The sequence below is a fragment of the Clostridium cuniculi genome (genome assembly GCF_004353185.1).
GTDB classification, from domain to species: Bacteria; Bacillota; Clostridia; order Clostridiales; family Clostridiaceae; genus Clostridium; species Clostridium cuniculi.
The window spans coordinates 1-57,671 of record NZ_SMUS01000002.1; the positions used below are offsets into that span (position 1 = coordinate 1).

A 57,671-nucleotide genomic window follows, 5' to 3' on the forward strand; every position below is an offset into this window, starting at 1 on the left:
ATTTTGTTGTAAGATTTTTTTTGTTAGCATGAAAAATATTTTACCATAAATCCTAGGCTTATAGAGTCTAGGATTTATTTTTTTAGCAAAAGGGGCTGTCGCACTAATTATTTAGTGCGACAGCCCCATGTTTATATAATTATTCCTTAACAACTTTAGACCCACCAAATACCTCAGACATCTCTATATTGTCTAGGGCATCATCAAGTCTTTTTATCTCCTCATCAGTTAAAATTATCTCAGAAGAACCTGCATTTTCCTTTAATCTCTCTAGCTTTCTTGTTCCTGGAATCGGTACAATCCAAGGCTTCTTACATATCATCCATGCAAGAGATATCTGTGCTTGTGTTGCATTCTTTTCTTCTGCAAATCTTTGAAGAAGTTGTAATAGCTTCTGATTTAAATCATATGCTTCTGGTTTAAATTGAGGCATTATACTACGGTAGTCCATTTCTGATTCAAAAATAGTATTCTTATTATATTTACCAGTCAGAAAACCATTAGCCATAGGCGAAAATGGTACAAATCCAATTCCTAGTTCTTCTAGTACAGGAAATAATGATTCATGTTGTCTTGCCATCATGGAATATCTATTTTGTACTGCTGTAACAGGACATACTGCTTGTGCACGTCGAATGGTTTCTTCTGTAGCTTCAGATAATCCCCAATGGGTAATTTTCCCTTCTTTTATTAAATCAGACATAACACCTGCTACTTCTTCAATTGGAACATTATGATCTGTACGATGCTGATAGTATAAGTCAATATAATCAGTTCCAAGCCTCATTAAAGAATTTTCAACAGATTTACGTATTGTCTCTGGTCTTGAATCTGGTATTAATGGTTTATTAACACTAGTACTTGTCATATCAAAGTGAATACCAAACTTTGTAGCAATTACAACATTATTCCTATATTCTTTTAATGCTTTTCCAATAAGCTCCTCATTATCATGTGGATTAGTAGGTGTTCCATATACTTCTGCTGTATCGAAAAAAGTATAACCAAGATCAATAGCTTGTGCTAAAAGCCTACTCATTTCATTTTTATCAGCTGGTGCTCCATAGGCATGACTCATTCCCATACACCCTAATCCAACAGCTGATACTTTTAAATCTTTTCCTAAAGTACGATATTTCATAATTATTATACGCCTCTTCCCATAAGATAAGCTTCATTCATAGCTGGATGATTTTTAATACTACCAGCTTCATGAGCTCCTGTTCCATAAATAACACCCATTTCCTTTGAACCACTTATGCAACTAGCAAATCCACGAAAACATTCAAGTGTACATGCCATAGCATTTTTGCTGTCATCTGCTGCAGTCATAATGTAATAAAACTCTTTATTTTTAATTTTTGTCCACTGCGCTAATGTTCTATCAATAACTGTCTTCATCTGTGCATCAATAGAATAAAAATATACTGGACTTGACATTACAATCACATCTGCCATATGCATTTTGTCCAGTATATCTTTCATATCATCTTTAATAGCACAAATTCCATCACTCTTTCCACAATAATAGCATCCAGTACAATAAGCTATTTTTTTATCTCTAATAAATATTTTTTCAACCTTATTTCCACTTTCAACGGCTCCACGTATAAATTCATCGCATAATAAATCTGAATTTCCACCTTTCCTTGGACTTCCTGATAAAACTAGTATATTTTTACTCATAACTCTCCTCCTAATAACATTCTTTAAAAACTTCAAACACATCTTCATATATTAGTTTTCTATAGCCTATAGTTACGATTTAATTATTTTTTACTATTTATATCTAAATTATAAAAAAAAAGAGGCTTCTTTCGAAGTCTCAATTAGTTCATCGTTATAACCTTATAGTTATAACAAATATATAGTTTTATTAAAAAGAAATCTTTTTAACGACATCTAGAAATTTTTTTATAAGTAATGACGGATTTTGCGAATGAAGAAGTCCATAAGGTACAGTATAATCCCATTCTACTGGTAATATTTTTAATAATGGATGTGCATTTTTCCATGGATCTACTGCTATTAAAATATTATTACTATTTTCACATCTATTGAATACATCCAAACTATAAAAATCAAAATCTATAATATTTATCTGTGGATGATTCCTCCATAAATCTTCTCTTAAATTATCTAAACTACTAAAACTTCCTCTTTTCAGTATCATTAAATTCTCCCCATATAAATCTTTAACAGCTATTGATTTCTTACTTGCTAATGGATGATAGATAGATACTGCACAACGTATTGGCTCTATTTTTAACTCAAGACCTGCACACTCTCGATACTCTAATAGTTTATCATCGAATATCCCAGCAATAATATCAAAATTATGTCCAAGATTTTTTAAAATTTCCCTTGCATTTTCTGGAGTATTTTCAAAAGGTACCAATTCAAACTTAATATCTTTAACTAATTCATGTATATTAGGGCAACTTTCCATAAGAAATTGTCCTGGTGTCATTAATGAAGTCCCTATACGAATAATATTTTCAGACTTATTCATAGCGTTTCTAGCTCGCATTACTGAATCTCTTGAATACTGAATTATATATTTTACATCATTATAAAAAGATTTTCCTGATTCGGTAAGAATAACGCCCTGATTTGTTCTTATAAATAACTTCAAATTAAGTGAATTTTCTAATAAATTTATTTGTTTAATAACAGCTGTAGGAGTAATAAACATATTCTCTGCTGCTTTATTAAAACTTCCTGCATCTGCTACAGAAATAAATGTTTCAAGCTGTTTATTATATATATTAATCACCTTCCCCCGCATCTATACACTTATAACTATAATAATTTTATCACAAGAAATTATATTGCGAAATCCAGCTATAATAAAGGAACTCTAGATTTAATCCATTCTTATTTTACTTTATCTATTTACTGATTGAGCCATCTTAAAATATGTATGCCTCTTTCCTCTTACAGCTATTGATAGAGCCATAATATTTTCAGGATCCGCCATTCTTCCATATCCTCCATCTCCAATATGATGAATATCAGCCCCAACCCTTTTGTTACTGATACCTATTAATCTAATTGTTTCTTCATCCGCACTTTCTTGACTTGTTCCAATTGCACACATTACTAATGCTTTTTTCTCCTTTATTTTTCTAACTATATCTGATAATAAATTTTCATTTATTCCCGGAACTGTTCCTACTGCTGGAAGTAAAACTCCATCTGCTCCATTATCTATAAATGAAAGTATCATTTTTTCATCTAATATATTTTCCAACATTCCTGCTCCATGCATTTTTCCTGCAAAAACTAATCCAGAATAATGTTTTTTTGCAATATCAATACACTTATTTATTGCTTCGTTTGATACTCCTGTAGAGGGATTACCTGTTAAACATATAAAATCAACACCTAACTTTTCAGCTTCACAAAAAGTCTTTACTGTTGCAAGTCTTCCTAAAGATAAATTTACTTTTTCATCTATTAAAGCTGCACTTTCATCTACTGGTTCTAAATTTATTCCTATAGGTCTTCCTACAAGGTGTTTAATTTTTTTTATTGGATTTTCTTCATATTCCATTCCATTAATTTTCTTTTCAAATACATCAAATTCATTTAACAATATCATATCTGCTCCAAAGGAAGACATAACCTCTGCATTTGTTACACCTTCTAAAAGTGGTGCAGCAGTTACCACAGTTTCTCCTAAAATTGTTCTTCCTTCACTTGCTAAAATTGCATTTTTTAATTCATCCCTTTTCATGTTTATAAAATCACTAGCGTAACAACTTATTAACCTTTTCATTTTAATCTCATCCCCTTAATTTATTTACAATTATATTTTAAGTATAACGTATTCAATCACTTGTACGTCAAGATTATTAACTGATATTTTTACTATAAATATATATCAGAAAATTCTATGTTACATTTTTCTATCAGCAAATCATCATCTTCTCTCTCATACACACCTTCTTTCTCTACACATGTTATAGGTAAATATAATGTAAACTGAGTACATTCATCTAAATCATCTATGTATATACCACCATTATGAATCTCTGCAAATTTTCTTACTAAAAATAATCCTACTCCAGAACCTTCACTTCTTCTTATTAATAAATCATCTATTTGAGTACACTTTCCAAATATAATTTCCCTATCTTCTTTTTTGATAACTTGTCCATAATTCCTAATTGAGATAAATACCTTCTCTGATTTTAAGTCCGTTCTTATATTTACATTTATGTCTGTATTTGTTTCCGAAAATTTAATTGCATTAGATATTAAATTTAAAATAATCTTTTCTATCTTATCTAAGTCACAGGCTAAAATTACCTCTTCTTCATCTGTATCAAAAATTATATTTCGTTTTGTTTCCTTTAAACACCTTAATGCATACATAGTTATATCTTCTACTACACTTATAATATTATAATTCTTTAATTTTAAATCATAAAAATTATTACTTAATCTTGCTGCATCTATACTATTATTAACTAAACGTAGTAATCTATAAGAATTTTGTTTTAAAATAGGTAAATAGCTTTTATAATTTAATTTATTATTAATCTCATTATTATTGGAAAGTAATAGTTGAATAACAGAAAGTATTATATTAATTGGTGTTCTAAATTCATGAGATATTCTATCAAAAAAATCTGATTTTATACATTCTAACTCAATTATATCTTCTAACTTTTTCTTTTCTTCCTTTATTGATAATATATCATATTTATTTTTAATTTGTTTTAATATAATGGCTATTTTAGTTAATATCTGCTCTAAAAATGCTTCATCCATGCATACCTCTTTGTTATTTTTATCATAAAATATGAAAACTAGTCCTATTAATTTATTAGATAGCTTTATATGCTTAATTTTTAACTCATCCTCTATATTATATCTTTGATATTTAACTATCCTATCATATATATCATCGTATCTATCTTTCTGAAATTCATTAGAAAGTAATTTATTCTCTATTTTTTCATTTATATAGATTTCTAAGTTTTCGTCAAAAATTCTATTCTTCTCATTAGAACTAAAGTATGATGTAAATTTTTTTTCATCTTCGTTATAAACAAATGCTTCTACTTCTTTGCAGTATATAGTTTTTTTTAAATTTTCAATTATAGAATTTAAAAATCCGTTACTATCATATTCTATTGTATCCTTATCTAAATATCCTAAAAGATTATTTTCTAATTTCAATTGTATATTTTTATCCAAACTTATATCTTCTGCTATACCTCCTAAAATATAGTTTTTATTATTATCTCTTTCTAATTTAAATTTACTAACTTTGTAACAAACTTCTTGTCCATCTATATTTGTATATTCTTCATTATATATATGATGATTTTTGTCTATTAAAATTTTATCTGTTTTAACACAATTTTCAGCCATATCATAATCTCTAATTTCAAAGTCAGTTTTCCCAATTATACTCTCTTTAGGTAAGCCTATATTTTCAGCACCTAATTTATTTATGTAAATGTGTTTTCCGTCTGAATCTTTTAACCATATTTGATAAGGCAGCTTATCTAATATTTCCTCCAAATCTTCTATAGTATACTTTCTCTGCTTATCATACGTATTCTTTACCATCTATTCCACCCCTTAATTAAATGAACTTTATCCAAATATATAATTAAGTTAATAAAACTAATATTTTTTATCTTTTGTTTAATAACATATTCTTGATTTATTTTTAGTTATATAAATAATAGTAGTTGAATATTAAATAAAATGAAAGAAAAAAATTTCTAAATTTACAAAAATCAATATCGGTAAGGCATTTACTATTATATACGAGAACATACTTCATAAGATAAAAGCGTGCATCTTCATTTCCCTAATGATATTTAATACTTAATTATTATTTTTTGAAATTAAAGTAAAATTATCGGCATGTGCTGGAGCTGGATTTGATACTATTATTGCGAATTCTAAAAGTTCTCCTACACATGCCTTTCTCTTATTTTAATATTATTCTAAACTACATATTCAAACTTATTTTTATTATATTGAAGTTAACTAGTAAAATAAAATTTTATAATTTTCCAAATTTACCTAAGCCTTTTTGAACTTCAATAAAAACTAAAGGAAAAATTGATAAAATTATAACTAAAATCCAATGTCCAAATCCTAATGATGTTAAATTAAAAATAGCCGCAACTTGTGGTATTGCTGTAATTAATATTAGTATTATTGCTCCCATAATTGTTGTACCTAATAATAATTTATTACCTGTAAATCCAACTTTAAAAATTGAAAGATGACTTCTACAATTATACATGTGAACAATTGTTGTAAGTCCCATAACAACAAATGTCATAGACTGTGCAACTATTGGACTTGCTTCTACATTACCTATATTAATATGTGACCCTATATAAACAGGTAATAAAGTTGTAATTGTAAAAACAAGTGATATATTAATAATTTTTCCTATCATTCCATCAGCAAAGATACTTGTCCCTTTTTTCAATGGTAATTGCTTCATAACATCAGGCTCAGCCTTCTCAACGCATAAACTAAATCCTGGTATACCATCTGCAACTACCTTAATAATTAATAATTGAATTGCTGTAACAGGTGCTCCCCATCCAAAAATCAATGATAATATAACTATTAAAATTGCTGATACATTACAACCAAGCATAGCATAAATTGATTTTCTTATATTAGCATAAACTCTACGTCCCTCTTCAATAGCAGTTACAATTGTAGAGAAATTATCATCCAATAATATTATATCTGAAGATTCCTTAGCAACATCAGTACCAGATCCCATTGCTATTCCAACATCAGCGGCCTTTAATGCTGGTGCATCATTAACACCATCTCCAGTCATTGCAACAATTTCTCCTTTACTTTGTAATGCTTTTACTAATCTTATTTTGTCTTCTGGAGAAGTTCTAGCAAATACTCTATAATCATCAATAATATCACTTAACTCTTCATCCGACATATTGTTTAATGTCGTACCATCCATAACCTTTTTATCGCCATATAAAATACCAATTTGTTCAGCTATAGCTTTTGCAGTACTTAAATGATCTCCTGTAATCATTATAGTCTTTACACCAGCTTCTTTTGCTATTTGAACAGCATGTTTACTTTCTTCTCTCGGAGGATCAATAATTCCTACTAATCCATAAAAGCTTAATCCTTCTTCTAAGTATTCAGATGATATTTCTTCAGGTAACTCACTAAAATACTTAAATGCAACTCCAATTACACGAAGTGCTTTTTCTGCAAACTCATCATGTACTTTTTTCATTTTAATATTCATATCATCAGATTGTTCCAATGGTAATCTATCTATCGCTCCCTTTGTTATTGATAAATACCCATTATTTGTTTTATATAAAACAGTCATACGTTTTCTTGTAGAATCAAATGGAATTTCATGAATTCTTTCATATCCACTTAGTTCACTTATTAAATTATCTATCTTATTATAAGCTAAATTTGCAATTGATAATTCTGTTGGATTACCGATATTACTATCTTTCTCTAAATTAGAGCTACTTGATAAGAATAAAAGTTTTAACAAATAATTCTCATCCTCTGTAAATTTCTCATTAGCATCTTTAGCCTCTGTTTTCACTGTCCATACTTTTTCTATACGCATTTTATTTTGCGTTAAAGTTCCTGTTTTATCTGAACAAATTACAGATATATTTCCAATTGTCTCTACTGAAGTTGGAGTTCTTACAATAGTATTTTTCTTCGCCATATTACTAATACCATAAGCCAAAGAAATAGTTACTACAACAGGCATTACCTCTGGTATTGCTGCAACAGCAACAGATATTGCAACCATTAGCATACTTGTAATACTATCACCATATGCCCAACCAATAAATACGGAAATTAAAGCTGAAATAATTGCAACAACACTTAAAGTTTTACCCAGCTTTTGCATTCTTATTTGTAATGGTGATAATCCTGCTTCTTCATTAGTAAGCATCTTAGAAATTCTACCAATTTCTGTTTCAACTCCTGTAGTTATTATCATTGCTGTACATTTACCAGCTACTACTAGTGATCCAGAAAATATCATATGTTTACGATCTCCAACACTACTTATATCCTCTGGAATAAAATTAGCATCTTTTGATACAGGTTCACTTTCACCAGTTAATAAAGATTCATCTACCATTAGACTAGATTCACTTAAAATCCTAGCATCTGCTGGTATTCTATCTCCTGTACTTAAAAGAATTATATCTCCTGGAACAAGTAACTCAGAATTAATATATTTTACCTTACCACTACGAATTACTTTACTATTTAAAACATTATATTCCTTTAAAGCCTCCATAGATTTTTCAGCTTTTACTTGCTCACGAATAGACAATACTAAATTTAAAATAATTATCCCTATAATAACTATAGGCTCTGTCAAATTATCTGAGTGTGTTGTCAACGCTACATAAGTTGATAAAATAACAGCAACAAAAAGAATAATGATTGTAATATCTTTAAAAGAAGAAATCAGATGTTGCAAAATTGTCTTTTTCTTAGTAGTTTGTATGGTATTTTTACCATATTTCACTAACCTTTCCTCAACCTGCTCATTGCTTAATCCATATTCTTCTGCGCCATTTAATTCAGATAGTAAACTATCCAAATTTAAGTTTTCATATTGTTTCATAATACCTCTCCTTTCAAACAAAAAGAGCCAATAGATTAACCATAAAGCCTAAGGTTAATCTACTGGCTCTAATAACTATTCATTCCGGCGAACAAATAATTACGCTTATTCATTTATAAGCTTATCCTATCAAATCTGTTTAAATCTGTCAACTAAAAAGAAGAAAGCATAATCAATATTAAAAGATTTAAAGATGTAACACCTAGAAATGATAAATATTCTGAAAAACTTCTTAAAGCTGCAATTTACTTGTTTATACTTAAATTAAATAAAAATATATTTTTATTTAATATTTTCACCATTATTTTTAATAATATCCTTATACCAATCAAAGGATTTTTTCTTATATCTCTTTAATGATCCACTTCCATCATTATTTCTATCAACGTATATAAATCCATAACGTTTTTTCATTTCACCTGTTGTAAATGAAATTGGATCTATACATCCCCAAGTTGTATAGCCTATAACTTCAACTCCATCTATTTCTATAGCTTTTTTCATTTCTCTTATATGGTTAGTTAAATACTCTATTCTATTATCATCATCTATAGTCAAATCATTTTTTAAAACATCTATAGCTCCAAACCCATTTTCAACTATAAATATTGGAATTTCATATCTATCATATAATTGATTTAAATAGAATCTAAGACCAACTGGATCAATAGTCCATCCCCAATCTGAAGTCTTCAAATATGGATTTTCAACTACATCTGCTTTACCAGCTGAATCATTACCTGTTCTCTTTATATCTTCATTAGCAGTTACTACTGTAGTTAAATAATAACTACATCCTATAAAATCAACTGTTCCCCCTTTTAATATCTCTTCATCTTCCTTAGTTATATCTAATTTAAAGTTATTTCTTTCCCATAACTTTAATGTATGCTTTGGATATCTACCTCTAACATGTACATCTGTAAACATAAGTTGTTCTCTATTAGCAATTTCAGCTTTCATTATATCTTCTGGATTACATGAATAAGGATAACTTGGCATAGCTGCAACCATACATCCAATTTTAAAATCTGGATTAATATTATGCCCAATCTTAACTACCTTAGCACTTGCTACAAACTCATAATGAGCCGCTTGGAACATAACTTCCTCCTTATTTTCATATTCTTTATATATAATCCCTGAATTAGTAAATGCATATATTGGATTAGTAGTTATAGTTTGATTATTAATTTCATTAAAGGTCATCCAATACTTAACTTTATTTTTATATCTAGTCATTACGACTTCGCAAAATCTTACAAAGAAATCAATTAATTTACGATTACGCCATCCACCATAATTTTTAACTAAGTTATATGGCATTTCAAAATGACTTAAAGTTATTACAGGCTCAATATCATATTTTAATAATTCATCAAATAAGTTATCATAGAATTTAAGACCTTCTTCATTTGGTTCTACATCATCACCATTTGGAAAAATCCTAGTCCATGCAATACTTGTTCTAAAACATTTAAAGCCCATTTCTGCAAATAATTTTATATCATCTTTATAATATTCATAAAAGTTTATTCCTTCATGATTAGGATAATAATTTCCCTCAATTATTCCATCTGTTATTTTTCTTGGAATTGTATGGGTTCCCGCTGTCATAACATCTGCAATACTTATTCCCTTTCCTCCTTTATTATATCCACCTTCTACTTGATGAGCTGCGACAGCTCCTCCCCATAAAAAATTCTTTGATAATGCCATTTTAAATACCTCCATATTTTAATGAACTACTTTTATAATAGTATTTCTTTTATCTATTGATTTATTTTCTATAACAATAATATCCTTTAAGTCTGTTGTATTTGTTATTAAAACAGGTGTTACTATACTATATCCTTCATTTTTTATTGCTTCTATATCAAATGATACAAGTTTTTGCCCTTTAACAACTTTATCTCCCGAATTAATATGAACATTATAGTATTTTCCATCTAATGCCACTGTATTTAATCCAATATGTATTAATATTTCAGCTCCATTATCTGATACTATACCTATTGCATGCTTTGTAGGAAAAATTGTTGTTACTGTTCCATTTACAGGAGCTAAAACTTCTCCAACTTCCGGAATAATAGCTACTCCTACCCCTACTGCTCCTGATGCAAAAACTTCATCTTCTACTTCTGACAAATCAATTTGTTCTCCTTTAATAGGTGAAACTACTTCTTCTATAGCATCTAATTCTCCATTTATCTTTTCTTCATTTTCTTTAACTAAGCTTTTGCTTTCTTCTTCCATTTGTTTAATTTCTTCATCTTTAAGCCCAAAGAAATAAGCTAATATAGTACCTATTATTAATGCTGTTCCTATACCTAGAACGTATCCTAAAAATGGAGTATAGACTGGTGCTGAAAAAATATTGTGGAAAACATAAGCATTACATGTTACTCCAAAAGCTCCACATATAGCTCCTCCAATACCACCAGCTATGGCTAATATAGGAATTGTTCTTTTATATCTTAAAATAACACCATAAATAATTGGTTCAGTAACACCTGCTAATATTCCAGTAATAGCTGTTGAGCCAGTTAAAGATCTCAACTCCGTATGTTTTTTAGACTTTAAAAATAATCCTAAAGCTATACCAATTTGAGCAAATACAGCCGCAACTGCTGCACCCTCTATAGGATCTCCTCCAGTAGTAGAAAGATTTTGTAATGTAATAGGTGTAAATCCCCAATGTAGACCAAACACTGCTAAGAAAGGCATTCCTGCACCTAAAACTATTCCCGCTAATAGATTGCTTCTTTCAATTAACCACATTACAGAATTAGAAATAATATTACCAACATTAGTTCCAAATGGTCCAAACAAAATAACTGTTAATGGAACCATAATTAATAATGAAAACATTGGAACTAAAAATAATTGTAAATCTTTTAAAATTATTTTCTTTAATAATTTATCAACCCAATAGTAAATAAATATTGTTACAAAAATAGGAAATACACTTGATGCATAATCAATCGGAGTTACATTTATTCCTAAAAAATCTACAATCCCTTCCGAACCAATTAGTGCTGTATAACTTGGATCTAAAAGTGCGGCCCCAATAGCTCCTCCAACAAACATATTAGCACCTAATTTCTTAGCTAAAGTTATACCTAAAAATACAGGCAATAAATAAAATACACCATTTCCAGCAGCTGATAATATAGCATAAGTAGTTGTTGCATCAGACATTAAGCCAAATGATGTTAATACAGTTAATAAAGCCTTTACCATTCCTGCTCCTGCTAAAGCTGGTATTAATGGTGAAAAAGCCCCTGATATAGTTTCAAAAATCATAGATATTATTGATACTTTTTCTCCTTTTTCATCAACAGAATTTTCCTTTAATCCTACTTTCTTTGAAATAGTATCAAAATAATCAGTAACCTTATTACCAATTACAACTTGATATTGTCCTCCACTATTTACAACAGATAATACATCTTTCATTTTCTCGATTTCTTCCTTATTAGCTATTGATGTATTTTTTAGTTTAAAACGTAATCTAGTAGCACAATGTACTAAACTTACAATATTATCTTTTCCCCCAACTAATTTTATAATTTCTTCAGCTTCTTTTTCAAACTTCATATAAAGCTCTCCCTTCAAACTTAAAAATTTATATAAAAAGACCTAAGCTTATTAGAAAAACATATTATCCATTAAATGAATATATAAAGATGTATAAATTATTATTATATATTTAAGTTACATCAATACTTATATGTTAAACTATTAAACTTAGGTCACGCCTGCTAATCAGTAACGATCCTACAAATATTTATTTTTTATTTTTTATTGCCTACTATTGATAATCTATTTAAATGTAAAGTTAAATATAGTAATTCATTTTCATTAACATTCCAATTATATGTTTTTTCTAAAAAATTCTTTATATTTTCTGCACATTTAAAATCATTTTTATATTTAATCTTTATTATTTTTAATAAAGAAGTATCTACATCTACACATTGATTTTTTAATTGCCTATCTATAAAACAGCGTAAATGAGCTATAAATCTAGTATTATCAAAAGAATTTTCATTCATATCTAGTCCATAATTATATTTTATTATATCTAATATATTGTCTATTATTTTGGTTACTAATAAAGTTTCTTCCATATTAGTAGTTTCTAAATGAGCATTAGCAAAATGTAATGCTATAAAAGAAACTTCTGAATCTGGAATATCCTTATTAGTTTTTACTCTTAAATATTCGACTGCCTTTTTTGAAAACTCATATTCTTTAGGATATATTTGTTTTATTTCATATTGCAAAGGATTTCTAAAAAATAATCCATCATCAATTCTCTTTAGCATATAACTAATATGATCTGACAAAGTTATTAGAATATTATCATTCAAATCATAACCTATATTCTCTTTTCCCATTTCAATTATTTCACTAGTAAGCTCTATATATTTTAATGGTATCCTATCTAATAATATATAAAGTTCATTCAATGATTGTTTATTATTAAAAATAAATCTTTTTTCTATTTTACTAGTATCTATTAAATCCTTAGGATACTTATTAAATCCTATTCCCTTCCCCATAACAATTTGTTCTTCTTGAAGATCATTTACAACTAATACAACATTATTATTAAATACCTTTTTAACACGCATAATACCTCCATAATAATAATATTAATATTATTATTATTAATCTTAAGTAATTTTAAAATTATTTTAATCAATAAAAAAAGGTGACCTAAATTAGAATATGCCTATACTTATACATATCCATTAATTTAGGTCACGCCTGACTAAATATTTATCAGTAACGATCCATATATTATTATGCTTAAATTATATTTAAAAACTTATTCTTTGTCAATGTAAATATTTACTTTAAATTAACAAAGAATAAATTATTTTATAATTTATAAACTCTCCTTAGCTCCAAAAATAATTTTATTCTTGAAATTTTTATTTTTTATTATAGTCCTAATTTTTTATCACAATCCTTGGTATTCTTAATAATCTTTATAAGTTAAGCTAATCTACTAGATCTAATAATTATTCATTCCGTCGAACAAATAATTACGCTTATCCTATCAAACCTGTTTAAATCTATCAACTTTAAAAATATAAATAAAATTTATGAATATAATATTTAATTACTTGCAATAACTTTATCATATCTTATTTTTGTAAAAATAGCACAAGATATTCCTACTAAAAATATTATCATAATAAAATAAAATACATGTAAAATATCATAATATTTTAGAATTATTCCTGTTAAGGCTGGAACAACTGCTGATGCTATCCCCCCAGCTGTAGAAACCATTCCCATTGTTGCACCTTTGTTTTTCCAAAAAAGTTCACCCATTGTAGTTTGTGCCATTTGTAATACTCCAGCTGATGATAGCCCTATTAAAGTAAAACCTATTGTTGTAACTATTTCCGTTCTTATTAGTAATACTAATATAAGTGAAATTATTCCTATTATTGGATATATAACTAGTACTAATACTGGCTTTACTGTCTTTTGTAAAAGTTTTGCTAATATAAAAACTGAAACAAGAGATCCAATACTATAATATGTTATTAATTTTAAAGAATCCACTTGACTCATACCTAAAATATTTTGACCATATGTAGGCATCCATATTTGAAATGCTGTATATATAGCATTAGATGTAAATCCTATTATTATAATAGTTAATCCTTCTTTTTTTAATACTGGTTCTGAAATGAAGTTTTTTTCATTTAATATTTTTCCATCTTCAGATACTTCTGTTTGGTTTGGTTTAGGAAATTTTCTAGTAAACAAAAATAAACTATTTATAAGATACATTATTGCAATTAAGAAAAATGTATTTCCATAAAACATATTCCTATTCACAAAAAATGCTATTATTATTGGTAACATTATACCACCAATTGCTATAAAAGCTTTTACTATAACAGTTGCTGTTCCTGGAGTTTCTGGAAAACATTCCATTAAGGAAGGGTAACTTGAAGAATCTACAAAAGCATGTGATAGCCCTGCAAATACTGATAGTAATACAGCCATTTTATAGTCATGTACAAAAGGTATACCAAATAAAAAAACTATTTCAAATATGGGAGATAAACATAAAATCTGTTTTCTTCCAAATTTATCTGATAATCTTCCACTAATATATACTGCTGCTGAACGTACTATCCCTTCTATTGAAATTAAAAAAGTAATTCCTGCTACATCTGTATTTAATTGCTTTGTTACAAATTCCATGTTTGATGAAAGTAAAATAAGAGCCATACCTAACATAAAATAACTTATGTATATTCCTATTCCAGTTGTAAAGTATTTATTTCTAAACATAGTCCCACTCCTCTTAAATGTCTATTTTAAAATTTTCTATAAAATTGTATATGTTAATTTGATTTACAACTCCAGAATTATTTTTTAATTAAACTTTGTTTTTTTTTTAACATTCTTACATATAAGATTATACCAAATTTTACATCATTCAACTAATAGAAATATAATATTTAATTCATAAATTAAATTTATAACTTAAATATTATTATAGCATTATATTTACTATGAAATATTATCTATTTAAAATCACATATTATATTTAAATAGATAATATTTTCAGAAAAGGGGATCTTATGACAGAAACATAAAAAGCTTATATTGCTGGAATTATTGATGGTGAAGGAAGTATTATGCTACAAAAAATACATAAAAAATATTTCATTAAGCTCTTTTACTTGATATATATGAATTCACTTCCTTAGGCGAAATATTTAAAATAATTGCAAACTCTTCATTTACTAATCTTTCTGCTTCTTTTATAATCTCTTTGTCTGCTTTATTTAATTTTTTAGAATGCCTTTTATTAGATATTAATTTAATTAAGTCCTCGCATTTACCACTTTTAAGCATGGTTTTAAATTCATTGCTTCTTTTTTTTTCATCATCTATCCATAATGCCTCCATATTAGACATATCATTTATTAATGAAGTCACATCTTCTTTAGAAATTATCTTTCTCATCGGAATTTTAGTATTATCTAAAGGAATTTTTATTATTGTATTATTATTATGAATAGGACTTAATACATAATATTTTCTTTCCTCACCATTTATAAATTTCTCATTAGTTATATCTATAACTTTACATACTCCTGTCCTACCGTACATTATATAATCATCAACCTTAAACATTAAAAAATCATCCTCCTTAATAATATTAAAAAGTGTAGATTTTCCTACACTTTTTAATGTTATATATAATTTATATTAGTGTTTAGGTATAGATTTTTAAATTTATACCTAAGTGTGTTATGTAATAATTATGTAATTATTTTTTCTCTTAGAAATTAATCATTTTTATTTTTTATATAATAAAAAAGGTGGCTTTCGCCACTCCCATTCAATGGTAGTAATTTCTTAATCTTTTATTTGTCTTAATAATTATTGCTTGACTAGTCTTGCTATAAATATTATCACTAATGTGAATATAAGTAAAAAGCTATATCTTCAATTATTTAAATTTAACTTATTTTTTAAGGATTTATCTTGATTTTTTACTATTTTACTCAACAAGTTATATTTTCCATTTTTAGTATCTAATTTCCATTTAAAGTTATTAAAAGGATTTTTATTACAATTTTTAAGTATGTATACCTATTAAAGAAAAGTTATACAGAAATCTAACATATAGATTTATGGGAAGATTTTTAATATGATTAAGCTAAATATATACTGGAAATATTATTATATAAATCATATTTCACTCTCCTATTCCTTCTCTATATGTATTTATAAATATCATATATCTTATAAATTTCATATAAACAACATAATAAAAGTTATTATTTTCCTTGTTACTTCGATATATTATTAGCCCATTCTATAATTTTTTTTAAATTTTCTTCTTTTCTATATTTTAACGGTTCTAAAAAATCATTTTCTCCAATAATTATATTTCCCTTTAAACATTCTTTTATTTTCTCTATTGTTTTTCCTTTCTGTCCTCCATGGCAACAAAAGATAGCAACTTTTTTCCCTGATAATTTATATTCATTAAAAAAAGTATTTATCGGTGGCGAAAATGTATAAGACCAAACTGGAGTACCTATTACAATCATATCATAATCAGACGGATTTATATTATTTCTTAACAATTTAGGTTTTGGATGTGTAATAAGTTGACGTACCCCCCAGGAGATTTTCATTATTCCTGTTATATTTATATTTTCTTCCGGTATGAGTTCCATAATATCTGCTTCTATTATTTTTGATATTGTTTCTGCAACAAATTTTGTATTTCCATCATGTGAATAATATATTAAAAGCTTTTTCATATCTTCATCCTACTTTCTTAAAATACACATTATAATTTTCTCTGCAAAGATTTTTTATATTCAGTAATAGTCATACCAGTCCAAATTTGAAATGCTCTTAAGAATGAATTCAAATCTTTATATCCTAATAAAAAGGCAATATCATCACTTACCATGTCTGTATTTTTTATATAGTTCTTTGCTAACAATTCACGTGTATGATTTAATTGCTTTTGAAATGTTGTTTTTTCTTCTGTCAATTTCCGTTGAAGTGTACGCTTACTAATTCCAAGTTTTAATGCTACATCTTCAATACCACTACATCCTATAGGCAATAACTCTATTAATGAACTCCTTACTCTTGCTCCAAAAGAATCTTCTACTTCTAACTCAGACAATCTTCGCTTAAGCTCCGGCTCGAAATAATCCCACATTACTTCATTCTCACTAACAAATGGTTTAAGGGAGTCATTAAGTGATAAAGTCAAAGCACTTTTATTCCCTTTCTGAAGCTTACAACCAAAATATTTTTCTAACTCTTTATCATTAATTGAATTCTGTAATGTTATTTTCAAGGGAATTATATTCTCTTTAGTTGCTATCCTAATTAAATTAATCAAAAAAACAAACTCTGAAACTTCTAAAAATAAAGGTATTTTATTATATTTTTCTTCTGTTGTTAATTCTACTGTAAAGTTCTTTTCTTCTTTTCTTATAATAAAAATCATAGGCCCAATAAGCTTCTTATACTGTGCTAAACGCTCTATGCAAGTCTGAGCATTTTTGCTACAAAAAGCAGCAAAAATAGGCGGAGAAAAAGTTTCAATACCTTCTGCAGTTGCAATTTTTATTAGTTTACTTTCATCAGGAATTATTTCACCAATGCTTTCCATAAAACGAAAGTATTCATCTTGTGTTAATCTTATATTCTTTCTACTAAATAAATCCTCTGGCAACCCTGATTTTATTAATATTTCACGTAAAGGCAACCCTACTGATAAAAGAAGTGAACTATACCTACCATCAATAATAAAACGCTTCATAAAAGATACTCCATTCTATTTTATTATTTTTCCTTCTGCATTTCATAAATTTGTTTCATCATTATTTTTTTAGGTGTAAATGGAGCCAATGCTAAAAACATTCTTTGAAGTAGTGATACTCCTGAAATTACATTTAATTCTCCTTTTAACATACCCTCATACCCATCTTTTGCAACATCAACTGGACTAACAGTCTTTGCAAATAATGGAGTATTACTCATATCTGATGCTTTAGCAAAACCTGTATCCATGGCACCTGGCATTAATGTAGTAATAGTTACACCAGTACCTTTAATTTCTTGCCATACAGCATTACTAAATGAAGTAACATATGCCTTTGTAGCATAATAAACTGCTTGTAATGGACCTGGCATAATTGAAGCCGTAGAAGAAACATTTAATATTCTACCATCCCCACGCTTAACAAAGTCAGGTAAAAATAACTTAGTTAATTTTGTAAGCGTAATAACATTTACTTCTATCATTTGAATATCTTGCTCCATAGAACGTATATGAAACTCACCTCTACCACCAAATCCAGCATTATTAATTAAATAATCTATTTTTATATTTGCATTTTTAACCTCATCATAAATCTCCTGTGCTGAATTTCTTAACGATAAATCTTTTACAATCACCATTACTTTTATTCTGTATTTATTCTCAAGCTCTCTTTTTAATTCATTTAGTTTATCCTTACTTCTTGCAACAACTACTAAGTCTCCACCTCTTGATGCATGTAACTTTGCAAATTCCTTTCCAATCCCACTTGATGCTCCTGTAATTAATGCAGTTTTATTTTTCATCATAATTTCCTCCCTAAATTTAAGTTTTGCTTGATGATTTCATTATACAAACTATAAAACATTTTTTAACATCATTTTGCGCCAATAATTATTCAATCTGTGCCAAAAAAAATAAACATTATTATTTTAAGCAACTTTAATATCTTCTATGCTTTTAATTAATCTTAAGTTCACTTTGTAAAATAAAAAAAATTATCAATAAGAATTTATTGCATTAAAATAACCCACGAAAATCTATATTGATTTTCGTGGGTTTCATGGTGGAGGCGAGGGGTATCGAACCCCTGTCCGAAAGCAGACCAGCCTGACTTTCTACGAGCGTAGTTTGTGACTAAAATTTCGGTCCTTAGTTCGCTCACAAACAAACTCCTAATTCCCTAGCTTCATAAATACCCCTCTAGCTCAAAGCTTTGCTAGACTTCGTTCCCTACTTTAATGACACCAGCTACCCAAGACGTAGGCATCCTGGACTGATGAGCAAGCTATATTAAGCTGCTAATGCAAAATTTTCTTCTGCGTTTATATTTAATGCATAGCTTATTAACGAGTCGTCCATGCTTTACTCGGCCCGCTTATCAAACCCATCTTACCCCCGTCGAAGCCAAAACGCCCCCATGTTAGGTTAATAGGTCATAAACGCTTTTACCTATTCAATTTTCAATTGATGATTAACATCGTGACTTTATTATAAAACATACAGTTTCAACTGTCAACTTAACTCCGCTATTAAAACCTTGGTAAACCATTAATATTATTCTTTTAAAAGAAATTTTACTCTTTTATTAAACAATTTTTCTAAATAAACCATAAATTTTTCTGTAATTTTAGATTTAATAATTTTTTATAATGCTTACCTTAAATAAAAGCTCTTGAAATCATTTTGGAAAGATGTTATTATAAACAAGCAGTTGGTACGTTAAAGTGCTAATTACCTGTAGAGTCTAGTTTGTCCTTCGCCGGATGCTAGGCTCTACTTTATTTTTAAGACAAAATTAAAAAAATTATCCACACAAATAAAAAAACAATCCACACTTTAATTCACATTTTTTCCAAATACTTGTTTATAAGTGCATAACTTAATTTTCATTAGGCAAAATAATTATAAATTCTGAACCCTTATTAACTTCACTAAAAACTTTTATTTCTCCACCATGAGCATTTACAATAGATTTAGATATTGTAAGTCCCACACCCATTCCTTTTTCATTAGCTCCTCTTGATTTATCTACCCTATAAAAACGTTCAAATATATTTTTAAGTTCACTTTCAGGTATACCAATTCCACTATCTTTAATACTTATGTTAATATTGTTATCTTTCATAAAAGTTTTAACGTATATTTCACTATTTCCATTATTATATTTAATAGCATTAGATAATATATTTACAATTACTTGTGCAAACTTTTCTTTATCAACTAATACCTCTAAATCCTCTAAGTCATATTTAATTACTATATTTTTTTCAAGAGCTTTCCCTTCATAATTATAAGAAATAGTTTTTATATAATTTTTTAAATTCACTATTTCTTTATTCAAATTATTTTTTTCAGTATCAAATTTAGCTAACTTTCTTAACTCATCAACAAGATTTGCAATTCTTGTTACCTCTTCATTTATACTATTAAGTCTTTCATTAGTAGGTTCCCAAATTCCAGCAATAATTGTATCCAAATGTCCCTTTATACTTGTAAGTGGTGTTCTAAGTTCATGAGCTATATCGCCGGTTAGTTGTTTTCTTAAATTTTCCTGTTCATTTAACTCATTAGATAATTTATTTATAGCCTTTATGAGATCATCAATTTCACTTATATTACTCTTATAAGTTACTTCATTTTTATAATTTCCCTCACCTATAAATTTAGTCATTTTTGAAACTTTAGAAATAGGATTAGCTATAGACCTAGATATTATTATTGAAATTATTATAATACTCCCTATAGAAATAGCACCTATTATAGCTATAATCCTATTAGCAGCATAAAAAAATTCAACATCATTTTCCATATAATAAGTAGAAGCATAATGCCCTATATAAGCATATCCAACTGGATTTCCACTAATATCTCTAATATCAATCTTAAATTCCTCAAAATAGCTATTCCATTTCTTTTCTATACTCTGCATATTTTTACTTATTTCATTTAAAGTATTATCTGATAGTACCTTCTCATCTTCAAATACACTCCATACTTTATTATTGTTTTCATCATATATTTCAATTGCAATTCCTTTTCTTATAGAATCTATCCCTAGGTTTTCTATAAGTTCAATATCCCAATTACCATTTAAATATATACTTTTTAAATCAAATTCAATTAAATGATTTATTTCTGTTTTATTACTATCATCAACATACTTTTCAAAAGAATTTTTAAAATTTGTATTTACAAAAAATCTTATAGCTATAATAGTTACAATCATGATAAAAGTGAAAGATATTATAAGTTTACTATTTATTGATTTTAATTTATTTCTATAATCCAAACCTATATCCTACCCCATATACAGTTTGAATTATTCTAGGATTTCGCGAATCAACTTCTATCTTTTGACGTAAATTCTTTATATGACTATCTATAGCCCTATCACCTTTTTCATAATATCCTTCAATAGTACTTTCTAGTAATTTCTCTCTTGAATATATCTTCTTAGGATTATTTATTAGTGTAAGTAATATTTTATATTCTGTATTAGTTAAAATTACATATTTTCCTCTAACCTTAACTTCATGGGTTTCAGTATTTATTTCTAACTCTTCACCATAGCTTATTATTTTCTTATCATATGAGCCACTACTTCTCTTTAAAATAGCTTTAACTCTTAATACTAATTCATTAATATTAAAAGGCTTACAAATATAATCATCACAACCTAGCTTAAAACCATCTATCCTATCTTCATCTTCTATTCTAGCAGTTAACATAATTATAGGAACTTCAGACTTTTTTCTTATATATTCACATATTTCCTCTCCACTTATATATGGAATCATTCTATCTAATATTATTAAGTCATATTCTTTTGAATTTATCTTATCTATAGCACTATTGCCATCATAAGCAACATCTGTACAATAACCTTCATTATCTAAAAATGCTTTTATAAATTCACATATTTTCTTTTCATCATCAACTATTAATATGCTAGTCATACTAACCTCCAAAAATTTTTCTCTTTAATATTATAACTATGATTCTTGCAACATTTAAAGTAAATATATCTTATTTTAAAAAAATTTTATAATAAAACCTTAAAATTATTTTCATTTATCCTATTGAAACGAAAATAATTTCATGGTATATTGTAAACATATTCAAAGAAAAACTTTTTCATTATTATTGCAATTATGAAAATAATTTTATAAAATAAAGGAGGATATTATGTTTAAACAGCTTCAAAAAATCGGAAAATCATTTATGTTACCAATTGCAATATTACCTGCAGCTGGTTTATTATTAGGAATCGGTGGTGCCCTATCAAATCCTAATACTGTACAAGCTTATCCGTTTCTGGATATTTCTTGGTTACAAGGTATATTTAAAATAATGTCATCTGCCGGAGACGTAGTATTCAGTAATTTAGCACTTATAATGTGTATAGGTCTTTCAGTTGGACTTGCAAAAAAAGATAAAGGTACTGCCGCACTGGCTGGTGCTGTTGCATTTCTTGTAATGAACGCCTCTATTAAAGGAATGATTAGTGCTTTCAATCCTGCTGTTGAATCAATCGATACAGGGGTTGTTGGTTCTATAGTTATAGGTTCATTAGTTGCATACTTACATAATAGATATCACAACATTCAATTACCTGCAGTACTAGGATTCTTTGGTGGATCAAGATTTGTTCCAATAGTTTCTTCATTCTCTGCTATTGGTGTTGCTGCAATATTTTTCTTAATATGGCCTACTTTCCAAGGTTGGTTAGTTAGTGCTGGAAATGCTATTGCTAACTTAGGTCCTATAGGAACTTTCCTTTACGGATTCTTATTAAGATTAACTGGTGCTGTTGGGTTGCATCACATGATTTACCCATTATTCTGGTATACAGAATTAGGTGGGGTTGCTCAAGTTGCTGGACAAACTGTAATTGGCGCACAAAATATATTCTTTGCTGAGTTAGCTGATCCAAATCATGTAGGTTTATTTACAGAAGGTACTAGATTTTTTGCTGGACGTTTTGTAACAATGATGTTTGGTCTACCTGCTGCTTGCTTAGCAATGTATCACTGTGTTCCAAAAAATAAGAGAAAAACTGTTGCTGGTTTATTCTTAGGTGCTGCAATTACATCATTTATAACTGGTATTACAGAACCAATTGAATTCATGTTCTTATTCGTAGCTCCTTGGCTATATGTAGTACATGCTTTCTTTGATGGATTAGCATTCTTCTTAACAGATATATTAAATGTATCAATTGGAAATACATTCTCTGGTGGATTAATTGATTTTTCACTATTCGGTATATTACAAGGTAACGAAAAAACAAACTGGATTTATGTAATATTAATAGGTATTGTATGGGCTATATTATACTATGTAACTTTTAGAGTCTTAATTACTAAATTCAATGTTCCTACTCCAGGTAGAGAAGATAACACTGAAGAAGTTAAAGTTGTTACTAAAGATTCTATGAGTGAAGTTGCTGCCGAAATCTTAGCTGCACTAGGTGGAAAAGAAAACTTAGATGATGTTGATGCTTGTATTACAAGATTAAGAGTAGCTGTTAAAGATGTAAGCAAAGTAGATAAAGATAAGATAAAATCCCTAGGGGCTACTGCTGTCCTTGAAGTTAAAGGTGGAATCCAAGCTATATTTGGAGCAAAAGCAGATCCTTTAAAACAAAAAATTAATGAAATAATAGATAAAGAATAATTTATAAGGAGTGAAAGTAATGAATAAAGGATTAATTGTATCATGTCAAGCACTACCAAATGAACCACTACATAGCTCCTTCATAATGGGTAAAATGGCTTTGGCTGCTAAAGAAGGTGGCGCAATTGGTATACGTGCTAATACCGTAGCTGATATTCAAGCAATAAAATCAGAGGTTGATTTACCTATCATCGGAATAATAAAACAGGATTATGATAATATGATTCCATATATTACTCCTACAATGAAGGAAGTTGATGCATTAGTTGAAGAAGGTATAGATGTAGTAGCTTTAGATGCTACTATAAATCAAGATGAAACCTTCCTTAAGGAGGTTATATCTAAGTACCCTAATCAAAAGTTTATGGCTGATATTTCAACAGTTGAAGAAGGATTAAGAGCTGAAAAATTAGGCTTCCACTTTGTAGGAACAACATTAATTGGATATACTAAACAATCTGAAGGTATGAATAACTTCCAAGTTCTTTCTACACTAATTGAAAAGTGTAAGATTCCAGTTATAGCTGAAGGTAATTTTGATACTCCTGAAAAAGCTAGAAAAGCTTTAGAAATGGGTGCTTATTCAGTAGTAGTTGGTAGCGCTATTACTAGACCACAACTTATAGCAAAGAAGTTTAGCGAAGAAGTTCAAAAAGCATTATAAAATACTTATATATAAGAGATGGAGACTATTATGCCTCTATCTCTTATTTTATAAAAAAAAGAATTATGGTATTATTAAATATATCACTGTACTATGGAGGGTTTTAATTGAATATTATATGCGAGATACAACAAAAATATAATAACTTTTCAGATAAAGAAAAAGCTATTGCTAATTATATCTTACATCAACCTGATATGATTAAAAATATAAATATAATAGAGTTAGCTAAAATAACAGGAACTTCTAGTTCTACTATTACTAGATTCTCTAAAAAAATTGGTTGTGATAGCTTTGTTGAAATGAAAATGCAAATTAATTTAAGCACTAATGATAACAAACCTATCGATAGTGATAGCATTTTTTCAAGCGTCTATAACCATTACAACGAAGTAATTGAAAGAACAAATTCACTTATAGATAAATCTGCTATACTTAATATAGTTGAAGAAATTAAAAAAGCTAATAAAATATATCTTTATGGAGTTGGTAGTTCTGGTTTAACAGCTACTGAAATGATGCAAAGATTAATAAGAATGGGATTTAATGTACATTGTATCTCAGACTCTCATATGATGATTATTAATAGTTCAATAACATCTCCTGAGGACCTTGTTATAGGATTTTCTATATCCGGTGAAACAAAGGAGCTTGTAAATGCCTTAAAGGTTTCTAAAAAAAATGGTGCTAAAACTGCTTGTATAACAAGCTTTGATGAAAGTTTAATAACAGCTTATTCAGATATAATATTAAAAGTTTATAACACTCGTTTTATAGGTAGACATAAATTTATAAACTCTCAGTTTTCAACTATGTATCTTGTAGATTTAATATCTACCGTATTATTAGAAGATAAAAACTTAGAAGAAAAAATGCAAATAACTATAGATGCCATAATAAATTCATAAAAGGGATGAGGTAAAACTTATCCCTTTTATTAATATTATATTCCTAAAAGTAGCTTTGCAAAACCAAAATAAACTATTAATGCAAAAGCATCTACTATTGTTGTAATAAGCGGACTTGCCATTATTGCAGGATCTAGTTTTAACTTCTTTGATATTATAGGTAAAACTCCTCCTATAACTTTTGCTAATATTACAGTAAAGAATAGGCTAGCACATACTGTAAGAGAAATCATAAGATCTGCACTAGTAAATAAATATAATCTTAAAAAGTTTACTATCGCTAAAATAGTCGCAACTACAATACTCACTCTAAATTCTTTAAATATTACTTTTAAAAAGTCCTTTGTAGTAATTTCTCCAAGTGCCAATCCTCTTATAACTAATGTAGATGACTGAGATCCTGAATTACCTCCAGTATCCATTAACATTGGAATAAATGATGCTAGTATTACTACAGATTGAAGAACATCTTCAAATCCTTGTATTATTGATCCAGTAACTGTTGCAGATATCATTAATACTAAAAGCCATACTATTCTATTTTTTGCTAATGTTAAAACTGGAGTTTTTAAATATGGTTGTTCATTTGGCTCCATTGCAGCCATTTTTTGAAAATCTTCTGTATTTTCTTGTTCAATAATATCTACAATATCATCTACTGTTATAATCCCAACTAATCTATTTTCAATATCTACTACCGGCATAGAAAGTAAATCATAAGTTTTGAATAAAGCAGCTACCCTCTCTTGATCTTCAAAAGTTTTAACAGAAACTATATTAGTCTCCATAACATCTGAAACCAACATATTTTCATCACTTAAAATTAAATCTTTTAATGAGATAATTCCTTTTAATCTTCTTTCCCTATCAATTATAAAACAATTATCTAATGATTCTTTATCTACACCAGTTTTTCTTGTATAATCTATAGCTTCTTTTATAGTCATACCTTCTTTAAAATCTATGAATTCTATGGTCATAATAGCACCAGCAGAATCCTCTTCGTATTTTAAGAATTGATTTATTAACTTTCTCTTTTCTAATGAAGTATTGGAAATTATTTTACCTACTACATTAGCTGGTAATTCTTCTATTATATCTACAGTGTCGTCCAAAAATAAATTTTCAATTATTTCTTTTACTTCATCATCTGTAATTAATTCAATTATCTTTTCTTGAGATTCTTTATCTAAATATGAAAACACTTCTGCCGATGTATCCTTAGTTAATAATCTAAATACTAGCAACAAATATTTACCTTCTAACTCTTCCATACTCTTTGCAATATCAACACTATTCATTCTTTGTAATACTTGTCTTAATTCACTAATATTATTTTCTCTAATTATTCTTAATAATTCTTGTGCCATAATGTCCTCCTTTAGAGTTCATATATACACAAATAGAATTATTGAGAGTAAACTCATTTGTTATATATATGAACTACTTATCCTGTTAAATATTTTTATTTCATTATTTTTCAGTGGTATATCATCCATATAAATCACGCTCCTCAATCAGTCTACACTTTCATTATATAAGATAATTGTGGAGAAATTATGAGCTTGTTTATTTTATACAATTAAATAAAAAAATGATAAGACCTATGCCCTCATAAGCCTTATCATCTTTAATATATATTATTAATTATTATTAAAATTTTACATCGCTTAAATAAATATAAAATTTACTGTTTATAAGTTTATTTTTTCTTCTTTTTACTTGATAATAGCATACCAGCAGCTATAGTAACTACACCAATATAACCTATTATACTTTCTTTTCCTGTCTTAGGCAGATCATTATCATCTGAATTTTCTGTAGTTATTTGATTATTTGCATCACCTGAAGCGTTTTGATTTCCTGAAGTATTTTCATCACCTGATATATTTTCATCGCCAGGATTATTTTCATCTCCTGGAGTGTTTTCGTCTCCTGGTGTATTCTCATCTCCTGGTGTATTTCCATCGCCAGGATTATTTTCATCTCCCGGTGTATTCTCATCCCCTGGTGTATTTCCATCGCCAGGATTATTTTCATCTCCCGGTGTATTCTCATCCCCTGGTGTATTTCCATCGCCAGGATTATTTTCATCTCCCGGTGTATTCTCATCTCCTGGTGTATTTTCATCTCCTGGAGCATTTTCACCTTCATCTTTAGATATAACTTCTTCTAGTTTAGCTTCGAATAAACTTGCATTTTCTAAATCATTTGGTATTTTTATTTCTATATAAGCTTCATCAATTGCTTCATTTTTAATAGCTTTTATAATCCTAGATATAAAAGATGTATTTTTAACTTTTATTTTATAAACTGTAAAGTTTCCATCTATATATTTTTCTTCTAATACCCCATCTAACTTCTTAATATCATTTAAAAATTCACTAAACTTTTCTAAAGATACATCTTGTACTTCCATTTCTAATGGAGAATCAATTTCCCCAGAACCTGATATAGGAGTAACAATATTAGTGTCTATAATATCTTTAACAAAATTCACTACATTTTCTTCATATTCTTCTATATTTATAGTAACACTATCAAATTTATTACTTCCATCAATAGTTTTTGCTGTTATAGTTACTTGTCCCTTTGCTTTAGCTATTACTTTAACATCATTTCCTATAACTTCTATTGATGCTATATTTTCATCACTTGTTATCCATTCTATATCTCTTATTTCTGCTTCTTCATCTATAGTTGCAGTTAAGACTTTATTAGCTCCTACATATAAGCTATTAATCTTATTATCTATAGTTATATTTTGTGCTAATACAACATCTTTTTTTACAGTTACTTTTATTGTTTTTGTAGCTTCTCCACCATTACTATCTTTAACTTTGTATGTAACTCTATATTCTCCTGGAGTTTTTACATCAACAGTATTTTCTACAACTTCTATTTCAGTTATACTTTCATCTTCTTTATCAGTTGCAGTTACTCCAATTAATGGATCAAAAGTTTCTCCAACCTTTATAATTTTATCTTCAGCATTTATTACTGGCGGTTCATTTACAATTACTGTTATTGTCTTCGTAGAGCTTGCTCCCTGACTATCTGTTATGCTATATGTAACTTGATATTCGCCTGATTGACTTGTAATAACTTCGTTTCTTATAACCTTTATATCATTAGTTAAATCATTATCTTCAACATCTGTTGCTGTTACTCCATTTAGTGGATCAAACTCTTCTCCTAATTGTATTATTAAGTCACTAGCATTTATTACTGGAATACTGTTTATTGAAGATGATTTCGGATTTACAACAACTATGCTCTGAGCTCTAGTTGTTTTGTTTCCGCTATCTGTAGCACTGTATACAACCTTATACACACCTGCTATATTTGTATTTACATTACTTTCAACAACTAATTCTATATCATCATCTTCATCTTCTACAGTAACATTTTTCTTTGGATCAAAACTATCCCCCACTGTTAAAGTATGGTCTGTAACACCTTTTATTATCGGTGCTTTATTACCTTTTACATTTAATGTTATAGTTTTAACTGTTGTTCTACCACGGCTATCAGTAGCTGTATATGTAATATTATATTGACTATTTTCTTCTGGGTCTAAGTTAACTTCCTTATCTGATGTAACCTTAACCTCTACTTCATTTCCATTAATATCTACAGCCTTAACTCCAGCCATTAAATCAAATGCTTCTCCTGCATTTATAGTAACATCTTCTAATTCTCTTCCATCTTTAGTGATAGTAGGCCCTTCAATTACTGCATTAACTTTAACTTGTACATTTAAAGTCTCTGATTTACCTCCAAGATCATCTATTGCTGTAATATACAAATCATAGATTCCTTCTTCAGTTCCCTTAAACTCTTTTATTACTTTATCATTTGAATCCTTAACTTCTAAAGTTATTCCATCATTCTCTTTATCTTCTATTACTAATCCTTTTTCTTGTAAACTATCTGCTGTTAATTGAAGTGTTTCTCCCTCGCTAATTTCTATGTAAGAATCACTATTCATTTCTATAGTAGGATTTGTATTTAAAGTTAATTCTGTGTTATTAACAGTTACATCTTTAACGTACTCTTTATTTGTATTACTTACATATTTATATTCAGTACCTTCTTCATTTGTTATATTATATCTTCTTGATTCATTGTTAGAATCTGCTACTATATCTAATTCAAAAACTTCAACTTCATTACCATTCTTAGGTATTGAGTCTTGAGATGTTATTAAAACATCTATTGTATTTGTTTCTTTATTATAGGTATAATCTGTTAATATTTTATCTGAATTATTCTGATTTATTAAATCTTTTATTATAGGAGTACCATTTTCCTCTTTTAAAACTACTCCATCTAACTTTAAACTAAATTGAAGAGCTTTCGGAATATCTTCTATATTATCTAAGGATACTTTAACTGTATCAGAGTCTACTTTTTCCACATCTAATATAAAGTTATTTTCTGTACTTTCAGAATTATTCGTTATAATTTTGGGTGCCGCATAAGCTATTGCAGCAGTTGAAGTTACTGCTAATGTATATGCTAAAGCCGTTTTTACAGCTGGCTTTACCTTATTCTTTTTCATAATCTATCTCCTTTCTTACTTTATGGAGGTTATCTCAAAAGAGATAACCTCTTTTAAATCAAAATATTATCACTATAAATTTACTTTCTATTATTGAATACATTTTGAATAATATCACTACCAATTTCTACAACTTCATTAAAAGAATTTGACAATACTTTCGCTTTTGAGTTGTTTAATTCTATTAATGGTAGTTCACTTAAGTCTTCAGGTAAATCAACTAAGAATGTATCACTTACTAATCTTTGACCTACAGGTGCATTGTTACTATCTAGCTTATTATATCTATAAAGCTCAGCCTTTATCTTAGTACCTTCGATATTTCCACTTTCTTTTTGTTGCTCTGGAGTTATCCAATATAACCAATTTCCTTCAGCAACTTCACCAAGTTCTGAATCCTCTGGTAATGTTGCTAATAAAACTGCTTGCGCATTTAAAGCAAAGTTTTCATCATTCTCATTTATTACTAAAGGTACATTAAATGCTGGATCTCCCTTATATTCACCAGTAACTATTATAGAACCAGCTGGTATAGTTTTTCCTTCTGCATAAGTATAATCTGTCTTTAAAATACCTACACCATTTTCATAAACTTTATCACCATTATCTATACCTATTTCTATGTTATCTCCAGTTGGTCCTAATATATCAATTTCTGCTATAGATATAGCGCTAGCTCCCTTAGCTACTAACTTAACATACTGTGCATCATATGCCCATAATTGATTATTTAAGCTACTTCCTGTCTCATTGAAATAAATTGTATTTTCCTTAGTAGTATCAAATTCCCCTGAATGAGCTTTAGACCAAGTATTTCCATCCTTACTTACCCAAACTTCATATTTACTTATTGGTGAATATGCAGTATCTGAAGTTTTGCTAAATAAACTCTTTAATGAGAATTTCTTTGTAGTCGCTTCTCCTGGATTGTATTTTAGTCCTACAACAGATTTAGAATCTCCTAAATCAATAGTTACATATGGATCTCCTGAAACAACTGTACCATTACTATTAGTTGCTTTTGATGCTGTATAAATTGTTGATGGATCATTATCACTTATCTTTTTAATTTCTCCATCTTGAGCTTGTCCATGTCCTGAATTTTCATCAGCTACATCATTATCACTTCTTGTGTTAGTATCAAATACCCAATTAGTTTCAGATATACTTCCATCATGATTTACTTTTATGCTACCAATAGTAGTTTCCTCAGTAACATTTAAATTATAGTCATAAGCTCTGACTTTATATTCAAATGCTCTATTATTTACAGTATCTATAACATCTATATAATTAGTTAATCCATTTTCTCCATCTTTATCTCTTTCCACGAATCCAACTACTACTTCTTTAGTACCTGTTGATGTTGCCTCTTTTCTTATTATTTCATAACCTAAAATCTTATCTGAATCCTTTGTTACACTTAAAGTTAATGGAACTTCCTTTTGATTTAAATAAGATCTATCACTTAGTGTATTTCCATTTTTATCGCTACCAAAACTTGCTGTTACCTTAGTATCTGAAGCCATAGTTATTGAATTAATATCATTTCCAGCTGCTAATCTAATTCTTCTTGCTTCATCATTTAAGTAATAAATAGCTTTATCTTCTTTTGGATAGTTCTTTGCATCTAAATATTCATTAGTCTTAGGACTAGCTACTAATCCCCATCTTTCAAAGAATTCTCTTAGGTCTTTCTGTACCGCATCTGATGCTCTCATTATAAATGTTTGAGCTGTTGAGTCATATCCCTTTTCAGTTGTAGCCGTTCCTTTTAATCTTGTTTCTCTATATAATTTAGCAAAGAATGTATCATTTTCTAAATTATTATCTGAATTAACCTCTAACATATTATAAGTATAGTCATTATCATATGCTAAATGTAATTGCCAGAACATTCCTAATCTAGTAAATAAGTCACTAGCTAAACCTACACTATTAGAAGTTACTTTATCATACATTTTTTCATATACTCCAGATCCTTCTAATCTAGATTCACTTATATCATTAAATGTTTGTGTTATAAGTGCTAATATATTGTTAGTTGTTTCTGTATACGTCAATCCTGGTCTATCATGAACATGTCCAATCTCGTGAGATATTCCCCATCCAAATAAACTTCCTTCAGACGAATTTATTAAGTTTCCATTTGAATCGAATTTGAATGGAATTCCTTTCATTGTATCAGCAATAGAACCATATCCTATACCAACATGGTGTGATGATGCATACATAAATGCTCCAGTAAACATTCTTTGATATTTAATGTTCATACGATTCTTAGGTGCTCTATTTTCATTATAATATTGAGTTTCACTCTTTCCATCAAGAACCTCTAAAGCAGTATTAGTTATTTTACCGTCACCATCAAAATCTATTGCTTCTTCAAGTAAACCTTGTTGTGAATAAGAAATCTTCATTAATTGTTCCCAAGCAAGTAATGTATTATAAAGTCTATCTACTTGAGCATCTTCATCTCCAACTAATCCACTTTCTATTCCTTTAAGCACTTGATCAGCAGCAAGAGAAAGCATAATTCTTTCTCCTTCTATATCTGTAGCATTTAATATAGAAGTTTCTGGATCATAAGTATAAATATTATTAGAATTATCTTCTATAGTAGCGCTATCAGGATATCTATCAGGTAAAGAGCTTACATAGCTTTTTAACTCTCTAATATAAGTTCTTATAGCTTCTTTAACTTCATCTTCTTTAGCTTCATTATCTATAATATTATTCACATTTAAATGTGGTATTTCTATTCCTCCACTTACTCTTACTTTAAATGTATTACTTTCTGCAAATCCGCTCTTAAGACCTATATATAAATTTCCACCTTTTTCATAGTTCATATCAAAACCAGTTTCAGGTATTTCAATTTCATTTTTTCCTATCTTTAATTCTTTTATTACTTTATATGCAGTACCACTTTCAGCATTAAATTGAGTTAATACTAAATCAAATTTTGTATCACTTCTATCAGGACTAGCTATATATATAGTAACCTTATCCCCTGGTTTTACTGCCACACCTAGTGATTGATAGTTATTTGTCTGACCTATAGTATTTTGAGCTCCTATATTATGTATTGTTGAGTCTAGAGTTATTATTTCATCTTGTAATGAAACTTCATTTAATAAATCTTGAGCTCTCTGTAAATTCTTTAATATTTCCTCTTTATTTGGATGATATTCAAGATTTATTGGATCTATTGTATTTGCCCTCTTAGTAAGCTCATCTACTCTTTCTTGAGTCACACCATCATTTAAAGATAACTTTAAATCATCGGCAAATAAATTATCTACATCATTTTCTAAGCTATCATATTTATAGAACTTAATTTCAGATATACTTACTTTACCTGAACCTGATCCAGGATATACAGATATATTTGCTTGTACTTGTTTAGCTGTTATAGGCTCCGCTAATTTTAGTGTTACTACTTTGCTATTATTACTTAAGCTTACTGTAGCATCTTTATATTCCCATTTTCCTGTTTCTTTATTTAAGAATCCTATATTCGCATTATATGGCCATGAATCTATATCTAATCTTGTTATTACCTTTATAGTATCAATTGTATATTCTTGATCAAATGTTATTATAGGACCATTTTTTCCATAAACAGATGTATCCCATCCATTCCAAGTCCATGCTGTAGAATAGTCATTATCTACAACCGCATCAGTATCATCATAAGTTCCTCCGTTGAATTGAACCTTTTCTATGTGATTAGTTAATTCATTTGTTCCATTTGATGTATTTATAAGGTTATAGTTAGTTGTTACTGGTGCTACTAACTTAGCAGTAGATCCTATATAAACTTGTGATAAGCCACCTGTTCCATGGTGATTTGTTGCTGTCATCATAATTTCATAACTAGTTGTATCTTCTAACCCTGTTATTGTATATGATGTAGCCCTTATAAAATCTGAACTATCAGTATCCCCTGCTGGTAAATTAGAAACTCCTGTTGGAATATTATCATCTAAATCAGAATCTGTATATTTTTCCCCATTATCATTTGCTTTTAACCATTGTTGAGTTCCAACTTTTCTATAATATAATTCATAATCTTTTGCTTTTGCATGTGCCTTCCAAGAAACTGTAAGTTGTTTATATCCACCTTTTACAGTTATTCCTTCTGGACCTTCAGGTGCTGTTTCTGGTATTACTTGAACCTCTATTATAGAGTCAGCTCCAAAGTTACTTCCATTATCTCCTGATGCACTTTCACTTAACTTTCCTGTAGTAGAATCCCAAGCTTGTGGTTGATAATTTGAATCAACATTATCTGGTTTACCATCTTTGTCATTTGAATTATTTGTTAAATTTGTATCTCCTGTTGTAGCAGTGCTATATCCATCTTGTTCGTCCTTATATCCACTCTTCCATTCTCCTGAAAGTGATTGAATACTAATTCTGTAAATTCCATAAGCATCTACTTTTTCTACTCTTAGAGAGTTTTCAGTTGTTTTATATGTACTTGTACTTACTACTTGATTATTATTATTTAATTTTTCAACCTTTATTTCATATCCAGTTACATTTACTTCCTGTTCCCAACCTATAGTCATAGATTCTTGTCCAACTTGAGTTGTACTTGTAAATTTATTTATAACTGGTATATTCATTTTAGGTTTTGGCATTTCTTTATAAACATTATTTAAAAACTCAACTTTTGCTATTTCAGTTAAATTCTTATTGCTTCTGCTGCCAGTAACTCTTATATTAATTTGACTTACTGCAACTTGTTTTCCTAAATCTATTTTTATAGTATCCATCTCTTTACCATCAGTAGTTCTTGTTATAGATTTAGTTACATTAGAATCATTAAACTTAACAGTTAAATCTTGTCCACTTTCACCTGCTCCAGGTATAACAATCTCTCCACTTGATGGTGCATTTTCACTTGGAGCTTGTATAACAATCTCTTCAATTGCAGTTGAACTTCTTGCTTTACCCGATAAATCCATAGGTATTTCTATAGGATTAGCCTCATTTATTTCACTTGTAGATTGTAATGATACTATAGAGCTTTCATTTTTTAATATATTTTTAATATCTCCAGTTACTGTTACTTTTTCATTATCTACATTTATACTAATGTTATCAGGATTTATTATAGGATCTGTATCAACTATAACTGGATCATTTTTAGTTTTATTTATATTTTGATGAACATAGCTTAAATCAGTTATATCTACTTTACCATCTCTATTTAAATCAAATTTCTCATCTGAAGATTTACTTTTTATAGCACTCTTTAGAGTTTCATAATCCTCTTTAGTTACTGAACCATCTGAATTAAAATCTCCTGATATTAGAATACCTGGATAGTACTCACTACTACCATCCTCTAACTCTATTTTCTTTTCATTAGTCCCTAATAAAATTCTTTTAGATGAATTTTCAATTTCTATATCGTTGATATTTACAGTCTGATATCCACTACCTGATATTTCAATTGAATATGTTCCTAATTCAAGATTTTCAAAAGTTAAATGATAAAAATTTAACTCTGTTGCTCCTTCATCTAATTTATTTCTACTATAATCTAAAGCCTCCAAATTATAAGTTATATTACTATTATCTAAATTTCCACTTGTAACATCTGAACCTAACTTAACAGTTTTACTTTGTCCATCTTTAGTTATTTTTATAGATATATCTGTTTTTTCTGAGTTTGCAACTTTTATAGGACTATCAAAATTAATATCTAATTCTAATTTTCCTGTTACTTCATATTGTTCTGAACTTTGTGATTCATCAACATTTTCATCTTCTATTTCTGTTGTTTCACTACTTTTTTCTGCTTCATTTTCGGTATTTTTTTGTTCTTCATTTATAACAGTACCCTGAGAAGTTTCACTATTTGCTTCATTATTAATACTATCAGTAATAGATTCACTATTTTCTTCAGATATACCCTCTTGAGTATTTGTTATTTCATTTACTATTGAATCGGAATTATTATCATCTAAATTTCCAAAAACAACTTCATTTACCTTATCAATCTCTTGATTACTAGTTTTAGTTTCTGCAAATGTAACACCTTGTACTTGACTTGTAATCAAAGCTACTGCTAACATAGCTGATATTTTTCTTCGATTCATATTTATCCTCCTTTATATACTTTTTTCTGCATAAAATATACCACATCCTACTTTTATTTTTCAATATTCTTAAATATTGTTAAATAATTTTTTTATTTTTATAAATTTAATATGATTTTAAATTATTTTTAATAAAAAAAAATATATATTTTTCATTTTTTAACAAATATATTAACTTTATTTTTTCATTTTATTAATCTCGAAAATTTCTTAAATATACCTATATTTATTTTAAAAATATTTTTGAATATTATCTAACTTTTTAATATATATCATTATAAAATTATCAAGATATTTTTACTGTTCTATAATTAAGAGCAAAAAAAATGATAAGACCTATGCCCTCATAAGCCTTACCATCTTTAATATATACGTTAATATATATTATTCATTATTGTTGAAAATGTTAAAGAATCCCCAAATAAACTTCTATGGTGGTAAAAGTATAAAATAGTTCAGAATTCCCTTATTTCAATTATACATGTTAATTTAGTAGTATCAACAATTATTTTATAAATTCCATTTTTCTATTGTGGCAATACCATTTCCTCTTAATTTTAATAAAGTATCTATAGAATCATTATAAATTCTAGTACTAAATACTTCTTCTCCATTATTTAAGAATATTTCTAAAGAAGAATTATCTGAGAATATTCTCATTGAATCAACAGCTTCAATCTCTACGGCTCTCATATCTCTTCCATAACCTGACTTTCCAAGTTCTAATTTAAATAATTTATTCTTAAATGAAAGCTTACAATCTTCTCTTAATTCAACATTAAATTCATTAGAATATTTGAAATTAATATTTAATTCAAAAGTATTACTTTCAAATATATCTAAAGTAATATCTTCATTTAAAGAAACTTCTTTTTTAATTGAATTACCTTTTCTTAAATTCTCTAATTCAATAACAGGTACTTGATATACCTTATTATTGTTTAAAACTAATTCTCTAGGAATTGTTAATTGATGTTGCCAAAAGTTATCTATAGTTGGATTCTTATGATCTATTGCATCAGGTACTCCCATCCAACCTATAACTATCCTTCTTCCTTTAGAATCTTCAAAAGTTTGTGGTGCATAGAAATCAAAACCCCTATCTATTTCAACAAATTCTCCGAGTTTAAGTTCTTTCTTATCATTAATAAAGTTCCCTACTGCATATCCACATTGATATACATTATTATATTTATATCCTTCTGCTTCCATACCTTGTGGTGAAAACATTAATATATCCTTATCACCTAACTTAAATGTATCTGGACATTCCCACATATATCCCATATTATTTAACTTACCTACCGGGACTGAGTGGAATTTCCAATTATAAAGGTCACTTGACTTATATAATAAAACACATCCCTTATCATCAGTAGTTCTAGCACCTAGAACCATATAGTAAACTCCATCCTCTTCCCAAACCTTAGGGTCTCTAACATGTAAAGACATATCTTCTGGGAAATCTGTATTTCTTAAAAGAACCTTCTTTTCTGAGAAGTTTATACCATCTTTACTAGTTACTAAAATAACATTTTGCTCTCTTCCCGTTAATATATAATCATGTTCGCCTTGATGCTTTACATTCCCTGTATAGAAGAAATATATAGTATCATCTTTAACAAAAGCTGATCCAGAATATACTCCATCCTTATCTTCAGCTATATCAGGATAAAGAGCTACACCCTTATCTTCCCAGTTAGCTAAATCTTTAGATACAGCATGCCCCCAAAACTTTAATCCTCCCATTGGCGTTAATGGTGAGTATTGATAGTAACAATGATATTCTCCATTAAATTCACATAATCCATTAGGGTCATTTATCCAACCTATAGGAGCCATTATATGATATTTATTTCTCCATCTATCATTATTTACAGCATCTAAATTTTTGTTCATACATTCATTTATTTGCTTATCGAAATCAATTTTTAACATACTTATCTCCCTTGTATTAAAGTTAAAACTTCATCTTTCGTTGGTAAAGCTCCTATAGCTCCTCTTTTGCATACTGTTAAAGCAGCTGTTGCATTTGAGAAAGTTAATATTTCCTTTACCTTTTCTTCTGGTAAATTAACTAAACTTTCTAAAGTATTATCACCTTCAGCAATTTGGTATAAGAATGATCCTATAAATGAATCTCCAGCTCCTGTTGTATCTTGCGCTTGAACTTTAAATGATGGAGAGAATACTTTTCTTTCCTTAGTTATAAATTCTGCACCATTAGTTCCTTTAGTGTAGATTATAACCTCAACATCTCCTTGTAATAAGAAGTTTAATGCTTCTGCTTCATCTGTAATTCCAGTTATAAATTCTAACTCTTCATCACTTATTTTCACTATATTTGCCAAAGGTAAAAATTCTAAAATTGCTTTTCTACAAGCTTCTGGTGTTTCCCATAATGGTAATCTAACATTTGGGTCAAAGCTTATTAAACAATTATTTTTTTTAGCAAATTCTATTGCCTTTCTATGAGCATCCTTTATAGGAGCATCTATTAAGCTAACTGAACAAAAGTGTAATATTCCACCTTCTACAAAAACTTCTTCTTCTATTTCTGATGCATTTAATAGCATATCTGCACTTGGGTTTCTATAGAATGAAAAATCTCTTTCCCCATCTTCCTTTAATGATACAAATGCTAATGCAGTATTTGCTTCCTTAGTTCTTAAAACCTTTGATACATCTACACCTAAAGGCTTAACTTCTTCTAAAATATGATCTCCAAATCCATCTACACCTAATTTAGTAAGCATTTGAGATTTTCCGCCTAACTTTGAAACAGCTGCAGCAACATTTAATGGTGCTCCACCTGCAACTCTAAAAAAATTACTTACATCTTTTAAAGCTACACCTTTTTCATGTGGAATAAAGTCTATCAAAGCTTCTCCAATTGAAATTACCTTTTTCATCTCTTCTCCTCCTAATAATATATCATGGGAACGTTCCCTCATTCATAAAAAAAATATATTACAAATGAATTTGTTCCATTAACCTCATAAATCAAAAACATTTATACTTATAAAAATATTATATCATTTATATTACCTTAGTCTATATTTTTTTATTAGAAATATACTCCTTTTTCATAAAAAAAGCTACTCATTAAAGAGTAGCTTAAACTCTTAAGTAAAAATAAAATTTATATGCATAATTTCTAGAACTTAACTAAATATCTTTTGAGGCTGAATTAATACTATAATTAACTTCTAATAAATTAAAACAATTATAATTAATTTTATTAAACTTAATAAACAAAAAGTATAATATACTTTTTGGCAACTGGCTGACATTGAAAAATTTCTTTAGTCCCTATAGCTTTGCGTCCTTAAATTTCTTTAAGTTTGCCTATTTAATTTTAAAAATAATATAAAATTATTATCATCTAATATTATTTTTTTATATGAGAATTAAAACAAATTACTGAAGAAATTATATAGCATTTTAATGCTTTATAGTTAAAAATGTTTTATTTTTCATATTTTAAATCATAAATTTCCGATAAAATAAAACTATTTTCCACTGAATTATATTTTTATTCTTCTTATAACATAATTTTAAAATTATTATTTTTCAAATTCATTATTCTCATCAATTTCATACTCTTTCATATGCTTTTTATGTTTACATTTATTATGACCTCTCATATGTCTACCATGAACATCACTCATTTTCCAAGATTTAATTAACTTTGATAATATTACTTCTAACTGCTTTTGTTCTTCCTCATTTATTGCCTTAAATAATTCTTTTGACTTATTTTTATGCTCTTCTTCCTTTAATAAAATAACTTCCTTTCCTTTTTCAGTTATCTCAATTTTTACTCTTCTTTTATCATTTTCATCTTTTTCTCTTATTATTAATTGCTTATCTTCCATTTTACTTAAAATTTCACTTAAAGAGCCTGAACGAATATCAATAATGTTTTGTAATTCACTTTGAGTCATTGTTCCTTTTTCTAAAAGTACTTTTAATATACGCCCTCTTCCATGATGACCACAATGGTTATGATTTAATATCATTCCACACTTTCCTAACATTATCATAAGACGATCTTCTTGAGGTAAACTTTTAAACTCCTCACGTTTTTTTGCTTGTTCCTTTAGCTCAGCTATTTTTTCTTCTGTAATTTCACCTTCATTCAATAATCTTACAAACTTTTTTCCTCTACAACATTTAGTTTCATCTATACTGCAATTTTTTCCACATAGTGGACATTTCTCATATTTAATTTCATTATTCATATATATTTACTCCTTTTTAGTTAGGTACCTTATTATTATATTGTATACTATCACATTAATATTATCAAGGCACCTAATTAATTGTAATAAAAAAAGAAGAAAATGCTTTTACACATTTCCCTCTTTATATATACTAAATTTATGATTAAGCTTCTTCTTTTATTCCCATTATCCAAGTAGCTATAAATGCTACAACACCTGCAATAGCTAATCCTATACAATAATTAATCATTGTATCTGATGTTGTAATTGCTATAGCTGGTAAAGCTGTTACACCAACTGCTGTCATTTTAACATGTGTAAGTACTACATAAGCACCAGCTGCAGCACCACCAATAGCTGCTCCTATAAATGGTTTTCTATATCTTAAATTAACACCAAATATTGCTGCTTCAGTTATACCCATTGTACAACTTATTGCTGCTGGTAAAGATATAGCTTTCATTTTCTTATTTTTAGTCTTAAAGTATACAGCTAAAGCTGCCCCACCTTGTGCAAAGTTAGCTACTGCCCAAATTGGAAGTAAAGTATTAAAACCAGTTGAAGAAATAAGTCCTAATTCAATAGCGTGAAAGCTATGGTGTATACCTGAAATAACTATAGCTGAATATAATCCACCAAAAATTATCCCTGCAAATATACCAAAGTTATTTAATGCGTACTGTAAGAATACACTTATTCCATCTCCAATCCAGTTAGCAAATGGACCTACAACTACTAACGCTAAGAACCCTGTAGCTAATACTGTTAATAATGGAGTTAATAATATATCTAACATGTTAGGTACAATCTTTCTAACATTTCTTTCTATTATAGACATTAAGAATATAACAAATAGTATTGGTAATACAGTTCCTTGATATCCCTTTAAAGGCATATCAATAATTCCAAATACAGACATTGTTTGCGCTACAGCACCTGATTGTTGTTCCCAAGCATTCATTAAACCTGGGTGAATCATTATACCTCCAACTGTCGCTGCTAAGTAAGGATTGCATTTAAATACTTTTGCTGCACTGATAGCAACTAATATTGGTAAGAAGTTAAATGCTGCACTACTAAATAAATCTAACAGTGTCCACCACCATGTTCCTGAGGCATCCAGTCCAAACTTAGACAATAATCCCATTATACCCATTAATAATCCTGAAGCAACAATTGCCGGAATTATTGGTACAAATATATCTGATAATAATTTAGCTAATTTTTGAATCGGATTTAATTTTTCCGCACCAGAATCTTTAACATCTTGAGTACTCATCTCAGTTATTCCACAAATTTTAATTAACTCTGCATATACTTTATTAACAGTCCCTTGCCCAATAATAACTTGGAATTGTCCACCGTTAATAAACGCACCTTTAACTATATCTAGCTTTTCTAGCTCTTCTTTGTTAGCTAAACTTTGATCTTTTAATACCATTCTTAATCTTGTAGCACAGTGTGCTGCACTTGCAATGTTCTCTGGTCCACCCATATATTTTAATATATCTTGGGCAGCATCATAATACTTGTTAGACCCCATTTTTAAATCCTCCTAAATGACTTTTATAATTCTATAATTACCTTGTATCAAAGGCTTTATTCATTATGTGGTAATGTTCCCACGTTGCTTATTAAAAAATGTGGTAATGTTCCCACTATTTCAATAAAAAAAGTTTTACGTTTTCATTTAATCGTATGCACTATGTCGAAATTTGTTATTATTTAAAATTATAATTAAATTATATAACGTTATTTTATATAAGTCTATAGTTTATTTTAATTTTTATATAGGAAAATTTCAGACTTATCATAAAATATTATTTTTTAAAATAGTTTTATATAGGAATATTTCCTATACAAAACCCATTTAAAACCTTTTCATAACCTTATTATACACTATTTCTTTCAACTAGTAAACAATCTAATTTTACTTTTTCTACCACACTTTCTTTTTTTTCATTATCTAATTTACTTAACATTATTTCTGCAGATTTTCTTCCTGCAGTTTTATAGTGATAATGTATTGTTGTAAGTTTTGGTGTTATTACTCTAGCCGTCTTAGAATCTCCCATTCCAACTACTGCTATATCTTCTGGTACTCTGTATTTATTCTCTATTAAATATTCTATTGCTCCTAAAGCTAGATTATCAGTTACAGCCACAATTGCAGTTGGAACATCTGTCCCCTCCATTATTTCCTTAGCTAATATATAACCACTCTTCTCTTCAAAATTACCAATCTTAATATTATCATAATTTATCTCAATGTTATTATTTTTTAATGTATTTATATAAGCTTGTTTTCTATAAAGTCCTACAGCCTTATCTTCTTCATAAACCCCAATATATCCAATTTTCTTATGCCCTTTTTTAATTAAATAATTAGTTATGTCCTCTGTTGCTTGAAATTCATTAAAGTATACAGATGAACAATCCTTAACATCTTGTGCAACAACAACTATTGGAACTTCTAAGCTTTTTATAACTTCTATATGTTTCTCCATTACCTTAGTTGCCATAAATATTATTCCATCAACTTGATTTGATTTAAATATATTAAGGTATTCTAATTCTTTTTCTATAGATAAATTTGTATTTGCTATCAAAATATCATATCCATTTGGAGATAAAATTTCTGTAATACCTTCAACTACTCTTGATGGAGTCTCACTACTTATTTTAGGAACTATTACCCCTATTAAATTTGTCTTCTTAGTTCTCATACCTTTTGCTTGCCTTTGTGGTGTAAATCCTGTTTCATCAAGCACTTTTTTTATTTTATCTTTAGCTTCAACACTAACATATCCATTATTTAAGTATCTAGAAACAGTAGATTTTGACACCCCTGCTAGCTTTGCTATGTCAATTATGTTTAATGCCATTAGCTCTTTCTCCCTCCATTGCTTTTTCAAATCAATTGCCTATTTTATTTTATCATTTTTTAAATATTTTCACACTTAATTCTTAATATTTTTTATGTATTATTTAGTAAATACATCCCTCTAAACATCGAATTCATAACGTGAACTAAACAAATTTAAATTTGAATTTTTAGTTACATAGGAATATTTACTATTATATTTTTATATATTAAAACAACTCTTATTCTAATTTTGGTAAATAATTCACCAAAAATAGTTAATACTATATATAGTACTTTTTCTATAATATAACTTGTTTTGAATTTGTTATTTAATAGTTATAAATTAATTTAACTATTTCACTTAAGGAATTTCGCTTAAAGGAGTGACGATATGGTTACAAACGATAAACATAATAATTCTAAGATAAGTATTAAAAACATTATTATTAGTATGGCTTATTGCATATTAATAATAAGCTTATTTGCTTACTTTTTCTATTGTATAGGTAAAGTTCCTCCAAGCAATTATGTTTCTAAAAGCAATCTATTAAATAATATTAATATCAGTACTAGCGTTGGTAACTTTGATACTAGCGATATACCTGAGAGTTCTATAGATCCATATGAAGATGAGCTAAATACTTTTATAACAGCTGCTTTTAATACAAGAAATGAAGGTTTTTTAAGTGGAAAGGTTTCTAAACTTTATGATTACTATGGTACTTCTTCAGCCAATGGTCAATATTCATTAGGATATGAATTTAGAAGAATTTCTTACTTACGTGATTGGTCTTTAGAAAGAGCCATAATTTTTACTTCTATTAATTCAATAGTAATTATAAATAAGGTTATTAGAAACGATAATAAAATAATTGTTGATTTAGATGAACATTACACTTTTAACTATATTCATAATAAACAATTTGCTGTAAATAAATTTACTCTAACAATACCTCATATATTAACACTTTATACTAATGATGATAATTCTAAAAACTCTTTTTACATAGATAAGGATTATTATTCTGATATATTTAACGATGACTTAGATGACTATATATTTACATTATCAGAAACACTTTTACCTTATACTAAAAGACTAAATCCTAATTATGAGGTATCTAACAATTATAAAAAAGATGACATTATTAGATTTGATAAATCATTTTTTACAGATCACAAAGCTATAATATCAGGATTTGACTCAAATGGTTATCCTTTAATAGATAGTAATTTATTTAATATTTCAAACATGCCATTTGATTTAGGATGGAAAGAAAAAAATATAAAACTTTCTTATTAAGCAAAAATGACAAATTATTAATGGCAAATTAACTTTAAATTTTAATTTGCCATTTTAAATTTGTCATTTCTAATTAATAACGGTTTCTTTCTTTCATTTGACGTTCAATATCTCTTTTATGAGCTTTTTCTAACATTGAATCTCTCTTATCATAATTCTTTTTACCTTTACATATTCCAAGAGCAACCTTAACTCTTCCATTCTTTAAGTATAAAGATAACGGAACTAATGTATATCCATCTCTAGATACTAAACCTGCAAGTCTACCTATTTGCTCTTTATGAAGTAAAAGCTTTCTTTCTCTCAACGGATCAACATTAAATATATTTCCTTGTTCATAAGGACTAATATGCATATTTAAAATAAATATCTCTCCATTTTTTATATCAGCGTAACAATCTTTTAAATTGCATTTACCACCTCTAATAGATTTAACTTCCGTTCCTACTAGAGCAATTCCCGCCTCCATTGTTTCTTCAACAAAATAATCATGACGAGCTTTTCTATTTTCAGCTAAAGAATTACTATTCTTAACTCTTGCCATATTCTCACCCACTTTTTTATTACGTGTTTTTCTTAATTATAACAAGAACCTCTCAAAATCACAATATAACTAATTACTCGTTAAACTCTTCTTCTGGTTTTGTTCCAAATTCTTTCTTAACTTCTGCTATTATTGAAGCTGTTTCTTCACTTGGTAAGATTTCCTCTAAATTTTGTTCGCTATCTAATATATCAAAGAATATTTCTCTATTATCAATATCAACTTTAGAACACTTAACTTTTACAGAATCACCTAATCTATAAACCTTTTTGTTTCTTTGACCTAAAAGCATTAAATGTTGTTCATCATATATATAATAATCATCATCTAAATCAGTTATATGAACAAGACCTTCTACAGTATTTGGAAGTTCAACAAATATACCAAATGATGTAACTGAAGAAATGATACCTTCAAATTCTTCTCCAATTCTATCCATCATATATTCTGCTTTCTTTAAATCATCAACTTCTCTTTCAGCTTCTTCTGCAAGTCTTTCCATTTCTGATGATTGCTTAGCTGCTATATCAACTATTGGTGCTAATCTAGTGGCTCTCTTATCATCAATCTTACCATTTAAATACTCCTTAATTATTCTATGAATTTGTAAATCAGGGTATCTTCTGATTGGTGATGTAAAGTGACAATAGTATGTTGCTGCTAAACCAAAATGTGATGAACATTCTGGAGTATATTTTGCTTTCATCATACTTCTTAATAAAAGAGTACTAACTACAGTTTCTTCTTTTTTACCTTTTACCTTCTCTAATACTTCTTGAAGAATTCTTGGATGTATATCTTGCGTTACCTTCATTGTATATCCTAAGTTATAAATGAAATCTCTAAATTTCTCTAATTTTTCTTCATCTGGATTTTCATGAATTCTATATACAAAAGGTAAATTAGTCCAGAACATATGCTCCGCAATAGTTTCATTACAAACAAGCATAAATTCTTCTATTATTCTATTGGCTATTTCTCTTTCATATGGTTTTATATCTATTGGCTTACCATTATCATTTAATATTATTTTACACTCTTCAAAATCAAAATCTATAGCTCCTCTTTTCATTCTCTTTTCTCTAAGAATTAAACAAAGCTCTTCCATTGTTTTAAAGTCATCTACTAAATAATCATATTTCTTAATAAGTTCTTCATCTTTATCTCTTAATATCTTAGTTACATCTGTATAAGTCATTCTTTCAGATGTTTTAATAACTGTTTCAGCTATTTCATGATCACAAACTTTCCCCTTGTTATCAATAGTCATAAAACAACTTAATGCTAATCTATCAACCTTAGGATTAAGTGAACATATACCATTAGAAAGTTTCTTTGGAAGCATTGGTATAACTCTATCTATTAAATAAACAGATGTCCCTCTTTTTAATGCTTCTTTATCTAGTGGATTCTTTTCTCTTACATAATGTGTAACATCCGCAATATGAACTCCCAATCTATATTTGCCATTATCTAATCTTTCTATAGAAACAGCATCATCAAGGTCTTTTGCATCTTCACCATCTATAGTAACCATTCTAAGATTTCTAATATCTTTTCTTCTTTTTATTTCACTTTCTTCTATTTCCTCAGAGATTCCATCAGCATAAGCTAAAACTTTTGGTGGGAATTCCTCTGGAAGACCATGCTTCTTTATTATAGTTAAGATATCTAATCCCTTTTCTCCCTTTTTACCTAAAACCTCTTTAACTATTCCTTCTGGACTTCTTCTCTTTTCAGGCCATTTAGTTACCTCTACAATAACTACATCTCCATGTTTTGCCCCATTCTTATCTTTTTTAGAAACAAATATATCTTGGTTTAGTCTAGTATCTTCAGGAACTACAAATCCAAAATTTCTACTATCTTCATATACACCAATTATTCTATTATTTGCTCTTTCAAGTACTTCTACAACTTCTCCTTCTCTCTTCTTACCATTGATATCATCTCTAGTAATTTGTACAAGTACTATATCATTATTCATTGCCCCATTAATAAATGAACTTGGAATAAATACATCTCTTTCTCCTTCTTCTTCCGGTATTAAAAATCCAAATCCTTTTTTATGTGCTTGAAGTTTACCTTTTATTAATCCTAGCCTTTCAGGAACTGCAAACTTATCTTTTTTAGTTCTTACTATTGAACCCTCCAATTCCATTACTTTTAATGCTCTTTTAAAAGCCTTGTACTCATCTGGATTAATATCAAAAACTGCAACAAGCTCTTGAATATCCATCGGTCTATATGCTTCTTCTTTCATAAAGCTAAGTAATGTTTCTTTTATTCCCATGTAATTTCCTCCGTTTAAATATATTTAACCTCATCCAATATTTTCTTATACGCACTATTTATTATACTACCACATGTAAGTTTTTTTATTCAATAAGTAGTGCTTATAATATCCTTATTATATTTTATTCAATACAATACCTTTTCAATTCATAATAAATACTTTATATTATATTATTTCCACATCTTCACTTAGTAAAAACAATTGATAAAAATTTTTTTATTAGAAATTACTAAAAAAAATAGATCACCAACCATTAGTGATCTACATTATATTCTAAATTATATTTAAAACTATTGTATTTATAGCAAATAAAAGCATTGAAACTATAGTAACTTTAACTAACATTGCTTCCTTAGTCTTTGACTTATTTTTAGTAAAGAATGTCTCACTTTTACTACCTTGAATTAACCCACTTAAAGCATCAGCTTTACTCTTTTGCATTAATATTGAAACAACAACTATTAATCCTAGAACCGCTTCTAAAACAAATAAAAAAGTCTTCACGGTTACACCTCCCATATCGTACTTTCGTGCATACTCACTTAATTTTATCATAACATAATAGAAATTATATATCAAGATTATTTACAAATAACTCCATTATTAACCATAACTACTTTTCCCTTATTATATCTTTATTATACAACCCTTTGAATATATATTTACCATAATATTTATTTCTTGATATCCTAATAAAAAGTACAATTATTCCACTAACTATCACAAATAAATAAAAACTAATTCCTCTACTTAATAACATTGCAGAATTTAAAGTATTTACTGGAAATAAAGTTTTAAATAATGTTAAAAAAACACTTTCACTACTTCCTACAGAACCTGGAAGCGGTATAGCTGATACTGAAATAAATAAAATTGATTGAAGAGAAAAAACAGTAAAAAATGAAAAGGTTGATAAATTAAATGCCTTATATACAAAAAAGGTTATACTGTACATAAAAGATGCTTGAACAAATGTTGTTAATACTACTTTTGTTACAACCTCTTTATTATTATTTATAAATAATGCACCTTCTTGATATTGTTTAATTTCTTCTCTCACTCCTTCTATTATCCTTTTTTCATCTATAAATTTTATTTTACTAATTACTTTAAAAGCTAAATCTACTATTCTATTTATAAATGACTTTGAAAATATAGCTACTAATATAAAACAAAATATAATACAGTTAATTGCTATTCCTATAAAAATTAATATCTTAATTGCAGTATTAAGACTTACAATAAAATCATAATTTACTATAAATGATATTATTGCAATAGTTATAGTAGTAAATTGAAAACTAGCAAGTTCTATAAGTAATACTAACGAAGAATGTGAAATCTTAATTCCATCTTTATTCATGTAATAAACTTGCATTGGTTGACCCCCTGATGCTGATGGTGTTATTGAGCTAAAGAAAAAACCTACAAATGAATATTTTAATCCTCTAAAAATACTTATATCATAAGAAAATAATCTAAGCATACGTCTAATATTTATTCCTTCACAACATATAAATAAAAACATACATAGTATTCCTAAAAATACATATATCACATTAACATTTTTTAGAGATTTTAATATACTTTCTATACTATTGTCCTTAAATAAAATTAAGAATGTAATTGCAATTAAAGTTATAAAGAATATACTATTTTTCAAAATCCTGTTTGCACTTATAGTCTTATTCATAAAGTTCCCCTACCTTTAAAAATTCATATCCTTCTTCAATCCATATAGGTATTGTTCTTTCTAAAGCCTCTATAGTTCTTTTAGGTGCTTCATTTTCACCTCTTCCATCATGAAGACAAATAATGCTTTTATTTTTTGATTGCATTATTAATCTATTTGATATTTCATCTGATGTTATATCTGATTTCCAATCCCCTATAATTACATCCCAAAGTACTAACTTTAAATTATATTTTTTTAAATTTATAATAGTTGATAAATTAAGATGTCCCCATGGTGGTCTAAATGATTTTACATTAATATTTAATCTTTTCATTATTCTTAAACTTTCTTTAAAATCATTACTTGTATATAACGGTCCATTTAAAAGACCATTTTTGTGTTCTAAAGAGTGAAGCCCTATAGTATGTCCCTCTTCTTCCATTCGTTTTATAATTTCATAATTTTCTTCAGCAAATTTAGCTACAACAAAAAATGTGGCCTTTATATTATATTTTTTAAGTAAATCTAATAATTCAACTGTATATTTCTCATCAGGTCCATCATCAAAGGTTAATGATAAAAACTTTTTTTCCTCTACGTAATTAGGAATTGGAGTGCCCTTAAATTTATAGTAAAAGGTAGGAATAATACTATATGATAACAACAAAACTCCTATTATACATATAATTATCATTTTTATGCCTCCTTCTTAAACTGTTCTATAACACTTAATATCTCTTCTTGATTAATATTTTCCTTAACCTTCTTCATATTACTTTTCATTTTTAAAATAGCCTTATCATCATTTATAAGTGATAAAATATCCTTAGCTATATCCATTTCTTCATTCCAAACTACTTGTCCAATTTTTCTTTTTTCTATAAATTTAGCATTCTTAACTTCCTGAAGTAAAAATGGATTAACTACATAAATAGGTGTCTCACTGTAAATTGCCTCAAATAAAGTTATTCCACCAGATTTAGATATTATTAAATCTGCTCTTTTCATATAAAAATCTATCTTATTTGTATATCCTAAAACCTCAATATTTTTATACTTACTTTTCAATTGTTCAAACATTTTTTTATTATTTCCTGTTATTACTGTTGTTTTTATATTCTTCTCATTGTTTAATGATTCAAATAAATTTTTATTAAATGAAATTAACCCTAAACCACCACCCATAATTAAAATCTCTTTTGATTTATTTTTATCAAATTTTATAATCTTATCTTTAAAACCTTGTTTAACTGGAATTCCACTAACTATTATTTTATTTTCATCAATTCCTTTATCAATTAAGCTTTTCTTTATACTTATATCACCAACAAAATAAAAATCTGTATTATTATGAATCCATTCACTATGGCTAGAAATATCAGTTATAAATGTAAATAGAGGAATATTAGATTTCTTTAATGATTTATATTTAGAAATATATTGTGAACTTATAGGTAAAGTTGAAATAACTATATCCGGATTAAACTCTAAAAATAATCTATCTAATCCTTTTACAAAAAAATAATTAAATGTTTTTATATTATTATCCTCATTATTTATATTTACGAAATTATATAAATTTGACCATTTCGTCACTAATGTATTAAAACTTTTATAAAGGATCTTACTGGCTGTTGGCATTAAATAATCTAATATATCAACTATGCTAACTTCTATATTAGAATCTCTACTACTTATTTCTTGCCCTATTGCTTCTGATACGGAATAATGTCCCATTCCAAATTTTCCTGTTAAAATTAATATTTTCATAATATTTCTCTCCAATGCTTGTTTGCTATACTTTTATTATAAAAAGCAAATATTAAGATTTATTTAGATTAAATCTTAATATTTGCTTATATAAACGCATTATTTTATTAATATTTTATTAATATTTAATATTCTCTTTGCTTAAAATTCTTTTTTACTTAAACTTTCTAAATTAATTTTAGCTAATGAAGAATATTTTTCATATCGATTCATCTTTCATTTTTATTACAATTTTGTAATAAAAAAAGACTGCTCACCTAAGTGTAACAGTCTTTTAGAGGAAAATTGTATAAAAATATAATACTTAAGCTTTTTAAAGAAACCTCAGGCAAGTTCGAGCAACCAAATTGAAAATTTTGGCTCTCACTTACTTAAATTCTACGTCGTCTCCGTCTACTAATTCTGAATTTTCTTTTATATATTTAACTAGTTCATCAACTTGTGCATATGCTACTGCAACATAAGTGTCTGCTGCTCCGTAGTAAATTGCTATTCTTCCTGTTTCAGGATCTTGAAGTGTTGCACATGGGAATGCTACATTTGGAACAAATCCTGTTGTTTCGTATTCCTTTTCTGGAGTTAGTAAATAATCTCTTGTTCTATATAAAACCTTTGATGGATTATCTTTATCTAATATTGCAGCCCCCATACTATATACAAATCCATTACAAGTTCCTGAAACTCCATGATAGAACATTAACCACCCTTCTGATGTTTCGATTGGTGTTGCTCCACTACCAATTTTAGTTCCTTGCCACCAACCTTGGCCACCTTTAGTCATTACTCTTCTATGTCTTCCCCAATGAACTAAATCTGGACTTTCACTTAAGAATATATCTCCAAATGGAGTATGTCCACTATCACTAGGTCTACTTAATAATAAGTATTTATCATTAACTTTTCTTGGGAATAAAACACCATTTCTGTTGAATGGAATAAATGGATTTTCAAGTCTAACAAATGTCTTGAAGTCCTTTGTCATTCCTAATCCTAATGCTGCTCCACCAAAGTCACAACACCAAACAATATAATAAGTATCTTCTATTTTAACTAATCTTGGATCATAAGCATAACTTGGTTGATAATCATTTCCTTGCTCATCTATCCAATGAATTTCTTCATCTTCAATATCCCAATTTAAAGCATCTTTACTTCTTCCTAAATGTAATTGTGGTCTACCATTTTTATGGTCTGCTCTAAATACTCCTATAAATCCATCTTCGTATGGAAGTACTGCACTGTTAAAAATTCTTGCACTCTTCTTTGTTGGATTCCAGTCTATAATTGGATTATTATCATGTCTCCAAACTACTCCCTCAAATCCTTCTGGTTTTTCTTGCCATGGCATATTTTTTACTGCATCACCGTAAATTTTAACTTTTTCCATAATACCCTCCATCATATATCTTATAAGTATAAATTGTTTACTACCATTATCCATAAACGCTTTTATTAATTTGTAATTTACTTAACGAAAAACTTTTTCAAAACACTGTTAACAATTACATATTTAATTTACTATTACTTTAACTTTATTACTATAGATTTGCTTCTTTATCTTTGTTTTTGTATATATTTCTGTAAAAATGCTAAATTTTTAATTAAAACACTAAAAAATTTAAATCCAAATCTCTTCTCCAAAACCTTTAATAAATTCTGTTAATTCTTCTGCCATTTCCTCTGCCTCTGGAATTCTTAAATGACCTGGTGTTCCAATTCCATTTCTTTTAAATTTAAATCTAACAATCTTTTCATCATTAATTTCCTTTGTCATTTCGTCTAAAGCAATATCCCAACCTTCATTATGACATAATAATGTTGTAATAATAACGAACAATGCATTAGGATATTTACTTCTTAAATCAAGAATAATTTCCTTATACTTTGATTTCCAATGTTCTCTTTTTTCTTTATCATTATTAATATAATCAATAGGATGAGAATCATTTTGGCCAAGCGCCATAATAACTACATGAGGTGTATATCTACTAAAATCCCACTTATTACACTCACCAAGTTCAGCACTATATCTTAGCTTATCATAAGTAGATTCCAACCCTTTGTATCCTAAACTTGGATTAAAATAACCTGTCCCATCTAATACAGCAATTCCTCCTTGAGCATTATTATTAATTTCTGCCCCTAATTTTCTTGCTGTAATCATAGAATATGAATACCATGAGTTTGAATATATTCCTTCATGTCCTTCTGGATCAGATTTCCCTACATATTCAACTGCTTCAGAAACTTCACCTGCTGATACTGAATCTCCAAAACATTCAATTCTTCTATTGCTTTTTGCCTCTGGAGCTTCTAAGTGACATCCTTTTTCTAATATAATTCCATAAAAATCAAAATAATGGGCTGCATCAGATCTTTTAAATAAAATTAAGTCATGAACCTCTTCACTTAATCCTTCTGCAATATCTAATATAATATCTTTATTATGTTCTTCTATTACTGCCTTTCCTGTAATATCTCCATCTATAATAAATCCAATTGCATTTTCATAACATGCATGTACATTTTTAATAGCTACTTTAACAGACCTTCCAGTAAACCTTGTTTTAATCATACTTCCAGCATAAATAATTGTAGGAGCCTTAGGATTTTCAAAATCTACTCTTCCCATATATTGATAATTTAAATTATCTGATTCTATTAATGTATACTTGTTTTTATCTAAATCTTTTAAATACATTTCCTCTCCTCCTAAGAAACTAAAAATCCCATTATATATGCTTCTATTGATTTATTATCATTTAACACTTTAATTTCAATTTTATGCCTTCCATTTAATAAATCTTCAACTAATACTTCAGTTGCGGAATAATCTCCCCATCCATTCTTAAAAAAAGTATCAATAATTATCTCTTCTTTATAATCAACCTTAACAGCTAACTTTGCTGCAGTTTCTTTTATAGTTTTTTTATATAATAAGAATATATTTTTTCCTTCTACATTTACTGATAAATTTGCTTCTCCACCAGTTTCAGAAATAAATTTCCATCCATCTTTAAATACTTGAAACCCTTCATTATCTACAGAAAATCCACTTATTTTTTTTACATCTAAGTTATTATTATTCATTATTATTCCACATGTATATTTATCGCCGAATAAAGGCTGTCCAAGTTCTATTTTATTTACTTTAACTTCTTTCAAATTCTTATATATATCTTCCATAAAAGTAGTTAATAAATTGGATATTATAAAATGACCATAGTCATTTGGATGTACCTCATCACTTGCAACATCTTCCCACTTCAATCTATTTGTAATCATTTCTGTATAAATTGAGTTTCTAAAACTTATCATTGGTAGATTATATTTCTTACCTATCTCTATTTGCTGTGGTTGAACATTACTTCCATCAAAATTGCTCATAAATACTTCAATTATTGCTGGTGGATTTTCTACTGATAATATTCTTCTTATTATACTTTCATAAGCAACCTTATCATAAATACTATCCTTATCATTTACAGCAAAATCAATAAATACTATGTCTGGATTTTGTGATAATACTTGCTTTTCTACTCTATGAGCCCCTATTATTGATCCTGTTGCTCCAACCCCTGCATTAACATATTTTACATTTACATTTTTGAACTTGTCCTTAAACCATTTATAAGTTCTACTAGCATAACAATCTTCAAATTTTGTTGCATTGCACCCTTGAGTTATTGATCCTCCTAAAAATGCTATAGTAATAGCTTGTCCATTTTTCGCTTTATTCATTGCTTTTTCAATTCTAGAAATATCACCTTTACTAACTAATGAATTATTAATCATATCTGTTGTTACTTTAAATTCCATCTTATTCTCCCCCACTTTATACAGACATTTTTATTACTCATAATCAAAACCTTTTCTTGATTTAATTATATAATTGTTATAGTTATTAATATTATTTAAACTAATTCTGCTTAAAAATCACCAATAAATCTTAATAAAAGTATATTAAATTTATAAAAAGAAAAGGCAAATAGCCTAATTTACTATTTGCCACTTCTATTATTTATTCTTTTATATTAAAGAAAGCTTTCTTTCCTCTATATTCTGCTACATCATCAAGTTCTTCTGCTATTCTGATTAATTGATTATATTTAGCAACTCTTTCAGATCTTGCAGGAGCACCAGTCTTAATTTGACCTGCATTAACAGCAACAACTAAATCTGCTATAGTAGTATCTTCTGTTTCACCACTTCTATGAGAAATAACTGCTGTATATCCAGCTCTATTAGCCATTTCTATAGCATTTAAAGTTTCTGTTAAAGTACCAATTTGATTTAATTTAATAAGAATTGAGTTAGCAACTCCTCTATAAATTCCATCTTCTAATCTTTGAGTATTAGTTACAAATAAGTCATCACCAACTAATTGAACTCTCTTACCTAATCTATCAGTTAATAGCTTCCAACCTTCCCAGTCCTCTTCTGCCATACCATCTTCAATTGATATAATAGGATATTTATTTACCCAATCTTCGAAGAAATCAACCATTTCAGCTGCAGTTAAAGTCTTTCCTTCATGTTCTAATACATACTTACCATCTTTGTAATATTCAGATGAAGCTGCATCTATTGCTATAAATATATCTTTTCCTGGTTCATATCCAGCCTTTTTAATTGCTTCTAATATAACTTCAATAGCCTCTGCATTACTCTTTAAGTTAGGAGCAAATCCACCTTCATCTCCAACACCTGTTGAGTATCCTTTTTCATTTAGGGTTTTCTTTAATGCATGATAAACTTCTGCACAAGCTTGAACTGCTTTATCAAAGTTATCAAAGCCTACTGGCATAACCATAAACTCTTGAAGGTCAACTGAATTATCAGCATGTGAACCACCATTTATTATGTTCATCATTGGAACTGGTAAAACTTTTGCATTTACTCCACCTACATATTGATATAAAGGTAATCCTAAATAATTAGCTGCTGCTTGTGCTACTGCTAAAGAAACACCTAATATAGCGTTAGCGCCTAATTTTCCTTTATTATTACTTCCATCAAGTTCTATTAACATTTTATCAATATATGTTTGATCAAAAACATTACATCCTATCAATTCTTCAGCTATTGTATCATTAACATTTTCAACAGCTTTTAAAACACCTTTTCCCATATAATAATCTTTATTTCCATCTCTTAACTCAACAGCTTCATAAATACCAGTTGATGCTCCTGATGGTACTGCTGCTCTTCCCATTGTTCCATCTTCTAGATATACTTCTACTTCTACTGTTGGAAAACATCTAGAATCCAATATTTGTCTTGCTACAACATCTACAATTTCAACAAAGTTTTTCATTTCATATCCTCCTTATTTTTAACATTAAATGAAATATTTTATTCCAAAATCTAATATCTACCCATTTATTTTTTACATCCGAAACAAATAATATTCTACTTTCTTAATAATTTATTTAATTACAAAATATAAAAGTCAAAAGCTTGCCAATATAAGTTATATTAATTATTAGCTCTTGACTCTTATATTTAATATCATAATTCTTTTAATATTCCTTTGCATAATATTGATTAATTTTCTGCTCCCATTCCGAACCTCTTCTTTTATCTATTATATAAATTCCCCTTAAAAATTCCTCTAACACATCTATTCCATCAAGTCCCTTCATTAAATGTCTTGGGTAATCAACCTTTCGTCTGTAACACTGCTTTGGATCAATAACCATTAATCTCTCATTCTTGTTAACATATATATCTCTACACCTTGCATCCAATTTTGTAAACTTTAAAGCCTTAAATTCATTAATTAATCTGTATAAATTATATATAAGTTGCTGACTTAATCCATTTTCTTTTATATAGTCATCCAATCTTATGCCATTAACCATATCCCTTAATATATAGTAATCTCCATTTTTATATATCCTAGGAAAATATTTAGATTTTTTTACTCTATATAATATCTCTGCTTCACTTTTACAAACATTTTTGTCTGTAAATATCTTTATAGCTCTATTCCCAGGTACTTCATAAACAATTCCATTATGTCCTTCACCTAATAGCTTAGCTTCTTTAAAGAGATTTTCTATATCCTTATCGAAGTCCGCTGAATATGCATATGTTCTAGCCATTATAACCTACCTTTATTAATATTTGTACTATTATATTAACTATAGTATGCATTTATAACAATTAATGATTGTTTCTAATTATACATAAAAAGAAAGATTCATTGCATTTATGCAATAAACCTTTCTTTAACTCTAGTTTTCACTCTTTAATAATTCTTCATTTTTTTCAATAAGCTCTTGTCTTTGTGCTGTGCATAAAAGTGATCTATATGGATCTTGTGGAGTATTGAATGTATAATCAATTAACTTATCTACAGTAGTTGTAGCAACATGTAATCTAGTATCACTAGATGCATAATAAATATTTACATTCTTCTCTTCATCAACAGTAAGTCCATTACAGAATATTACATTAGATACATCTCCAACTCTTTCATTATCATAAGGAGCTATAAAATGGCCTCCTGGTAATGCAATAATCTTTGTTGGCTCTTCTAAATCTGTTGCAAAGGTATAAAGAACATATCTTAAACCAGCTGCTGTATTTCTTACACCATGACCTATATGTATCCAACCTTTTTCTGTTTTAATAGGTGCTGGCCCTTGTCCATTTTTAACTTCATAAACTGTATGATATTTCTTTTCATGCATTATCTTCTCTTCTTTAACAACTGGATTAGTTATATCATCACAGTATCCATAAGCAATACCTCCACCTGAACCAGTTGAAATGAATCCATCTTGTGGTCTAGTATATAATAAATATTTTCCTTCAACAAACTCAGGATGTAATACCACATTTCTTTGTTGAGGAGATGGAGTCTTTATATCAGGTAGTCTTTCCCAAGTTTTTAAATCAGTAGTTCTAACTAATCCTGCTTGAGCTACTGCTGAAGATGTATCTCCTTGCTCTGCATCTGGATCTTTTCTTTCAGAACAATAAATTCCATATATATATCCATCCTCATGTTTTACAAGTCTCATATCATAAATATTAGTTTCTTCTTCACAAATATCTTCCCACTG

Annotated in this window: 40 protein-coding genes, 1 other RNA gene and 1 riboswitch (1 of these 42 running past the window's edge); of the genes, 4 read left to right on the forward strand and 37 right to left on the reverse strand. The window is 28.0% G+C overall.

Annotated elements, in window-relative coordinates:
- Positions 1-139: 139 nt before the first annotated feature.
- The 17 genes from EJJ37_RS00855 to EJJ37_RS00935 all read right to left on the reverse strand — a co-directional run bounded on the left by EJJ37_RS00855 (position 140) and on the right by EJJ37_RS00935 (position 21,946).
- Positions 140-1,141 carry an aldo/keto reductase gene (locus EJJ37_RS00855; protein WP_133013703.1) on the reverse strand — a complete coding sequence of 334 codons (1,002 nt, stop codon included), beginning with the start codon at positions 1,139-1,141 and terminating at the stop codon, positions 140-142.
- Between the two features lie 5 nt (positions 1,142-1,146).
- The gene (locus EJJ37_RS00860; protein ID WP_133013704.1) at positions 1,147-1,686 is read right to left on the reverse strand and encodes a flavodoxin family protein; all 540 of its coding nucleotides are present in this window, start codon (positions 1,684-1,686) and stop codon (positions 1,147-1,149) included.
- A 190-nt stretch (positions 1,687-1,876) separates the two neighbouring features.
- Positions 1,877-2,767, reverse strand: a complete 891-nt coding sequence (locus tag EJJ37_RS00865; RefSeq protein ID WP_133013836.1) for a LysR family transcriptional regulator — start codon at positions 2,765-2,767, stop codon at positions 1,877-1,879.
- Between the two features lie 120 nt (positions 2,768-2,887).
- Complete coding sequence (locus tag EJJ37_RS00870; RefSeq protein ID WP_133013705.1) at positions 2,888-3,781, reverse strand: DUF7916 family protein; 894 nt, start codon at positions 3,779-3,781, stop codon at positions 2,888-2,890.
- A gap of 92 nt (positions 3,782-3,873) precedes the next feature.
- Entirely contained in the window at positions 3,874-5,586 is a 1,713-nt protein-coding gene (locus tag EJJ37_RS00875; protein ID WP_133013706.1) for a sensor histidine kinase, read from the reverse strand.
- 445 nt (positions 5,587-6,031) lie between these two features.
- Complete coding sequence (locus EJJ37_RS00880; protein ID WP_133013707.1) at positions 6,032-8,644, reverse strand: cation-translocating P-type ATPase; 2,613 nt, start codon at positions 8,642-8,644, stop codon at positions 6,032-6,034.
- Positions 8,645-8,926: 282 nt separating this feature from the next.
- Positions 8,927-10,363, reverse strand: coding sequence for a 6-phospho-beta-glucosidase (locus EJJ37_RS00885; protein WP_133013708.1), 1,437 nt, complete (start codon positions 10,361-10,363; stop codon positions 8,927-8,929).
- Between the two features lie 18 nt (positions 10,364-10,381).
- Positions 10,382-12,244 carry a beta-glucoside-specific PTS transporter subunit IIABC gene (locus tag EJJ37_RS00890; protein ID WP_133013709.1) on the reverse strand — a complete coding sequence of 621 codons (1,863 nt, stop codon included), beginning with the start codon at positions 12,242-12,244 and terminating at the stop codon, positions 10,382-10,384.
- A 197-nt stretch (positions 12,245-12,441) separates the two neighbouring features.
- Positions 12,442-13,284 carry a PRD domain-containing protein gene (locus EJJ37_RS00895; protein WP_133013710.1) on the reverse strand — a complete coding sequence of 281 codons (843 nt, stop codon included), beginning with the start codon at positions 13,282-13,284 and terminating at the stop codon, positions 12,442-12,444.
- A gap of 490 nt (positions 13,285-13,774) precedes the next feature.
- Positions 13,775-14,971: an MFS transporter gene (locus EJJ37_RS00900; protein ID WP_133013711.1), complete on the reverse strand. Its 1,197-nt coding sequence runs from the start codon at positions 14,969-14,971 to the stop codon at positions 13,775-13,777.
- A gap of 381 nt (positions 14,972-15,352) precedes the next feature.
- Positions 15,353-15,823 carry a CarD family transcriptional regulator gene (locus EJJ37_RS00905; RefSeq protein ID WP_133013712.1) on the reverse strand — a complete coding sequence of 157 codons (471 nt, stop codon included), beginning with the start codon at positions 15,821-15,823 and terminating at the stop codon, positions 15,353-15,355.
- Positions 15,824-16,485: 662 nt separating this feature from the next.
- Complete coding sequence (locus EJJ37_RS00910) at positions 16,486-16,965, reverse strand: flavodoxin family protein (RefSeq protein WP_133013713.1); 480 nt, start codon at positions 16,963-16,965, stop codon at positions 16,486-16,488.
- A gap of 29 nt (positions 16,966-16,994) precedes the next feature.
- Positions 16,995-17,987 (reverse strand): AraC family transcriptional regulator, encoded by a 993-nt coding sequence (locus EJJ37_RS00915; RefSeq protein WP_133013714.1) that lies wholly within the window; start codon positions 17,985-17,987, stop codon positions 16,995-16,997.
- A gap of 23 nt (positions 17,988-18,010) precedes the next feature.
- Positions 18,011-18,796 carry an SDR family NAD(P)-dependent oxidoreductase gene (locus EJJ37_RS00920; RefSeq protein WP_243124817.1) on the reverse strand — a complete coding sequence of 262 codons (786 nt, stop codon included), beginning with the start codon at positions 18,794-18,796 and terminating at the stop codon, positions 18,011-18,013.
- 255 nt (positions 18,797-19,051) lie between these two features.
- Positions 19,052-19,407, reverse strand: a transfer-messenger RNA (tmRNA) gene (gene ssrA / locus EJJ37_RS00925).
- Between the two features lie 462 nt (positions 19,408-19,869).
- On the reverse strand, positions 19,870-21,279 hold the full coding sequence (locus EJJ37_RS00930) for a sensor histidine kinase (RefSeq protein ID WP_243124818.1): 1,410 nt from the start codon (positions 21,277-21,279) through the stop codon (positions 19,870-19,872).
- Complete coding sequence (locus tag EJJ37_RS00935; protein WP_133013715.1) at positions 21,269-21,946, reverse strand: response regulator transcription factor; 678 nt, start codon at positions 21,944-21,946, stop codon at positions 21,269-21,271. Before EJJ37_RS00935 ends, EJJ37_RS00930 begins: the two co-directional genes overlap by 11 nt.
- A gap of 229 nt (positions 21,947-22,175) precedes the next feature.
- Here EJJ37_RS00935 and EJJ37_RS00940 point away from each other — a divergent pair, with 229 nt between their 5' ends.
- From EJJ37_RS00940 to EJJ37_RS00950, 3 genes are all read left to right on the forward strand, one after another.
- Complete coding sequence (locus EJJ37_RS00940) at positions 22,176-23,666, forward strand: PTS transporter subunit EIIC (RefSeq protein WP_133013716.1); 1,491 nt, start codon at positions 22,176-22,178, stop codon at positions 23,664-23,666.
- A 19-nt stretch (positions 23,667-23,685) separates the two neighbouring features.
- Positions 23,686-24,330: an N-acetylmannosamine-6-phosphate 2-epimerase gene (locus EJJ37_RS00945; RefSeq protein WP_133013717.1), complete on the forward strand. Its 645-nt coding sequence runs from the start codon at positions 23,686-23,688 to the stop codon at positions 24,328-24,330.
- Positions 24,331-24,437: 107 nt separating this feature from the next.
- Positions 24,438-25,238: a MurR/RpiR family transcriptional regulator gene (locus tag EJJ37_RS00950; protein WP_133013718.1), complete on the forward strand. Its 801-nt coding sequence runs from the start codon at positions 24,438-24,440 to the stop codon at positions 25,236-25,238.
- 35 nt (positions 25,239-25,273) lie between these two features.
- Here EJJ37_RS00950 and mgtE read toward each other — a convergent pair whose 3' ends face one another.
- The 8 genes from mgtE to EJJ37_RS00990 all read right to left on the reverse strand — a co-directional run bounded on the left by mgtE (position 25,274) and on the right by EJJ37_RS00990 (position 43,029).
- Positions 25,274-26,608 (reverse strand): magnesium transporter, encoded by a 1,335-nt coding sequence (gene mgtE / locus EJJ37_RS00955; RefSeq protein ID WP_133013719.1) that lies wholly within the window; start codon positions 26,606-26,608, stop codon positions 25,274-25,276.
- 332 nt (positions 26,609-26,940) lie between these two features.
- Entirely contained in the window at positions 26,941-29,802 is a 2,862-nt protein-coding gene (locus tag EJJ37_RS00960; protein WP_133013720.1) for an immunoglobulin-like domain-containing protein, read from the reverse strand.
- A gap of 80 nt (positions 29,803-29,882) precedes the next feature.
- Positions 29,883-35,918, reverse strand: a complete 6,036-nt coding sequence (locus EJJ37_RS00965; RefSeq protein ID WP_133013721.1) for a M60 family metallopeptidase — start codon at positions 35,916-35,918, stop codon at positions 29,883-29,885.
- Positions 35,919-36,428: 510 nt separating this feature from the next.
- Positions 36,429-37,856 (reverse strand): glycoside hydrolase family 32 protein, encoded by a 1,428-nt coding sequence (locus EJJ37_RS00970; RefSeq protein WP_133013722.1) that lies wholly within the window; start codon positions 37,854-37,856, stop codon positions 36,429-36,431.
- 2 nt (positions 37,857-37,858) lie between these two features.
- The gene (locus tag EJJ37_RS00975) at positions 37,859-38,830 is read right to left on the reverse strand and encodes a carbohydrate kinase family protein (protein ID WP_133013723.1); all 972 of its coding nucleotides are present in this window, start codon (positions 38,828-38,830) and stop codon (positions 37,859-37,861) included.
- A 362-nt stretch (positions 38,831-39,192) separates the two neighbouring features.
- A riboswitch (cyclic di-GMP riboswitch) is annotated at positions 39,193-39,277 on the reverse strand.
- 207 nt (positions 39,278-39,484) lie between these two features.
- Entirely contained in the window at positions 39,485-40,162 is a 678-nt protein-coding gene (locus EJJ37_RS00980) for a MarR family winged helix-turn-helix transcriptional regulator (protein ID WP_133013724.1), read from the reverse strand.
- 145 nt (positions 40,163-40,307) lie between these two features.
- On the reverse strand, positions 40,308-41,687 hold the full coding sequence (locus EJJ37_RS00985) for a sucrose-specific PTS transporter subunit IIBC (protein WP_133013725.1): 1,380 nt from the start codon (positions 41,685-41,687) through the stop codon (positions 40,308-40,310).
- A 349-nt stretch (positions 41,688-42,036) separates the two neighbouring features.
- Positions 42,037-43,029, reverse strand: a complete 993-nt coding sequence (locus tag EJJ37_RS00990; protein ID WP_133013726.1) for a LacI family DNA-binding transcriptional regulator — start codon at positions 43,027-43,029, stop codon at positions 42,037-42,039.
- A gap of 372 nt (positions 43,030-43,401) precedes the next feature.
- Here EJJ37_RS00990 and EJJ37_RS00995 point away from each other — a divergent pair, with 372 nt between their 5' ends.
- Positions 43,402-44,313 carry a hypothetical protein gene (locus EJJ37_RS00995; protein WP_133013727.1) on the forward strand — a complete coding sequence of 304 codons (912 nt, stop codon included), beginning with the start codon at positions 43,402-43,404 and terminating at the stop codon, positions 44,311-44,313.
- A gap of 73 nt (positions 44,314-44,386) precedes the next feature.
- On the opposite strand, the gene smpB is transcribed toward EJJ37_RS00995, so the two are convergent.
- The 12 genes from smpB to EJJ37_RS01055 form a co-directional block, all read right to left on the reverse strand.
- The gene (gene smpB / locus EJJ37_RS01000; protein ID WP_133013728.1) at positions 44,387-44,857 is read right to left on the reverse strand and encodes an SsrA-binding protein SmpB; all 471 of its coding nucleotides are present in this window, start codon (positions 44,855-44,857) and stop codon (positions 44,387-44,389) included.
- A gap of 73 nt (positions 44,858-44,930) precedes the next feature.
- The gene (gene rnr / locus EJJ37_RS01005) at positions 44,931-47,150 is read right to left on the reverse strand and encodes a ribonuclease R (protein WP_133013729.1); all 2,220 of its coding nucleotides are present in this window, start codon (positions 47,148-47,150) and stop codon (positions 44,931-44,933) included.
- 276 nt (positions 47,151-47,426) lie between these two features.
- Positions 47,427-47,657 (reverse strand): preprotein translocase subunit SecG, encoded by a 231-nt coding sequence (gene secG / locus EJJ37_RS01010; RefSeq protein WP_166484632.1) that lies wholly within the window; start codon positions 47,655-47,657, stop codon positions 47,427-47,429.
- A gap of 109 nt (positions 47,658-47,766) precedes the next feature.
- Entirely contained in the window at positions 47,767-48,846 is a 1,080-nt protein-coding gene (locus EJJ37_RS01015; RefSeq protein ID WP_133013731.1) for a lysylphosphatidylglycerol synthase transmembrane domain-containing protein, read from the reverse strand.
- Positions 48,839-49,522, reverse strand: a complete 684-nt coding sequence (locus EJJ37_RS01020) for a polysaccharide deacetylase family protein (RefSeq protein WP_133013732.1) — start codon at positions 49,520-49,522, stop codon at positions 48,839-48,841. Before EJJ37_RS01020 ends, EJJ37_RS01015 begins: the two co-directional genes overlap by 8 nt.
- Before the next feature lie 2 nt (positions 49,523-49,524).
- Positions 49,525-50,598, reverse strand: coding sequence for an MGDG synthase family glycosyltransferase (locus EJJ37_RS01025; protein ID WP_133013733.1), 1,074 nt, complete (start codon positions 50,596-50,598; stop codon positions 49,525-49,527).
- Between the two features lie 367 nt (positions 50,599-50,965).
- Complete coding sequence (locus EJJ37_RS01030; protein WP_133013734.1) at positions 50,966-51,985, reverse strand: glycoside hydrolase family 130 protein; 1,020 nt, start codon at positions 51,983-51,985, stop codon at positions 50,966-50,968.
- Positions 51,986-52,216: 231 nt separating this feature from the next.
- Complete coding sequence (locus EJJ37_RS01035) at positions 52,217-53,299, reverse strand: SGNH/GDSL hydrolase family protein (protein WP_133013735.1); 1,083 nt, start codon at positions 53,297-53,299, stop codon at positions 52,217-52,219.
- Positions 53,300-53,310: 11 nt separating this feature from the next.
- Positions 53,311-54,417 (reverse strand): SGNH/GDSL hydrolase family protein, encoded by a 1,107-nt coding sequence (locus EJJ37_RS01040; RefSeq protein ID WP_133013736.1) that lies wholly within the window; start codon positions 54,415-54,417, stop codon positions 53,311-53,313.
- 202 nt (positions 54,418-54,619) lie between these two features.
- On the reverse strand, positions 54,620-55,915 hold the full coding sequence (gene eno, locus EJJ37_RS01045) for a phosphopyruvate hydratase (protein WP_133013737.1): 1,296 nt from the start codon (positions 55,913-55,915) through the stop codon (positions 54,620-54,622).
- Between the two features lie 205 nt (positions 55,916-56,120).
- Positions 56,121-56,705, reverse strand: coding sequence for a protein kinase (locus tag EJJ37_RS01050; protein ID WP_133013738.1), 585 nt, complete (start codon positions 56,703-56,705; stop codon positions 56,121-56,123).
- A 132-nt stretch (positions 56,706-56,837) separates the two neighbouring features.
- Positions 56,838-57,671, reverse strand: partial view of a glycoside hydrolase family 130 protein gene (locus tag EJJ37_RS01055; RefSeq protein WP_133013739.1) — the 3' portion only. The gene runs 345 nt beyond the window's last position; 834 of the gene's 1,179 nt are visible here — the last part of the coding sequence; its start codon lies off the right edge, out of view; its stop codon occupies positions 56,838-56,840.

Coding starts and splice junctions, on each gene's coding strand:
- eno (WP_133013737.1), bottom strand. CDS start 55,915: ATGAAAAACTTTGTTGAAATTGTAGATGTTGTAGCAAGACAAATATTG.
- EJJ37_RS01020 (WP_133013732.1), bottom strand. CDS start 49,522: ATGATAATTATATGTATAATAGGAGTTTTGTTGTTATCATATAGTATT.
- EJJ37_RS00885 (WP_133013708.1), bottom strand. CDS start 10,363: ATGGCATTATCAAAGAATTTTTTATGGGGAGGAGCTGTCGCAGCTCAT.
- EJJ37_RS00935 (WP_133013715.1), bottom strand. CDS start 21,946: ATGACTAGCATATTAATAGTTGATGATGAAAAGAAAATATGTGAATTT.
- EJJ37_RS00855 (WP_133013703.1), bottom strand. CDS start 1,141: ATGAAATATCGTACTTTAGGAAAAGATTTAAAAGTATCAGCTGTTGGA.
- mgtE (WP_133013719.1), bottom strand. CDS start 26,608: ATGGCACAAGAATTATTAAGAATAATTAGAGAAAATAATATTAGTGAA.
- EJJ37_RS00915 (WP_133013714.1), bottom strand. CDS start 17,987: ATGAAGCGTTTTATTATTGATGGTAGGTATAGTTCACTTCTTTTATCA.
- EJJ37_RS00870 (WP_133013705.1), bottom strand. CDS start 3,781: ATGAAAAGGTTAATAAGTTGTTACGCTAGTGATTTTATAAACATGAAA.
- EJJ37_RS01050 (WP_133013738.1), bottom strand. CDS start 56,705: ATGGCTAGAACATATGCATATTCAGCGGACTTCGATAAGGATATAGAA.
- EJJ37_RS01025 (WP_133013733.1), bottom strand. CDS start 50,598: ATGAAAATATTAATTTTAACAGGAAAATTTGGAATGGGACATTATTCC.
- EJJ37_RS00890 (WP_133013709.1), bottom strand. CDS start 12,244: ATGAAGTTTGAAAAAGAAGCTGAAGAAATTATAAAATTAGTTGGGGGA.
- EJJ37_RS00900 (WP_133013711.1), bottom strand. CDS start 14,971: ATGTTTAGAAATAAATACTTTACAACTGGAATAGGAATATACATAAGT.
- EJJ37_RS00905 (WP_133013712.1), bottom strand. CDS start 15,823: ATGTTTAAGGTTGATGATTATATAATGTACGGTAGGACAGGAGTATGT.
- EJJ37_RS01015 (WP_133013731.1), bottom strand. CDS start 48,846: ATGAATAAGACTATAAGTGCAAACAGGATTTTGAAAAATAGTATATTC.
- EJJ37_RS00980 (WP_133013724.1), bottom strand. CDS start 40,162: ATGAATAATGAAATTAAATATGAGAAATGTCCACTATGTGGAAAAAAT.
- EJJ37_RS00910 (WP_133013713.1), bottom strand. CDS start 16,965: ATGAAAAAGCTTTTAATATATTATTCACATGATGGAAATACAAAATTT.
- EJJ37_RS00975 (WP_133013723.1), bottom strand. CDS start 38,830: ATGAAAAAGGTAATTTCAATTGGAGAAGCTTTGATAGACTTTATTCCA.
- EJJ37_RS01035 (WP_133013735.1), bottom strand. CDS start 53,299: ATGTATTTAAAAGATTTAGATAAAAACAAGTATACATTAATAGAATCA.
- EJJ37_RS00895 (WP_133013710.1), bottom strand. CDS start 13,284: ATGCGTGTTAAAAAGGTATTTAATAATAATGTTGTATTAGTTGTAAAT.
- EJJ37_RS00985 (WP_133013725.1), bottom strand. CDS start 41,687: ATGGGGTCTAACAAGTATTATGATGCTGCCCAAGATATATTAAAATAT.
- EJJ37_RS00990 (WP_133013726.1), bottom strand. CDS start 43,029: ATGGCATTAAACATAATTGACATAGCAAAGCTAGCAGGGGTGTCAAAA.
- EJJ37_RS01030 (WP_133013734.1), bottom strand. CDS start 51,985: ATGGAAAAAGTTAAAATTTACGGTGATGCAGTAAAAAATATGCCATGG.
- EJJ37_RS00880 (WP_133013707.1), bottom strand. CDS start 8,644: ATGAAACAATATGAAAACTTAAATTTGGATAGTTTACTATCTGAATTA.
- EJJ37_RS00945 (WP_133013717.1), top strand. CDS start 23,686: ATGAATAAAGGATTAATTGTATCATGTCAAGCACTACCAAATGAACCA.
- EJJ37_RS01040 (WP_133013736.1), bottom strand. CDS start 54,417: ATGGAATTTAAAGTAACAACAGATATGATTAATAATTCATTAGTTAGT.
- EJJ37_RS00875 (WP_133013706.1), bottom strand. CDS start 5,586: ATGGTAAAGAATACGTATGATAAGCAGAGAAAGTATACTATAGAAGAT.
- EJJ37_RS00965 (WP_133013721.1), bottom strand. CDS start 35,918: ATGAATCGAAGAAAAATATCAGCTATGTTAGCAGTAGCTTTGATTACA.
- EJJ37_RS00940 (WP_133013716.1), top strand. CDS start 22,176: ATGTTTAAACAGCTTCAAAAAATCGGAAAATCATTTATGTTACCAATT.
- smpB (WP_133013728.1), bottom strand. CDS start 44,857: ATGGCAAGAGTTAAGAATAGTAATTCTTTAGCTGAAAATAGAAAAGCT.
- EJJ37_RS00970 (WP_133013722.1), bottom strand. CDS start 37,856: ATGTTAAAAATTGATTTCGATAAGCAAATAAATGAATGTATGAACAAA.
- rnr (WP_133013729.1), bottom strand. CDS start 47,150: ATGGGAATAAAAGAAACATTACTTAGCTTTATGAAAGAAGAAGCATAT.
- EJJ37_RS00995 (WP_133013727.1), top strand. CDS start 43,402: ATGGTTACAAACGATAAACATAATAATTCTAAGATAAGTATTAAAAAC.
- EJJ37_RS00920 (WP_243124817.1), bottom strand. CDS start 18,796: ATGATGAAAAATAAAACTGCATTAATTACAGGAGCATCAAGTGGGATT.
- EJJ37_RS00860 (WP_133013704.1), bottom strand. CDS start 1,686: ATGAGTAAAAATATACTAGTTTTATCAGGAAGTCCAAGGAAAGGTGGA.
- EJJ37_RS00960 (WP_133013720.1), bottom strand. CDS start 29,802: ATGAAAAAGAATAAGGTAAAGCCAGCTGTAAAAACGGCTTTAGCATAT.